The 56746-nt window shown below is 71.4% G+C and carries 53 protein-coding genes and 1 pseudogene (2 of these 54 only partly in view); 30 read left to right on the forward strand and 24 right to left on the reverse strand.

Features of this window, described 5'->3' with window-relative positions; genetic code table 11:
• From ACZ6A9_RS11315 to ACZ6A9_RS11370, 12 genes are all read right to left on the reverse strand, one after another.
• On the reverse strand, window positions 1–230 hold the beginning of the coding sequence (locus tag ACZ6A9_RS11315) for an AfsR/SARP family transcriptional regulator (RefSeq protein ID WP_468982573.1). It extends 1807 nt beyond the left edge of the window; only the first 230 of its 2037 coding nucleotides appear in the window; the start codon lies at window positions 228–230; its stop codon lies beyond the left edge, outside the window.
• Between the two features lie 688 nt (window positions 231–918).
• Complete coding sequence (locus ACZ6A9_RS11320; protein WP_468982577.1) at window positions 919–1950, reverse strand: acyltransferase domain-containing protein; 1032 nt, start codon at window positions 1948–1950, stop codon at window positions 919–921.
• 4 nt (window positions 1951–1954) lie between these two features.
• Window positions 1955–2887, reverse strand: a complete 933-nt coding sequence (locus tag ACZ6A9_RS11325; protein WP_468982579.1) for an ACP S-malonyltransferase — start codon at window positions 2885–2887, stop codon at window positions 1955–1957.
• On the reverse strand, window positions 2884–4239 hold the full coding sequence (locus ACZ6A9_RS11330; RefSeq protein WP_468982581.1) for an FAD-dependent monooxygenase: 1356 nt from the start codon (window positions 4237–4239) through the stop codon (window positions 2884–2886). Before ACZ6A9_RS11330 ends, ACZ6A9_RS11325 begins: the two co-directional genes overlap by 4 nt.
• An 8-nt stretch (window positions 4240–4247) precedes the next feature.
• The gene (locus ACZ6A9_RS11335) at window positions 4248–5198 is read right to left on the reverse strand and encodes an aromatase/cyclase (protein ID WP_468982584.1); all 951 of its coding nucleotides are present in this window, start codon (window positions 5196–5198) and stop codon (window positions 4248–4250) included.
• A gap of 12 nt (window positions 5199–5210) precedes the next feature.
• A complete protein-coding gene (locus tag ACZ6A9_RS11340; protein ID WP_468982981.1) occupies window positions 5211–5993 on the reverse strand; it encodes an SDR family NAD(P)-dependent oxidoreductase in 783 nt (260 codons plus the stop codon).
• Window positions 5987–6256: an acyl carrier protein gene (locus tag ACZ6A9_RS11345; protein ID WP_468982586.1), complete on the reverse strand. Its 270-nt coding sequence runs from the start codon at window positions 6254–6256 to the stop codon at window positions 5987–5989. The genes ACZ6A9_RS11340 and ACZ6A9_RS11345 overlap by 7 nt, the downstream gene beginning before the upstream one ends.
• 15 nt (window positions 6257–6271) lie before the next feature.
• Window positions 6272–7447 (reverse strand): ketosynthase chain-length factor, encoded by a 1176-nt coding sequence (locus ACZ6A9_RS11350; protein ID WP_468982591.1) that lies wholly within the window; start codon window positions 7445–7447, stop codon window positions 6272–6274.
• Entirely contained in the window at window positions 7444–8703 is a 1260-nt protein-coding gene (locus tag ACZ6A9_RS11355; protein ID WP_468982594.1) for a beta-ketoacyl-[acyl-carrier-protein] synthase family protein, read from the reverse strand. Before ACZ6A9_RS11355 ends, ACZ6A9_RS11350 begins: the two co-directional genes overlap by 4 nt.
• Complete coding sequence (locus ACZ6A9_RS11360; RefSeq protein ID WP_468982597.1) at window positions 8700–9026, reverse strand: TcmI family type II polyketide cyclase; 327 nt, start codon at window positions 9024–9026, stop codon at window positions 8700–8702. The genes ACZ6A9_RS11355 and ACZ6A9_RS11360 overlap by 4 nt, the downstream gene beginning before the upstream one ends.
• 19 nt (window positions 9027–9045) lie before the next feature.
• Complete coding sequence (locus ACZ6A9_RS11365) at window positions 9046–10548, reverse strand: FAD-dependent monooxygenase (RefSeq protein WP_468982601.1); 1503 nt, start codon at window positions 10546–10548, stop codon at window positions 9046–9048.
• A gap of 303 nt (window positions 10549–10851) precedes the next feature.
• Window positions 10852–11493, reverse strand: coding sequence for an NADPH-dependent FMN reductase (locus ACZ6A9_RS11370; protein ID WP_468982604.1), 642 nt, complete (start codon window positions 11491–11493; stop codon window positions 10852–10854).
• Window positions 11494–11669: 176 nt separating this feature from the next.
• Here ACZ6A9_RS11370 and ACZ6A9_RS11375 point away from each other — a divergent pair, with 176 nt between their 5' ends.
• The gene (locus ACZ6A9_RS11375; protein ID WP_468982609.1) at window positions 11670–12737 is read left to right on the forward strand and encodes a glucose-1-phosphate thymidylyltransferase; all 1068 of its coding nucleotides are present in this window, start codon (window positions 11670–11672) and stop codon (window positions 12735–12737) included.
• Entirely contained in the window at window positions 12734–13744 is a 1011-nt protein-coding gene (rfbB, locus tag ACZ6A9_RS11380; protein ID WP_468982612.1) for a dTDP-glucose 4,6-dehydratase, read from the forward strand. Before ACZ6A9_RS11375 ends, rfbB begins: the two co-directional genes overlap by 4 nt.
• Before the next feature lie 42 nt (window positions 13745–13786).
• Here the strand turns inward: rfbB and ACZ6A9_RS11385 are convergent, their stop codons facing one another.
• On the reverse strand, window positions 13787–14812 hold the full coding sequence (locus tag ACZ6A9_RS11385) for a helix-turn-helix transcriptional regulator (protein ID WP_468982615.1): 1026 nt from the start codon (window positions 14810–14812) through the stop codon (window positions 13787–13789).
• A 152-nt stretch (window positions 14813–14964) separates the two neighbouring features.
• On the opposite strand from ACZ6A9_RS11385, the gene ACZ6A9_RS11390 reads away from it, so the two are divergent.
• The 12 genes from ACZ6A9_RS11390 (at window position 14965) to ACZ6A9_RS11445 (ending at window position 29523) form a co-directional block, all read left to right on the forward strand.
• Window positions 14965–16620, forward strand: coding sequence for an MFS transporter (locus ACZ6A9_RS11390; protein WP_468982618.1), 1656 nt, complete (start codon window positions 14965–14967; stop codon window positions 16618–16620).
• 390 nt (window positions 16621–17010) lie between these two features.
• Window positions 17011–18084, forward strand: a complete 1074-nt coding sequence (locus tag ACZ6A9_RS11395; RefSeq protein ID WP_468982623.1) for a methyltransferase — start codon at window positions 17011–17013, stop codon at window positions 18082–18084.
• 163 nt (window positions 18085–18247) lie between these two features.
• Window positions 18248–18934: a putative quinol monooxygenase gene (locus ACZ6A9_RS11400; protein ID WP_468982626.1), complete on the forward strand. Its 687-nt coding sequence runs from the start codon at window positions 18248–18250 to the stop codon at window positions 18932–18934.
• Window positions 18931–20427 (forward strand): FAD-binding oxidoreductase, encoded by a 1497-nt coding sequence (locus tag ACZ6A9_RS11405; protein WP_468982629.1) that lies wholly within the window; start codon window positions 18931–18933, stop codon window positions 20425–20427. The genes ACZ6A9_RS11400 and ACZ6A9_RS11405 overlap by 4 nt, the downstream gene beginning before the upstream one ends.
• 15 nt (window positions 20428–20442) lie before the next feature.
• A complete protein-coding gene (locus tag ACZ6A9_RS11410) occupies window positions 20443–21186 on the forward strand; it encodes an SAM-dependent methyltransferase (RefSeq protein WP_468982632.1) in 744 nt (247 codons plus the stop codon).
• Entirely contained in the window at window positions 21183–21533 is a 351-nt protein-coding gene (locus ACZ6A9_RS11415; protein WP_468982635.1) for a hypothetical protein, read from the forward strand. The genes ACZ6A9_RS11410 and ACZ6A9_RS11415 overlap by 4 nt, the downstream gene beginning before the upstream one ends.
• Window positions 21530–22669, forward strand: a complete 1140-nt coding sequence (locus ACZ6A9_RS11420; RefSeq protein WP_468982637.1) for a nucleotide disphospho-sugar-binding domain-containing protein — start codon at window positions 21530–21532, stop codon at window positions 22667–22669. Before ACZ6A9_RS11415 ends, ACZ6A9_RS11420 begins: the two co-directional genes overlap by 4 nt.
• A gap of 4 nt (window positions 22670–22673) precedes the next feature.
• A complete protein-coding gene (locus tag ACZ6A9_RS11425) occupies window positions 22674–23870 on the forward strand; it encodes a cytochrome P450 (protein ID WP_468982640.1) in 1197 nt (398 codons plus the stop codon).
• Window positions 23854–24123 carry a hypothetical protein gene (locus ACZ6A9_RS11430; protein ID WP_468982644.1) on the forward strand — a complete coding sequence of 90 codons (270 nt, stop codon included), beginning with the start codon at window positions 23854–23856 and terminating at the stop codon, window positions 24121–24123. The genes ACZ6A9_RS11425 and ACZ6A9_RS11430 overlap by 17 nt, the downstream gene beginning before the upstream one ends.
• A gap of 267 nt (window positions 24124–24390) precedes the next feature.
• A complete protein-coding gene (locus tag ACZ6A9_RS11435; RefSeq protein WP_468982646.1) occupies window positions 24391–25029 on the forward strand; it encodes an SDR family oxidoreductase in 639 nt (212 codons plus the stop codon).
• Window positions 25030–25305: 276 nt separating this feature from the next.
• Window positions 25306–26199: a glycosyltransferase family 2 protein gene (locus tag ACZ6A9_RS11440; RefSeq protein ID WP_468982649.1), complete on the forward strand. Its 894-nt coding sequence runs from the start codon at window positions 25306–25308 to the stop codon at window positions 26197–26199.
• 234 nt (window positions 26200–26433) lie between these two features.
• Window positions 26434–29523 carry an AfsR/SARP family transcriptional regulator gene (locus ACZ6A9_RS11445; protein ID WP_468982654.1) on the forward strand — a complete coding sequence of 1030 codons (3090 nt, stop codon included), beginning with the start codon at window positions 26434–26436 and terminating at the stop codon, window positions 29521–29523.
• Here ACZ6A9_RS11445 and ACZ6A9_RS11450 read toward each other — a convergent pair whose 3' ends face one another.
• Together ACZ6A9_RS11450 and ACZ6A9_RS11455 are read right to left on the reverse strand one after the other, a co-directional pair.
• Window positions 29524–31242 (reverse strand): bifunctional 3'-5' exonuclease/DNA polymerase, encoded by a 1719-nt coding sequence (locus ACZ6A9_RS11450; protein WP_468982656.1) that lies wholly within the window; start codon window positions 31240–31242, stop codon window positions 29524–29526.
• A gap of 125 nt (window positions 31243–31367) precedes the next feature.
• Entirely contained in the window at window positions 31368–32123 is a 756-nt protein-coding gene (locus ACZ6A9_RS11455; protein ID WP_468982659.1) for a Clp protease N-terminal domain-containing protein, read from the reverse strand.
• Between the two features lie 83 nt (window positions 32124–32206).
• On the opposite strand from ACZ6A9_RS11455, the gene ACZ6A9_RS11460 reads away from it, so the two are divergent.
• Window positions 32207–33331, forward strand: a complete 1125-nt coding sequence (locus tag ACZ6A9_RS11460; RefSeq protein WP_468982661.1) for a DUF2786 domain-containing protein — start codon at window positions 32207–32209, stop codon at window positions 33329–33331.
• Window positions 33332–33380: 49 nt separating this feature from the next.
• On the opposite strand, the gene ACZ6A9_RS11465 is transcribed toward ACZ6A9_RS11460, so the two are convergent.
• Entirely contained in the window at window positions 33381–33851 is a 471-nt protein-coding gene (locus ACZ6A9_RS11465) for a hypothetical protein (RefSeq protein WP_468982664.1), read from the reverse strand.
• 506 nt (window positions 33852–34357) lie between these two features.
• Between ACZ6A9_RS11465 and ACZ6A9_RS11470 the strand changes: the two genes are divergently transcribed.
• Window positions 34358–34642 (forward strand): DUF397 domain-containing protein, encoded by a 285-nt coding sequence (locus ACZ6A9_RS11470; protein WP_468982675.1) that lies wholly within the window; start codon window positions 34358–34360, stop codon window positions 34640–34642.
• Between the two features lie 87 nt (window positions 34643–34729).
• Here ACZ6A9_RS11470 and ACZ6A9_RS11475 read toward each other — a convergent pair whose 3' ends face one another.
• Entirely contained in the window at window positions 34730–35227 is a 498-nt protein-coding gene (locus tag ACZ6A9_RS11475) for an ATP-binding protein (protein WP_468982681.1), read from the reverse strand.
• 386 nt (window positions 35228–35613) lie between these two features.
• On the opposite strand from ACZ6A9_RS11475, the gene ACZ6A9_RS11480 reads away from it, so the two are divergent.
• From ACZ6A9_RS11480 to ACZ6A9_RS11505, 6 genes and pseudogenes are all read left to right on the forward strand, one after another.
• A complete protein-coding gene (locus ACZ6A9_RS11480; RefSeq protein WP_468982986.1) occupies window positions 35614–36438 on the forward strand; it encodes a helix-turn-helix domain-containing protein in 825 nt (274 codons plus the stop codon).
• A gap of 102 nt (window positions 36439–36540) precedes the next feature.
• The gene (locus tag ACZ6A9_RS11485; RefSeq protein ID WP_468982687.1) at window positions 36541–38001 is read left to right on the forward strand and encodes an aldehyde dehydrogenase family protein; all 1461 of its coding nucleotides are present in this window, start codon (window positions 36541–36543) and stop codon (window positions 37999–38001) included.
• Window positions 38002–38011: 10 nt separating this feature from the next.
• Window positions 38012–38110 (forward strand): annotated as a pseudogene (locus tag ACZ6A9_RS11490) (type II toxin-antitoxin system RelE family toxin); the annotation flags it as partial.
• An 81-nt stretch (window positions 38111–38191) separates the two neighbouring features.
• The gene (locus ACZ6A9_RS11495) at window positions 38192–38833 is read left to right on the forward strand and encodes a PadR family transcriptional regulator (RefSeq protein ID WP_468982694.1); all 642 of its coding nucleotides are present in this window, start codon (window positions 38192–38194) and stop codon (window positions 38831–38833) included.
• Window positions 38834–38907: 74 nt separating this feature from the next.
• Window positions 38908–39879, forward strand: a complete 972-nt coding sequence (locus tag ACZ6A9_RS11500; RefSeq protein ID WP_468982700.1) for an ATP-binding cassette domain-containing protein — start codon at window positions 38908–38910, stop codon at window positions 39877–39879.
• Window positions 39880–39920: 41 nt separating this feature from the next.
• The gene (locus tag ACZ6A9_RS11505; RefSeq protein WP_468982990.1) at window positions 39921–40649 is read left to right on the forward strand and encodes an ABC transporter permease; all 729 of its coding nucleotides are present in this window, start codon (window positions 39921–39923) and stop codon (window positions 40647–40649) included.
• A 5-nt stretch (window positions 40650–40654) separates the two neighbouring features.
• Here the strand turns inward: ACZ6A9_RS11505 and ACZ6A9_RS11510 are convergent, their stop codons facing one another.
• The gene (locus tag ACZ6A9_RS11510; protein WP_468982995.1) at window positions 40655–42064 is read right to left on the reverse strand and encodes a glutamate decarboxylase; all 1410 of its coding nucleotides are present in this window, start codon (window positions 42062–42064) and stop codon (window positions 40655–40657) included.
• Between the two features lie 396 nt (window positions 42065–42460).
• On the opposite strand from ACZ6A9_RS11510, the gene ACZ6A9_RS11515 reads away from it, so the two are divergent.
• Both ACZ6A9_RS11515 and ACZ6A9_RS11520 read left to right on the forward strand, forming a co-directional pair.
• The gene (locus ACZ6A9_RS11515; RefSeq protein ID WP_468982704.1) at window positions 42461–43222 is read left to right on the forward strand and encodes a MerR family transcriptional regulator; all 762 of its coding nucleotides are present in this window, start codon (window positions 42461–42463) and stop codon (window positions 43220–43222) included.
• Between the two features lie 189 nt (window positions 43223–43411).
• Entirely contained in the window at window positions 43412–44338 is a 927-nt protein-coding gene (locus ACZ6A9_RS11520; RefSeq protein ID WP_468982709.1) for a DedA family protein, read from the forward strand.
• Window positions 44339–44446: 108 nt separating this feature from the next.
• Here ACZ6A9_RS11520 and ACZ6A9_RS11525 read toward each other — a convergent pair whose 3' ends face one another.
• Both ACZ6A9_RS11525 and ACZ6A9_RS11530 read right to left on the reverse strand, forming a co-directional pair.
• Window positions 44447–46147, reverse strand: a complete 1701-nt coding sequence (locus ACZ6A9_RS11525) for a threonine/serine exporter family protein (RefSeq protein ID WP_468982714.1) — start codon at window positions 46145–46147, stop codon at window positions 44447–44449.
• Window positions 46148–46282: 135 nt separating this feature from the next.
• On the reverse strand, window positions 46283–46774 hold the full coding sequence (locus tag ACZ6A9_RS11530; protein WP_030828087.1) for an inorganic diphosphatase: 492 nt from the start codon (window positions 46772–46774) through the stop codon (window positions 46283–46285).
• Window positions 46775–46853: 79 nt separating this feature from the next.
• Here ACZ6A9_RS11530 and dacB point away from each other — a divergent pair, with 79 nt between their 5' ends.
• The 6 genes from dacB to folE all read left to right on the forward strand — a co-directional run bounded on the left by dacB (window position 46854) and on the right by folE (window position 54600).
• The gene (gene dacB / locus ACZ6A9_RS11535) at window positions 46854–48479 is read left to right on the forward strand and encodes a D-alanyl-D-alanine carboxypeptidase/D-alanyl-D-alanine endopeptidase (RefSeq protein ID WP_468982721.1); all 1626 of its coding nucleotides are present in this window, start codon (window positions 46854–46856) and stop codon (window positions 48477–48479) included.
• 168 nt (window positions 48480–48647) lie between these two features.
• A complete protein-coding gene (locus ACZ6A9_RS11540; RefSeq protein ID WP_468982727.1) occupies window positions 48648–49781 on the forward strand; it encodes a zinc-dependent metalloprotease in 1134 nt (377 codons plus the stop codon).
• A gap of 192 nt (window positions 49782–49973) precedes the next feature.
• On the forward strand, window positions 49974–50999 hold the full coding sequence (gene tilS, locus ACZ6A9_RS11545; protein WP_468982732.1) for a tRNA lysidine(34) synthetase TilS: 1026 nt from the start codon (window positions 49974–49976) through the stop codon (window positions 50997–50999).
• 68 nt (window positions 51000–51067) lie between these two features.
• Window positions 51068–51628, forward strand: coding sequence for a hypoxanthine phosphoribosyltransferase (hpt, locus tag ACZ6A9_RS11550; RefSeq protein ID WP_031020098.1), 561 nt, complete (start codon window positions 51068–51070; stop codon window positions 51626–51628).
• A gap of 188 nt (window positions 51629–51816) precedes the next feature.
• A complete protein-coding gene (gene ftsH / locus ACZ6A9_RS11555; protein ID WP_468982739.1) occupies window positions 51817–53856 on the forward strand; it encodes an ATP-dependent zinc metalloprotease FtsH in 2040 nt (679 codons plus the stop codon).
• A gap of 138 nt (window positions 53857–53994) precedes the next feature.
• A complete protein-coding gene (gene folE / locus ACZ6A9_RS11560; protein ID WP_468982744.1) occupies window positions 53995–54600 on the forward strand; it encodes a GTP cyclohydrolase I FolE in 606 nt (201 codons plus the stop codon).
• Between the two features lie 63 nt (window positions 54601–54663).
• Here the strand turns inward: folE and ACZ6A9_RS11565 are convergent, their stop codons facing one another.
• The 4 genes from ACZ6A9_RS11565 to ACZ6A9_RS11580 all read right to left on the reverse strand — a co-directional run.
• Window positions 54664–55155 (reverse strand): DUF3180 domain-containing protein, encoded by a 492-nt coding sequence (locus tag ACZ6A9_RS11565; RefSeq protein ID WP_468982746.1) that lies wholly within the window; start codon window positions 55153–55155, stop codon window positions 54664–54666.
• A gap of 61 nt (window positions 55156–55216) precedes the next feature.
• Window positions 55217–55828, reverse strand: a complete 612-nt coding sequence (gene folK, locus ACZ6A9_RS11570) for a 2-amino-4-hydroxy-6-hydroxymethyldihydropteridine diphosphokinase (RefSeq protein WP_468982751.1) — start codon at window positions 55826–55828, stop codon at window positions 55217–55219.
• Window positions 55825–56184 (reverse strand): dihydroneopterin aldolase, encoded by a 360-nt coding sequence (gene folB / locus ACZ6A9_RS11575; RefSeq protein WP_468982753.1) that lies wholly within the window; start codon window positions 56182–56184, stop codon window positions 55825–55827. The genes folK and folB overlap by 4 nt, the downstream gene beginning before the upstream one ends.
• 231 nt (window positions 56185–56415) lie before the next feature.
• Window positions 56416–56746 carry the 3' portion of a nuclear transport factor 2 family protein gene (locus ACZ6A9_RS11580; protein ID WP_468982756.1) on the reverse strand. The gene runs 188 nt beyond the window's last position, so 331 of the gene's 519 nt are visible here — the last part of the coding sequence; its start codon lies beyond the right edge, outside the window — the gene reads right to left on this strand; it ends in the stop codon at window positions 56416–56418.

A 56746-nucleotide genomic window follows, 5' to 3' on the forward strand; every position in this document is an offset into this window, starting at 1 on the left:
TCCAGACTGGTCCGGAGTGCGGAGACCATCTTGCGGACCTGGTGGTGCGCGCTGGACGGGCGCTTGTCGCTCCAAGCGGCCCGGACGAGGTCCTCTATCGCCACCGAGTACTCGGGTTGAAGAGCGAGATACGAAACCACGGTGCGGTACTTGCGCCCGGTCAATTGAAGCAGGGTGTCGTCGCACCGGACCCTGAGTGGGCCCAGAACGTCAAACCGGATGAAACCCATCACATCTCCCCGTTGGATATTCGATCAGTCTCAGATATGACCTCGGTCGGAGCCGTTCGGATACTTTTGTGATCGGTCTTCGGTGTGCGGTGCCCTCAAGGCGAGGAGGGCTTGGAAGGGCCCCTTGATGGGAGATCTCCCCTCGCGCCAGGCGCGGAAGAAAAGCGGCACCGAGATGCCGCCCATGCGGTCAGGGGCAACGCGGGGAAGGGGTGGAGGGGCGGGATCCGGCGAGGTCGAGCGCCGGTCCCTCAGTCTCTGTCCGCGTGGTCCCCGCCAACCCGGAGAGATCTTCTCGTGACGGTGAAGAAATGGTGGAGGGTCGGCGAAAGCTGCTGCGTGACGATACCGGGCCCTCTTCGCCGACAGGAGCGGTCCGCGTCTTTGCGGGACTGCTCGGGTCCGACGGTGCTCGCGCCTCTGGAGTTCCCTGAGGTCCGGTCCACCGGGTCCTGCACTTGGAATCCTCCCCCGTTTCCCCCGTTGCGTGCAGATTGCAGGATAGCACTCCGCTTCCGTTGCTGTCCGTATTTTTTCGACTATGCAAATCGGTGAACGTCTTTGATCCGGGACACCCTCGAGGGGTGGTTCACTTGGTTGAACATTTCACCGACAAGGCCATGGGCGTCTCCCGGGAACTCGGGGGGACACCCATGGCCGGCCTTGCGCGGTTCACGTAGTGCAATGGTCAACAGAATTCCTCGGCGACCTCATGTATGGCCGATTCCCAGTGCTCCGGGTGGGGCCGATGACGCGGCATCGTGGAGATCACCGTGGAACGCCGGGCCCGTACGGACGGCAGCCGACGTGCGGCCAGGGAGAGGACGGTGCCTGGGCCGATTTCCACGAACGTGTGGGGACCGGAGTCGAAGTTGTGGCGGAGCGCCTCCCAGAAACGCACCTTCTCAGCCATCTGACGCGTCCAGAACGAGGCGGGCATGATCTCCCGGCCACTGATCCTCCGCGCCGAGTAGGCCGAGACCATGGGCCGTCCCGTCGCGGACAGACGATGACCGTGCTGGGCCAGGAACTCCTCGAACCGGGCGGCGGCGGGGGCGAGGAGGGGGGAGTGGAACGGTTCGGTCGAGGCGACGCGCAGGCACGTCACACCGTGCGAGCCGAGGTGCCGCATCGTGTCCGGGAGGTCTTCCTCGGCACAGCTCACGACGCACTGGTTGTCCGCGTTCTCCGCCGCTATGACGGCGCGTCCGCCCAGGGCGTCGAGATGCTCCCGCAGCGACTCCTCCGTCGCGCGGCACGCGATCATCCCTCCCCGGGGGGCGGCGTCGAGGAGCCGGGCCCGCTCGGCCAGGAGTGCCCCCGCCAGCTCGAGGTCGAAGGCCCCCGCGAGGGTGGCCGCCGCCAGTTCGCCCACGCTGTGACCGACCAGCGTCACGTCGACACCCTTGAGCTCCTCCAGCCACACCGCGCCCGCCGCGTAGTCGAGGCCGAACAGCATCGGCTGCGCGAAGGACCCACGTTCGATGCCGCGGGCCGAACCGTGCAGCCACTCGCGCCGGAGCCGCTCGGCACCGGTGCCGAACGCGTCGAAGAAGTCGTCGAGCGCCTTCCTGAACCGGGCGTCGGACTCGTAGAGCGGGACCCCCATGGAAGCGAACTGCGACCCCTGCCCGGGGAGCATCAGCACGAGGGACCGGGGCGCGGACTCCCCTCCGTCAAAGGCGGCGCCGGTCGCCTGATGCGGCACTGCGTGCTTCACCGGCTCACCAGCCCGTCACGCCGGCCAGGAAGGACGGCAGATCATTCGCGCGGTACGTCCGCACCCCCGGCAACGACCGCTGTACGAATCCCGAGAGGACCTTGCCCGGCCCCAGCTCCCAGGTCTGTGAGACCTCCAGCCTCTTGAGCTGCGCCATCACGTCCACCCACCGCACCCGGTGCACGAGCTGCCTGCCGAGCTGGTGCCTGATCTCCTCCGCACTCGCGTAGGGCTCGGCGGTCGACCCGGAGATCAGCATCGTCTTGGGCGTGCAGAAGTCGAAGCGCCGGAGGTACTCCACGAAGTCCCCCGCGACGCTGCCCATGAGACTGGAGTGGGCCGGGCCACCGATCCTCAGGACGGACGTGCGGACGTCGGTCGCCGTCGCGACGCGCTGGACCAGGAGGTCTATGGCGGCGCACTGGCCGGAGACGACGACCTGGAGGGGCTCGTTGTGGTTGGCCACCTCGACCACCTCACCGGTCTCGGACCGCACCTGCTCGCAGATCTCCTCGACCTGCCCGATGGCGAGACCGATGACGGCCGCCATCTTCCCGTCCACCTTGTGCTGCACCTCCGCCATGAGCTGACCGCGGCGGTGGACGAGCTGGAGAACCTCCTGCCAGGTGAGGACGCCGGCCGCCGCCAGCGCCGAGTACTCGCCCAGACTGTGGCCCGCGATGACGTCCGGCTCCGCGCCGTTCGCCTGCGCGGCGACGAGCGCGGTGTAACTGCACAGGAAGACGGCGGGCTGGGTGACCGGCATGTGGCGGAGCTTCTCGCCGGGGCCTTCCTCGCAGAGGCGGGTGAGGGGGAAACCCAGGACGTCGTCCGCCTCCCGCCACAACGGCGCGATCAGGTGGGGGTACCGTTCTCGCAGGTAGGCGCCCATGCCGATCTTCTGGGTCCCCTGACCGGGGAACAGGAACGCTCTCACCGCGTCACCTCGGGTTCCAAGTCGTCGTGGAGGCGCACCGCGTCGTCCCAGTCCTGCCGGGCCCCGGCGCGGGCCACCGGGTACCAGTGGTGATCGGGACGGATCCAGGCGTCCGTGCGCGTTCCGTCGTCGGGGACGAGCGCCCGCTGCACGCGGCGGGCGCCGGGGTTCACTCCGCTCTCCCGGAGCCGGGCCGGGGACAGACGCCGGCGGACCGCGCCGCCGGGCGTCAGGTAGCACACGTCGACACCGGCCAGGGCGTCGGCGATCCTGCGCCGGTAGTCCGCGTCCCCGGCCAGTCTCGCGGCGACCAGCGCCTTGCGTTCCGTGGCCGCCGCGTCGGTGTCGAACAGCAGACGTGCCTGGGCGCGCAGTCTCCCCGCGAGAACGGTCAGCCACGAGAACCGCTCGTCCTGGTAGTCGAGGAGGCCTTGCCGGTCCCCGTCGTCCAGATACCCCAAGACCCGCCAGCCCAGCGCCTCGGCGTCCATCAACGACGTGTTCAGCGCCTGGCCGCCGATGGGGACGAAGGGGTGGGCGGCGTCACCGCACAGCACGACACGGCCCTTGACCAGCGGGTGTGCCACTGTCGTGTCGTCGCTGAAGGTCCGTGACCACGACGGCTCGGCCGGCAGGGTCTCGCCGGTGGACTCCTTCCAGGCCGTACGGAGGTCCTCCAGCGTGCGTTCCTCGCCCTCGGGCCAGCGCGGATCGTGCAGCATCACCCGGGTGATCCCGGGGCTGATCGGTGCGGCGGTCACGGTGTACCGCCCGTGTCGCTCGAAGCGCCGCCCCGCCAGCCCGTCGCCCTGGACATCGGCCTGCACCAGTACGCGCGTGGCCGGCTCACCCCCGCACTCGATCCCCAGCAGCGACCGCACCGTGCTCCGCCGGCCGTCCGCCGCGACCAGCAGGGTCCCGCTGAACGTGGTGCCGGCCCGGGTACGCACCAGACAGCGCCCGCCCTGCTCGCGGACGGACTCCACGTGCTCCCCGTGGAGCAGCCGCGCGCCGTGCCCGCGGGCCCAGCCGGTCAGCGTCCGTACCAGTTCCGGCTGGGGGCACTTCCAGACACCGGCCCGCCCGGAGTCGACCTGGGAGAGGTCCACGCGCAGGCCGCCGTAGTGTCCGTGGGCACTCCAGGGCAGCTCCGGGGAGAACTCCACTCCGTGGTGGTCGAGGATCTCCCTGGCACGGGCGTGCAAGGTGGAGGCGCGGGTCTGCGGGCTGGGCGCGTCCCGCGCCTCCAGCACCGTGACCCGCGCACCCGCCCCGGCGAGAATCCCGGCCAGGAGCAGTCCGCTGGGCCCGGCGCCGACGACGAGAACGTCCGAGGTCTCGGGCTCCGTCATGTCCCCACTCACCTCTGCGACACGGCGGTGCCGGCCCACCGGACCGCTGCTTCGAGGGTCCGCAGGCTGTTGTTGCCCAGGTTGCGCCGGGCGAGCCGTTTGGCGTCCGAGACCGTCGCGTCGGCACCGAGAACCTTGTGCACCGCGTCGGGATCGATCGCCACGGTGTGCTTCGACGTGACCCGCCAGCTCTCCCCGGCCGGCGTGATGGTCCACTCGCCGGTGTGCAGCGACAGCAGCGCGGGCAGCGTCACCTGCTTGTACAGCAGCCGGGCCGGGCTCTGCGACACCCGGTAGGACTCGGTGACGTGCGTGTCACCGTCCGGGGTGCGCGTCCGCATCCGGAGGAACTGCAGGCCGTCGGAGAACTCCCGCATCTCGGCCTCGGCGACGTGCTCCAGGCGTCCCGCCCACAGCTCACCGCGGTCCAGGAACGAGAACAGCAGGACGGGGTCGACCGTGGTGTCCACCGCATCGGTGAAGGTGAAGGGACTGGCCTCGCTGTCGGCGTCCCGTTCGCAGGCGAACTTGAGCGCCGAGAGCTCCTTCGTGCTGTTGGTCTCCACGGCTCGGGCGATCCATGTGAGCGACTCCGCCGAGTCGTTCTCCGCACGGTAGGTGTGCGTGAGTTCGACCCGGCAGGTGTCCTCGGACAGGGGCAGGACCTGCCACGCGCCGGACATCTCGGCGACGGGCGAGGAGGTGACGGTCTGCGCGAAGCGGATGGTGCGCGCGACGGGGTCGAGCTCACGCTCGGAGACCCAGGCCTTGGGTTCTCCGTTGGCGGTGGCCCACAGCTGGATCGTCTGCCTGTTCCCGTCCCGGGCCAGTTCCGCGCCGTGGATGGTCGGTTCGAACATCTGGGACCACTGCCCGACGTCCTCCAGACGGCGGTACACCGCGTCGGCGCTGCCGGCGATCGTGGCGGAGTGCAGGTCTGTGCGAGCCGGATCGGCCATGTGAATCATCTCCTAGAAGTTGCCGAGGCCGCCGCACACGTTGAACGCCTGAGCCGTGATCGAGGCGGCGCCTTCGGTCGTGAGGTACTCGACCAGCGAGGCGACCTCGTCGGGCGTGCTGTACCGGCCGAGCGGGATCTTCGCCTCGAAGGCGGACAGCACCTCGGCCTCCGTGGTCTTCCAGGCGCCTGCGTAGGCCTGCCGGACCCGTGAGGCCATCGGGGTCTCCACGTAGCCCGGGCAGACGGCGTTCACGGTGATCCCCTGGGGGGCCAGCTCCTTGCCCACCGCCTTGGTGAAGCCGACGACACCGTGCTTGGAGGCGGAGTACGGGGCGGCCAGCAGAACTCCCTGCTTCCCCGCGGTGGAGGCGATGTTGATGATCCGGGCGTGGTCCACCTCGCCGATGCCGCCACGGGCCAGCACCTCCCGCGTGACGTAGAAGACGCTGTCGAGGTTGGTGCTCAGTACCTCCCGCCACAGCTCGTCGCTCAGCTCCGCGGTCCGGCCGCCTCCGTTCCTGCCCGCGTTGTTGACGAGGATCCCGAGGGGACCGTTCGTCTCCACGGCCTCGCGGACCAGATCGCCCACTTGGCGCGGCTTGCTGACGTCGGCGATCAGCGAGGTGACGGGTGCACCCTGCTCCGACAGTTCCTTGGCGGCCTGCTGGAGCCTTTCGGAGTCACGACCGCAGATCGTGACGGTGTGGCCGGCCGAGGCCAGGCGCCGTGCGACGGACTTTCCTATGCCGCTGGAACCGCCGGTGACCAGGGCATGACGGGGAAGGGTCACGATGCCGCCGCCTGACGCGCGAGGGCATCGTTGACCGCGTCCAGCATCTGCTGAGGCGTGTCGAGGTCGGCGAACACCGAGTCGTCGAGCTCGATGTCGTTCTCGCGGCCGAGGCGCAGGCCGGTCTCCAGCACCGCAAGGGAGTCGTACCCCAGCTCGGAGAACGCCATGGTTTCGAGGTCGGTGTCAAGATCGACGCCTTCGTCGACACCGGAGCCCTCCTCGAGGGCTCGCCTGAGATCGTCCATGGTGACGCGTGCGGACATTCCTTGCTCCTTCTCTCATTTCCCGACGATCAGGGCCGAGTTGAACCCACCGACGCCCCGGGCCAGGACCAGGACGTTGGTGAGGGGGTGGTGTGTGGCGACGCTGCACAGGTTGACCCCCAGGGACGCGTCGGCCTGGACGTTGACGGTGGGGGGAATCGTCTGGTCGCGGAGGGCGAGCACCGCCGTCGCGACGTCGAGTGCGGCCGTCCCGCAGCCCATCCGGCCGGTCGCCGCCTTGGGCGCGGTGACGGGGACGGAATCCGGCCCGAAGACCTCGGCGAGGGCGGCGGCCTCGGCGGTGTCCCCCTCCCGGGTGCCGGCCGCGTCGGCGAACACCACACTGATGTCGCCGGGGCGCAGCCGCGCCGCGCCGAGCGCGAGGTGGATCGCCCGGACGAGGCCCGTGCCCGGGGCGGCGCGGGGATCGTCCATGGTCGCACCGTGACCGAGCACCGCCGCGTAGCGGCCGTCACTGTGGGGCTGCAGCACGAGGTGCGCGCCGCCTTCGCCGTTGACCCACCCGTTGGCTCGTGCGTCGAACGGAAGGTACGCGGCCCGCGCGTCGGTGGATGCCGAGAGCATGCCGGTCGAGGTGTGCGCGACCCGCCCCCAGGGACACATGGTGCTGTCCACCGACCCGGTGAGCATGACGCGGTTCCCGCGCGCCAGACGGCGGGCGGCGAAGGAGATCGCGTCGAGCCCGCCGGCGTCGTCCGCGACGATCACTCCGCTGTGGCCCTGGCAGCCGTGCCGGATGGAGATCTGACCGGTGTTGACCGCGTAGAACCAGGCGTAGGACTGATGGGTGCTGACGTACCTGGGCCCCTTGGACCACAGGTTCTGCAGCTCCTTCTGCCCGAACGCGTAGCCACCCGCGGTGGACGCCGTCATGACACCGACTCCGAGGGGGTCGACCCGGCTCATGTCGACACCGCTGTCGTCGAACGCCCCCGCCGCGGCGACCAGCGACATCTGGGTCATCCGGTCGGTGGCCGGCAGCAGCCGCTTGGGCAGGCCCTCCGGGGCGAAGTGGGGCACCTCCCCGCTGATGGGGTTGTCGTACCTGCTGGAGTCGAACGACTGCGTCGCCCTCAGGCCGCTGCAACCGTCGAGGAGGGCCTTCCAGTGTTCCTCGCGGGACAGGCCCAGCGGGGAGACGATGTCGATGCCGGTGATGTGTGCGGTCATGAGTGATGCTCCGGGTCCGTGAGAACCATGGCGCTCTGAAACCCACCGAAGCCGCTTCCGGTCGTGAGCACGCTGTTGGTCGGCTGCTTGCGCGCGTGGACCGGCACGTAGTCCAGATCGAGTTCCGGATCCGGCCGGGTGAGATTGGCCGTCGGCGGGATCACGTCGTCCCGCAGCGCCAGGGCGCAGGCGGCGATCTCCAACGACCCGATGGCGCCCAGCGAATGGCCGATCATCGACTTGATCGAACTGATCGGCACGTCGTGGGCGGCGGGTCCGAGGGACGACTTCAGCGCGGCGGTCTCGTGGCGGTCGTTCTGCTTCGTGCCGCTGCCGTGGGCGTTGACGTAGTCGAGCCGGCCCGGGTCCACGCCTGCCTGGCCGAGAGCGGAGACGACGGCCTCCGCCAGCTCGCGCCCGTCGGCCTTGAGACCGGTCATGTGGTAGGCGTTGCAGCGGCTCGCGTAGCCGCGGATCTCGCCGTAGACGCGTGCGCCGCGACGGTGGACGGATTCCTCCGATTCGAGGACGAACATCGCGCTGCCCTCGCCGAGGACGAAGCCGCCCCGCGTGGCGTCGAACGGCCGTGAGGCGCTCTCCGGGGTGTCGTTGTACGTCGATGTCGCCTTGATCGTGTCGAAGCAGGCGACCGTGATGGGCGAGATGGGGGCGTCGGTGGCACCGCAGACGGCGGAGTCCAGGATGCCGCTCCGGATCAGTTCCCAGGCGTTGCCGACGGAGTCGATCCCGGAGGTGCACCCGGTCGACACGACGCCGCTCTGCCCCGTGACGCCGAGGTCGCGTGCGATGTCGGAGGCGAACGAGCTGGGCACGAAGTACGAGTACAGCCCGGCGGGGGAGTCGGGGGCCACGTCCCAGAGGGAGCCGTCCCGGCTGAGCTTCCGGTAGACCTCCTCGAGCTTGGTCGTGGCTCCGACGGCCGAACCCACGATCACTCCGGCGCGTTCGGGAGGACACGTCTCGGACCATGCCGCGTCCTCGACCGCCTCACGGGCGGCGACCAGGGCGAACTGCGCCGCCCGGTCCAGTTCCGCGGACTGCCGCTCCGACAGCCCCGCCGCCTCGGCGTCGAAGTCGGCCTCCGCGGCCACCTGGGACCGGAAGGGCTCCGGGTCGCAGAGGCTGAGCCGGCGGGTGGCCGTGCGCCCTTGGGTCAGCAGCTCCCAGAAGGGGTCACGTCCGACGGCTCCCGGCGCGACGACGCCGACTCCGGTGATGAAGACCCTGCGGCTCATCGTTCGGAACTCCAGTGATAGAAGCGCTCTGCCATGGCGTCCTTCGGTGATTGCCAGTCCGGGGCGTAGGCCTCGATGTAGGGCCTCAGGTCGTTGCTCACCCGGATGAACCGCGGGTCGGACTTGGCCGCCTCGACCGCTCCGGTCCCGTCGGGGGTCTCGAAGTCCTGGAGGTGGAAGTAGAGGCCGCGGTAGCGGAAGAGTTCGCGGCGCCGCGTGCCCATCCGCGCGGGCATGTCGGTGGCGTCGAAGCCGGCGAAGACGTCGGCCACCGCTTCGGCGTGGCCGGTGTCCATCCGGGCGACGATGAGAGAGCTGAACAAGGGGTTCTTCCTCCTCTGGTTACGCGGCGGGCCGACCGAGCCAGCGGCTCAGTGAGGCGCTCAACTCGCTGAATTCGGTGCCCGCCCACGCGATGTGTCCGTCCGGTCGCACGAACCAGTGGGACGACGCGGCCGGCTCCCCGCCCCAGTCCGGGTCCGTGGGGCGCGCGTGCACGACGCGCACCTGGTCCCGCCACGGAGCGACCAGCGAGGACGCCGGGCTGTCGGGGGACGGGACGATCAGCAGAGCGGCGCCGTGCCGCAACTCCTCGACGGCGTCGCCGCCGGTCCCGACGACGTGGAACACGTCCGGCGGCAGCCGTTCACCCGTGGGTGGCGGCGCTTCCGGGAGACCCATGTCGTAGCGGATGTCCAGTCCGCTGACTCCGTCGGCCAGCAGGACGGACACCTCCCGGATGTTCAGCAGTCGCCGCAGGACCTCGCGCAGCGGGTCCACTTCCGGGCCGCGCAGGAAGACCTGGCCCTGGGCGGCGGTGTTGAGCAGCAGTTCCCTGCCGACCGGGTGCCGCTCGGCGTGGTAGGTGTCCAGCAGAGTGTCCGGCGCGCGGCCCTGGCTGACCAGCGCGAGCTTCCAGCCGACGTTCACCGCGTCCTGTATCGAGACGTTCATGCCCTGCCCGCCGGCGGGGAGATGGGTGTGCGCGCTGTCGCCGACGAGCAGCGCACGACCGGACCGGTAGGACTCCACGAGGGAGGACGCGTCCGAGAACGAGCTCGCCCAGAGACATTCGCCGTCCGCCAGGGGGCTGCCGACGACCTGCTCGTAGGCGGCCTTGATCTCGTCGTGCGTGACGGGAGTGCCCTGCGGCCGCATCGGCTGGGTGAAGTCACAGACGATGACGCGTTCCGTCCCGTCGCCCAGCGGTGCGGACATGACCATGCCCTTTTCGTGCTTGACCCCGAAGGGTTCGTCGGGCAGACCGCACCCGCGCAGATCACCGAGGAGCATCTGTACGGATGGGGGAGTGCGCTTGGTCGGCATGCCGATCGCCTCGCGGACGAAGCTCCCCGCTCCGTCGCAGCCGACCACGTAGTCGGCGTCGACGGTCTGCTGCCCGGCGGGGCCGCTGAGCACGCAGCGGTACCCGGTGCCGGTGGGCTCCATGGACGTCAACGTCCACGGGCGCCGCACCGGTGCTCCCAGCTCCTCGGCCCAGGCGGCGAGGACCTGTTCGGTCTTGGACTGCGGGTACTGGTTGGCCGGGCGCATCGAGCTGGAGAGGTGATCGCCCTTGATGCTGAGGCCGGCGAAATGGACTCCGGGCACCGGGGCGAGTCCCTGGAAACGGCCCAGGATGCCGCGCTGCTTGAAGATCTCCAGCGTCCGCACCGTGAAGCCCAGGGCCCGGGACTGTCCGCTCGGGCTCGGCAGCGCGTCGATCACCAGCGGTCGGCTGCCGTGGAGCGCCAGCTCGGCGCCGAGCATGAGACCTGTCGGGCCGGCTCCCACGACGAGAACCGGTACGTGTGACGGTATGGCTTCTGCGGCGTGCAACGTCATGCCGCTCACGATGCTCGGAGTCGCACGGCCGAAGTAGGTCACCCGAAGTGAGGACGGGGGGATATCCGTGTTATCGAAGGGGAACTCGACTGACCGGTTTCTTTCGGCGCGTCCCCCTCCGGCGCCGTCGCCCCCGGCACGTAACAAGCCACTCGGCGATCGGTCCGGCCGGCGCGCGCTGCCGCCGCCCACCCGCGGCGCGGCGGCCACGCTCGCCCGCACAGGCGAACGTGCTGGTCGCGGCCCTCGACGAGGGCCGCGACCAGCACGTTCACCAGGGGATCCGGCGGGCGGACCGGTGCGTCACACCGACACGGCCCGGCCGTCCGCGTCAGCGGTCGCAGCCGCACGCAGCGGCTTGAGCGCCGTCGACCAGGCGACGACCTCGTCCAGCATCGTGTTCACCGTCTGCTCCTGCTGCGGTCCCGGCGTGAACCGGCCCATGGCCGTCGGGTCCGTCATGTCGCATCCCGTGTAGTCGAAGTCGTTGAACACCGACAGGACGACCTGGCTGCGCACCCCGGCCACCTTCACCTCGGCCAGGGCCAGCCGCAGGTGCTCGACGGCACGGGTTCCCCCGTGCACGCCGTAGCTGACGAACCCGGCCGCCTTGTCGGTCCACTCGGCGAAGAGGTGGTCGATGGCGTTCTTCAGCGCGGCGGGCACCGAGTGGTTGTACTCCGGCGTGACGAAGACGAATCCGTCGAACGAGCCGATGGCGGCGGCCCACCGCCGGGTCTCCTCCTTCTGGTACTGGCCGAACATCGCCGGCACGGGCTCGTCGAGCAACGGGAGGCCGTACTCCGCCAGGTCGACCAGCTCGAACTCCGCCTCGCCCATCACCGCCGCGGGATGCCGCGCGGCGACCTCGGCGACCCATTGGGCCACCACGGCCCCGCGGCGGCCGGGACGCGTGCTTCCGAGGATGACGGCGATCCTGATCATCTGTTTCGCTCCTTCGGTAGGGACCGAGCTCTCGAAGCTGATCTCCGGGGAGAGGGGAGCGGCCAGATTATGAGCGGTAGAGGTCAGTTCCTGACCTCTACCGACCGTTGTTTCCAGACATCCGTGCGCTGTCGGGCCGATTGAGATGTTTCCCCATCCGCCTAGACTGCGCCGCCATGAAGGCTCTCGTACTGTCCGGCGGGGCCGGAACCCGCCTGAGGCCCATCACCCATTCCTACGCCAAGCAGCTCGTCCCCGTAGCCAACAAGCCCGTGCTCTTCTACGGGTTGGAGGCGATCGCGGAGGCAGGCATCACCGAGGTCGGCATCGTCGTCGGGGACACGGCCGCCGAGATCCAGCAGGCGGTCGGCGACGGCTCCGCCTTCGGTCTGGACGTCACCTACATACGGCAGGCGGCGCCGCTCGGTCTCGCCCATGCCGTCCTGATCGCCCGGGAGTTCCTCGGCGACGACGACTTCGTCATGTACCTCGGTGACAACTTCATCGTGGGCGGTATCGCGGATCTCGTGGCCGGGTTCCGCGAGAGCCGACCCGACACGCACATCCTCCTGACCAAGGTGGCCGACCCCAGCGCGTTCGGTGTCGTCGAACTCGACGACGACGGGAAGGCGGTGGCGCTGGAGGAGAAGCCGGCCGCGCCGCGCAGCGACCTGGCCCTGGTCGGCGTCTTCCTGTTCACCTCCGCGGTGCACGAGGCAGTCCGGGGCATCGAGCCGTCCGCACGCGGCGAGCTGGAGATCACCGACGCCCTGCAGTGGCTCATCGACCACGGGTACGACGTCCGCTCCACCACCATTTCCGGTTACTGGAAGGACACCGGGAACGTCATCGACATGCTCGAGGTCAACCGGGCCGTGCTGGAGGGCGCCAAAGGCCGGGTCGACGGCTATGTCGACGCGGACAGCGAGGTCATCGGCCAGGTCACGATCGAGGCGGGCGCCGAGATCCGCGGATCGCGGATCGTGGGGCCGGCCGTGATCGGCGCCAACACGCGGATCACCGGCTCCTACGTCGGCCCGTCCACGTCGATAGCGGCGGACTGCCGGATCGAGTCCAGCGAGATCGAGTTCTCCATCGTCCTCGCCGGGGCCACGGTGCGGGGCGTCCGCCGCGTGGAGAGTTCCCTGATCGGGCGGAACGTCGAGGTGACCCCCGCCGCCGGCGTGCCGGCGGCCCACCGGCTGGTTCTCGGGGACCACAGCGAGGTGCGTATCTCGTCATGACCGCCACGAGGATCCTCGTCACCGGTGGTGCCGGCTTCATCGGCTCCCACTACGTCCGCACCCTGCTCGGCCCGCACGGGCCCGCCGGGGTCCGCATCACCGTGCTCGACAAACTGACCTATGCCGGCAACCCGGCCAACCTCGACCCGGTCCGTGCCCACCCCGGGTTCCGCCTCGTCCAGGGCGATGTCTGCGACGCCGCGGTCGTGGACCGGCTGGTCGCCGAGCACGACCAGATCGTGCACTTCGCCGCGGAGTCGCACGTGGACCGGTCGATCCTGGGGGGCGCCGAGTTCGTCCGCACGAACGTGGGCGGAACGCAGGTCCTGCTCGACGCGGCGCTGCGCCACCACGGAGGCGGCCGCGGCGTCTTCGTCCAGGTCTCCACGGACGAGGTGTACGGCTCGATCCCGTTCGGTTCGTGGCCGGAGACGCACCCGCTGTCACCCAGTTCGCCCTACGCGGCCTCGAAGGCCGCCGCCGACCTCGTCGCCCTCGCCCACCACCGCACCCACGGCCTCGACGTCCGGGTGACCCGCTGCTCCAACAACTACGGCCATCACCACTTCCCCGAGAAGCTGATCCCGCTGTTCATCACGCGTCTCCTCGAGGGCCGCACCGTCCCGCTGTACGGGGACGGGCTCAACGTCCGCGACTGGCTGCACATCGACGACCACGTCCAGGGCATCGAACTGGTCCGCACGAAGGGCAGACCCGGCGAGGTCTACAACATCGGCGGCGGCACCGAGCTCACCAACAAGGAACTGGTGTCACTGCTCCTGGAGGCGTGCGGGGCCGGCTGGGAGTCGGTGGAGTACGTCGCCGACCGCAAGGGACACGACAGGCGCTACTCGGTGGACTGCGCCAAGATCACCCTGGAGCTGGGCTACGAGCCCCGCAAGGATTTCGCCACCGGCCTCGCGGAGACCGTCTCCTGGTACCGGGAGAACCGGGACTGGTGGGAACCGCTGCGGCAGCGCGCCGAGCTGGGACAGGCGGTCCGCTGACCCGGCGGTTCCCCGGGGTGCGGGGGTGCCGCGGCCACGGCGTCACCGGCCGGCCGAGGGGCCGGGCGTGCGGCTCGACGGCTCCGCGAGGGGGTCGTGGGACGGAATGTCGACGTCGATGAGGCCCATCACCCTGCGGGCCGCGGCGACGAGTTCGGGCGGACCCTCGACGGTGAAGCGGCAACTGAAGGTGATCAGGAAGCCGATGAGCGCCGACCACGACCACGCGCCCATCTGGATCCGGGTGACCCTGTCGTCGATCGCCTCGAAACTCGCCACTCCCGGCGCCCACTTCGCCACCAGCGACGCGGGACACTCCATCAGGACGGTGCCCCAGCAGGGCCAGGTGTCCGGGGTGTCACCGCGATCGGGCTGGTTCTGGACGAAGCGGGTGATGTCCTCGTCGGGGCCCTCCCGCTCGCCGAAGCGCCAGGCGGTGGGCGCCAGATCCTTGATGCGGTCGACCCGGTAGGCGTGCCATGAGCTCCGCTGCTGGTCGTAGGCCACCAGGTACCAGCGCCCCGACCAGACGACGAGCCGGTGGGGTTCGGCCAGGACCTCGCCGTCCTGCATCGAGTCGTGGTGGATGGAGCGGTAGGAGAACCTCACGAGGTCACGCTGCTGGGCGGCGCTGCTGAGCTGCGCGAGCAGGGAGGGATCGACCTGCGGCGGAGCGAGTTCCCACGCGTTCTCGATCTGTTCGACGGAGAAGGTGGCGAGCCGGTGGGCCAGATGAGGCGGCAACAGTTCCTGGATGGAGTTCAGCGCACGTTTGGTGGCGTCTCCCATGCCGGTCACCGAGGCCGGCGCTGTCTGCAGGGACAGGGCGATGGCCAGGGCCTGCTCGTCGTCGACTATCAGGGGAGGAAGACGCGCTCCGCGGGACAGCCGGTAGGAGCCGGAGGGGCCTTTCGTCGCCGTGACGGGGTAGCCCAGCTCGCGGAGTCGGTTGATGTCGCGCCGGACGGTCCGCGGGGACACACCCAGCCGCTCGGCCAGCCCGTCACCGGTCCACTCCCTCTGGGTCTGTAACAGGCTGAGAAGCTCCAGCGTGCGGTTGGCGATCAAGAATTGCCCTCCGGATCGATGTCAGTAGAGGTCAGAATCCGTCCTCTTCTCCTGTCATAGTGCCACTGCGCCGGGGGCGGGAGGCTCCCCCGCCCTACCCCCTTGTCTCGCCCCCGGCGACCCAACTGGGCCATGTGTGTCACATAGGACGGATGAACGCAGTGTCTGACAATCCAACTCGGTCCTCGCCGGCCAACCGGGACCCCTGGCTGGGCTTGCTCGCCATTTCCCTCGGTGTGTCGCTGGTGGTCGTGGACTTCACCATCGTCAACGTGGTGATGCCGCCGATCATCGACGACCTCGAGATCTCGGCCTTCGGCGCCCAGTGGATCCAGGAGTCCTACGCGATCATCCTGGCCGCTCTGCTGCTGGTGATGGGGCGTCTGTCGGACGTGGTGGGAGCACGCCGGCTGTTCCTCATCGGCACGGTGGTGTTCGGGCTGGCGAGCATCGCCGCCGCCCTGGCGCCCACCGGGGAACTCCTGATCGCCAGCCGGTTCGCCCAGGGCGTCGGCGGCGCGATCATCATGCCGACCTCGCTCGCCCTGCTCAACATGTCCTTCCGGGGAGCCGACCGGGGCAAGGCCTTCGCCATCTGGGGGTCCACGATCGGTGCGGCCGCCGCGGTCGGCCCGCTCCTGGGCGGCTGGCTCGCCGAGTTCTCCTGGCGGTGGGCGTTCGGCATCAACATCTTCGTCGTGGTGCTGATCATCGCGGGCGTCCTGAAGTTCCTGGACCAGTCCCCCGCGCAGCCGGGCAAGGTCGACGCCGTCGGCGGTGTGCTGTCGGTGCTGGGCCTCGGACTTCTCGCCTTCGCGCTGATCGAGGGCCGCAACTACGGGTGGTGGGACCCGCGCAAGAGCTTCGGCCCCTTCGGCGACTCGGTGGAGCTGTCCGTCATCCCGGTCGCCCTGGTCGTCTCCGTGGTGTGCCTGGGGCTGTTCCTGCAGCGCCAGGTCCGGCTCACCCGGGTGGACGGCACGGCGCCGCTCATGGACACCTCGCTGTTCGGCATCAAGTCCTTCAGCACGGGCAACATCGCGACGCTGATCATCGCGCTGGCGGAGTTCGGCATGCTCGCCGTTCTCCCCCTGTGGCTCCAGTACACGCTGGGGTACTCGGTGCTCCAGACCGGACTGATCGTCTTCGTCGTCGCGGTCGGCAGCTTCTTCGCGAGCGGCGCGAGCTTCGGCATGGCCGAGAACGTCGGCCCCATCGGGCTGGTGCGCATCGGCCTCGTCCTCGAGGCCGTCGGTCTGCTGATGTTCGGTCTGCTGGCCAGCAGCGACTCGCAGTGGTGGGTCATCGGCATCGCCCTCTTCCTGTACGGCATGGGAGTCGGGTTCGCTACGGCGCAGGTCACCAACGTCGTCCTGGCGGACGTGCCGCCGCGGCACGCCGGCCAGGGATCCGGCATCCAGAGCGCCGCACGTCAGCTCGGTTCCGCGCTCGGCATCGCGATTCTGACGTCGACCTTCTTCACGGCACTGGACTCCGACCTGTCCGACCGGCTCGTCGACCAGGGGACGCCCGCGACGGAGGCGAACGAGCTGTCGTCGGCGGTCTCCGACAGCGCCGGCGCGATGATCTCCGGACTGAGTGAGAACCCGGACACGGCAGCCGCCGCCGACGCCGCCCGCGACGCCATGTCCTACGCGATCCAGATCAACGGCTACACCTGCGCCGCGCTGCTGGCGCTCGGGATGCTGGCGACCTTCCTCATCCCGCGGCCCAAGGGGGACGCCCAGCAGCGGGGAGGGGAGCACGCTCCCCGCGGGGCCGAGGGAGCCGACGTGGACGCGAAGTAGCACCGCGCTCCTCGACGAGCGCCCCCTCGCCGGCCGGACCCCACAGGGCCGTCGTCGGGATCATGAGGTGTCCGGCGTCCCGCGCCCACGGAGCGTGGGACGCCGGGAGCACGGGGGCGGGCCGCCCGGATCACCGCAGGGCCGCCCTTCCACCGGACCGTGCCGGCCCGGCTGCGCACGGTCGTCCGTTCCACCAGCCGCTGAGTGCTGCCGGGCGGGGCATCCGCTCCCGTCCGGCAGCACTCTGCGCAGTTCAGGCGCTGCTTCCCGGGACCATCCCATGAGGATACCTAGCGCCGGTGAGGCATCACGAACAAAGTGTGTCCGAGAGCGAACTGCCCTTGCAGCGGTGCCTCACCTCCCCGCATGTCCACCAGTCGAAGGGACATCATGACCATTACCGCATCGGGATCGCTGCCCCCGTCGGCACCCGTCGCCGTGCAGATCCTCGACCTCCTGATGGGAGGCTGGCGCGCCGGTGTCGTCAGCACGTTCGCGGAACTGGGCGTGGCCGACGGCCTGGCCGCCGGCGGGCTGACGCCCGCGCAACTGGCGGTCCGGCTGGGGTTGGAGCACGACACCGCGGAGCGCTTCTTCCGCGCCGGCGCCTCCGTGGGGCTGCTGCGGAGGGGCGAGCACGACACGCTGGAGCTGACCGAGCTGGGCCGGGCCCTGGCCTCCGACGACGGCTCCATGCGCAACTTCGCGCGGTGGACGGGGTCGACCGCCGAACGCGCGACCTGGGCCCACCTGGCCACCGCGGTGCGCACCGGCCGCTCTCCCTTCGCCGCGATGCACGGCTCGGGCGTGTGGGAGTTCATGGAGTCGGATCCCGACACCGCGGCCGTCTTCAACTCGGCCATGACCGAACTGTCCAAGCGCGTCATCCAGCCCGTGATCGAGGCGTTCGACTTCTCCCGGTTCAGCAGTGTCACCGACGTGGGCGGGGGGAGGGGGGCGCTGCTGGCCGCCGTGCTCCGCAAGCACCCCGAGATGACCGGTGTCCTCTTCGACCAGCCGGACGTCGTGTCGCGGTCCCTGCCGGAGCTGTCGGACGCGGCGGTGGCCCACCGCGTCACGGTGAAGTCCGGCTCCTTCTTCGACGGCGTTCCGTCGGGCAGCGACCTGTTCATGATCTCCAACGTGCTGCACGACTGGGACGACGGCCGTTCCCGTCTCATCCTCAGGAACATCGCGGAGGCCATGCACGAGGGGGCGCACATCGCCGTCGTGGAGGCTGTGGCGGGCCTGGACGACACGGCGGACAAGGCGATCTCCCTCATGGACATGGACATGCTCCTCCTGTGCGAAGGCAAACAGCGCACCGTGGAGGAGTTCCGGCTCCTGCTGGCCGAGGTCGGCATCGAGCTGGTCGGGGTCAGCCGCGCCGGACTCCAGTCCGTCGTCGAAGGAAGGAAGGTCTCGGGGGAGACCGGTACGCCGGGCTCTTCCCGCAGCCGGTGACGCCGGCCGCCGGGCCGGGTGTGCGGCGGGCATCCCGACAGGCGGTCCGGGCGGTCCGGGCGGCCCGGAGAGCCGGTCGCCCGTGTCCTCGTCGTCACCGAGGTCAGAACCCATCAGCCACAGCCGGCCCTCCGGGGCCGTCCGACACCTCATGGAAGGCCTCATGCCGATCATCGAGCCCGAGAACGGCTCCCTGACCGTGTTCAACCTGTTCAACACCACCGACTCCCAGAAGCAGGCGACCCTCCTGGACGCCATGCGCGGCATCATCGCGAACGCGAACTACCCGGGATGGCGGTCGTCCACCCTGCACGCGGGGGTGGCGAGGCCCTGTGCGGCCAACTACATACAGTGGCGGTCGATCAACGACCTGAGGGAGCGGTACGAGGGGGAGAACTTCAAGCACAACACGGTCCCCTACTTCACCGAACTCACCACGTCGGTGCACCTGCTGAAGACCGAGGTGGTGTCCGTCCAGACGAAGGACGGTGCCGCCCGCACGGAGATCGGCCCGGACCGGGGGGACCTGACCGTCATCGTCCTGATGGGGTGCGACCCCAAGGACCAGGGCGAGCTCGTGTCCCTGCTGGAGAAGCCGGACGACTGGATGCGGCAGGTGCCCGGGTACCGGTCCCACAGCATCCTCAGGGCGCTCGACGGCGACATGGTCATCAACTACGCCCAGTGGGACGACGCGGCCTCCTACGAGGCGTTCCACGCCATGCCCGAGGAGGAACGCCCGGCGCACGACCGGGAGATGCGCGCACGCGGCAAGGCGCTGCTGACCTCGCGGGAGTCCAACACCTACGAGACCGTGTTCACCCAGTCGGTCGAGGGGTACGCGTCGTGACCGCTTCCGTACCGCCGTTCACGGTGGGCCGCGAGGACCCGCGGTACATCGAACTGTCGCACTCGGACAACCACCGGTTCGTCGTCGAGCCCGAGGAGTTCTTCCTCCCCGCCACGCCGGACGACGTCGTCGCCTCCCTGCAGAAGGCCGTCACGGAAGGGCGGGGGGTCGCCTGCCGGTCCGGCGGTCACTGCGGCCAGGACTTCGTCGGCACGCCGCGCCGGGACCTCGTCCTTGACCTGCACAACCTCCATGCCATCGGCCCGGCCGCGGACGGCGCAGGGGTGCGCGTCGGTTCCGGTGCGACGGTCGACCAGGTCCAGAAGGCCCTGTTCCGCCGGTGGAACGCGGCCCTGCCGCTCGGGGCCTGCTCCGCGGTCGGCATGGGCGGCCTGGTCGCCGGAGGTGGTTACGGGCCGCTGTCGCGCCAGCTGGGGCTGGTGGTCGACCACCTGCACGCGGTGGAGGTCGCCGTCGTCGACGAGTCCCGCACCGTTCGCCTCGTGACGGCGAGGGCCGATGACACCGGCGATCTCGGTGAGCTCTTCTGGGCACACACCGGCGGTGGCGGCGGCAACTTCGGCGTGGTCACGGCGTACGAGTTCCGCAGCCCGGAGCACCTCGCCACGCAGCCCGTCGGCCTGCCCCGCGCCGCCGGCCGACTGCACGTCCGGAAGGTGGTGTTCCCCTGGGCCATGATCGACGAGACGTCCTTCGTCACTGTGATGAGACGTTTCTTCGAGTGGCATGAACGCCACTCCGAGCCGGGGTCGCCGGAATCCTCGCTGTTCGCCACCTTCTTCGTGAACCACGTCAGCTCGGGCGTCCTGCAGCTGATGGTCCAGCAGGACGCCGACGTGGACCCCGAGGGCGAGATCCTCGAGCGGTTCGTCGCGTCCCTGACCGAGGGCACCGGCGTGGTGGGCATCCCCCGAGGGGGTGTCATGAGCTGGCTCACCGGCACCCGCTACATGAGTCAGGCCGACTGCGGTGACGTCATGGGCGCCCGCTCCGCCTCCAAGTCCGCCTACCACCGCGCGGCACCCACCGACGAGCAGCTCTCGGTGCTCCACCGGCACCTGCACGCCGACCACCCCGGCCAGGCCTCGTACGTCATGTTCAACAGCTACGGGGGAGAGATCAACCGTCGGGGGCCGTCGGACGCCGCCGTCCCCCAGCGGGACTCCGTCGTGAAGTCGTCCTGGTTCTCGGCCTGGCAGGACGCGGAGCTGGACGAGCTGCACCTCGGCTGGCTGCGCGGGCTCTACGAGGAGTTCTTCGCCGGCACGGGAGGGGTGCCCGTCACCGGCGGCCGCACGGACGGCTGCTACATCAACTACCCCGACGCGGATCTCCTGGATCCGGCCCGCAACCGCTCCGAGGAGCCCTGGCACCACCTGTACTACAAGGACAACTACGCCCGTCTGAGGTCGGCGAAGCGCGCGTGGGACCCCTTGAACACCTTCCATCACAGCATGTCCATAGGACTCTGAGAGGAGTGGCGCTCGATGCCAACGGGCAGCACGGAGAAGATCCCCTTCGAGAAGCTCTACCAGGACGGGGAGAAGTCAGGCCCCCTCATGCCGTGGAACATCGGCGGCCCGCAGCCGGCCGTACGCGCGATCTGTGATCGCGGCGGCTTCCGCGGGCACGTCCTCGATCTGGGCTGCGGGCTCGGAGACAACGCGCTCTACCTGGCTTCCCGGGGGCTGCGGGTCTCCGCGGTCGACATCTCGGAGGTCGCCGTCCAGTGCGGGCGCGACAAGGCCCGGGACCACGGCGTGAGCGTCGACTTCCAGGTGACCGACGCCTTCCGCCTCGCGGAGTCCGGTGTCCGGTACGACACCGTCCTGGACAGCGCCTTCTTCCACACACTGCCGCAGGAGGAGGTGCCGCGCTACACGGAGCTCCTGCGGACCCTGTGCAAGGAGGTGGCCGAGCTGCACCTGTTCACCTTCTCGAAGGAACTGACCCCCGACTACCCGGGTCCGCGCCGCATCTCCGAACCGGAGTTGCGGGAGGCGTTCGGCGCCGACTGGGACATCAAGGTGATCGAGGCGACGCGGTACCACAGCTCGCTGCCGCCGGAGGCCGTCGCCCAGATGGTCGACCCGCGGACCTTCGAGGTGAACGCCCCCACCGACAACCTCGCCGCCCAGATGGTGGACGAAGCCGGGAACGTCGTCTCCCACATCTGGCACATGCATGCCGTACTGCGTCCGCAGGCAACCCGATCGGAGAGCCCGGCATGAAGTTCGCCGCCGTCCTTGTCGTCAACTACCTCACCCCGTGGTACGAGTTGTCCCTCGACGAGCGCATCACGGTCGAACACGAGCACGTCTTCCCCAGCATCGGCGCCTTCGTGAAGCGGGGCGGGGAGATAACACCGGTGCGCGCCATCAAGTACGGCCGTGAGGCGGAGAGTTTCTTCATCCTGGGCTTCGACGAGATGGACAACTACCTGGACCTGGTCCGGGAGCTGCGTTCGAGTCGTCTGCTGACCTCGGGCCTCGCCGTCATCGACTTCGAGACCGTGGGCCTGAAGGAGGCCTACTTCGCGGAACGAGACAAGGACCGGTCACGGGAGGGCGCCGCGTGAAGGCCCTCTTCTACGCCGCGGGCACGAGCCCGGCCAGCGCGTTCGCCATCGGACCCCTCGCCTCGGCACTCCGGTTGTCCGGGCACGACGTCCTGGTGGCGTCCTTCGAGGAGATGTCCGGCGCCGTCACCGGCATCGGTCTGCCGTCCCTCCCGGTGGCCCGGGGGCACACGACCGAGAGCATCAAGGCGGCCGCCGGCGGCAAGCCGGCGATCGAGTACCCCCACCGGCCCGAGCAGGAGATGCCCTACCTGGGCCACTGGTTCGGGCGTCAGGGAAGCCACGTCTTCGACGACCTGGTGGACGTCGCCCGGACGTGGGGCGCCGATGTCCTGATCGCGGGCAGCCAGGGACACGGTGCCGAGATCGCCGCCCGGTTCCTCGGCATCCCCTTCGTCCGGCAGTCCTGGGACCTGTTCGACGTCGGCGGCTACGAGGAGTACCTCCTCGAGGAGATGGCGGACGAGCTGGCCAGGATCGGCTCGGACGCACTGCCCGACCCCTCGCTGAAGATCGACATCTGCCCGCCCGGCCTGGTCGGGGCGACCGGCACCTTCATGCGCTGGACCCCGCACAACATGCAGCGGGCGATCGAGCCGTGGATGCTGACGGCTCCGGACGCCGGGCGCGTGTGCCTGACGATGGGAAGCTTCCGGTACGCCTTCCCCGGCGCGATGGACCGCATCTCGGCCATCGTCGAAGGGCTGCTGGAACTCGAGGTCGAGGTCGTCGTGGCCATCGGCGAGGCGGAGGGGCAGCGGCTGCAGGAGAAGTACCCCCGGGTGCGCGCCGGCTGGATCCCGCTGGAGGCCATCCTCCCGACCTGTGAGGTGATCATCCATCCGGCGGGCGGACTGACGGCCATCAACGCCATCAACACGGCGACTCCGCAGCTGATCCTCAACCCCTTCGAGGCCTTCGTCCCGAGGCTGAAGCACCTCACGGACTACGGGTGCGCGCGGACGCTCTACCGCGAGGAGGGCACCCCGGAGGCGATCACGCAGGTGGTCAAGGAGATGCTCGGGGATCCGTCCTACTCCTCCAAGGCCCGGAAACTGGCGGAGCAGGGCGCGACCGCGCCGACGGCCGTGGGCATGGTGCCGCTGATCGAAGATCTCCTCGCGCGGAAAGGATGAAGCGGTGATCTCCACATCGACGATCCCCCACCTCGATCTCGATCCGTACACGGACGCGTCGATAACCGACCCGTACCCCCTGTACGGTGCGCTGCGCGACGCGGCTCCGGTGGTGTACCTGACGGCGCACCAGGTGCACTGCGCCGCCCGCTACGACGAGGTGTACGCGGCCCTGCACCGTCACGGCACGTTCGTGTCCGGCGAGGGCGTCGGTCTGACCGACACCCTGAACAAGGCGCAGAAGGGCAGTAGCTTCACCAGCGACCCGCCGTACCACGCCTACGTGCGCGGGCTCGTGGCCCGCCACCTGAAGCCCCGCGCGATGGCCGACATCAACGGGTACGTCACGTCCTGGGCGGACCGGCTGGTCCGGGACCTCGTCGCCCGGAAGTCGTTCGACGCCGTCCAGGACTTCGCGGTCGCCTTCCCGCTGGCCGTGGTGCCCGATCTGCTGGGATGGCCGGAGGGCGAGGGGAAGGAAAGGCTCCTGGAGTGGGCCAGCGCCGGATTCAACGCCTTCGGTCCCCTGAACGACCGGACGCGGGCCGGCCTGCCGCTGCTCGGCGAGATGGGCGAGTTCCTCCACCGGATGTCACAGCCCGGCAATCTGCGTCCGGGGAGCTGGGGTGCCGAACTCGTCTCGGAGGCCCGCGAGGGCAAGATCGAGGACAAGCTGCTGCCCGGACTGCTCGGTGACTTCCTCGCCCCGTCCATGGACACGTCCGTCAGCGCGCTCTCCAGCATGCTGTGGCTGCTCGGCACGCACCAGGACCAGTGGCGCCGTCTGCGGGAGGACCCCTCCCTGGTCTCGTCGGCCTTCAACGAGATCATCCGGCTGGAATCGCCGCTGCGCGGGTTCACCCGCTACGTCGCCGAGGACACGGAGCTGGGCGGAGCCGCGCTGCCCCGCGGATCGCGCGTCCTCCTCCTCTTCGGTTCGGCCAACCGTGACGAGCGGTTCTGGAAGGACCCGGAGTCCTTCGACGTCGCCCGGCAGGGCGCGGCCCAGCACGTCGGTTTCGGGCACGGTATCCACGCTTGCGTCGGTCAGGCCCTGTCGCGCCTGGAGGGGCAGAGCCTCCTGGAGGCGCTGGTCCGTCACGTCGACAGGATCGAGGTGGGGGAGCCGACCTGGAGGCTGCACAACACCATCCGCGGGATCGAGAGGATGGATGTGACGTTCCATGGACGAACTCCCTGAGGCCGTCGAGGACGTGACGGTGGTCAGGATCGACGGCCGGCGGTGCGAGTTGCACGAACAGTGCGAGGGGTTGTCCAGGGCCGTCTTCCGCAGCCCCGAGCAGCAGATCACCGTCTCAGCGGGGGCGGCCCACGGGTTCGGCGATGTCCGGCAGGTGGAGCGGTTGATCCGGTCCTGTCCGATGGGCGCCCTCGAACTGGCCAGGACGGCCCCCGGAACGTCCGCGCGGACGGCGCGGCAGGGCTCCTCCTGAGGGGCGGCGGCGTGCCGCCCGGGAACGCGGGCGGGAGCCGGCGGCGTGCCGCCCGCGCTCCCGCTCCGTGGCGCCCGCCGCGACGGCCCCGCCCGGGCGGCCTGTTCTCGACGGTGCCCACGGCCTCGGACCCGGGGCCGGGCGCCGCGACTCCTACGATGGGGCGTCGTTGGGGAGGGGCGCCGACCGGGGCACCTTCTCGACCACCGTACGACGCACATCGTCCGCATTCGTCCGCACATCGTCCGCGCATCGTCTGGAGGCGGCGTGAAATTAGCAGTGCTCGGTGCCAGCGGCCCGACCGGACGGCAGGTGACGGCCCTGGCCTGCGCGGCCGGCCATGACGTCGTCGCCGTCGTCCGGCGTCCGGGTTCGGTCACTCCGGGGGAGAGGCTGACCGTGGAAACGGCGGACGTCACGGACGTCGCGGACATGACGTCCGTGTTCAAGGGCGCCGACGCCGTCCTGTCCTGCCTTGGAGCGCCGTACTCCTGGAAGCCGGTCACGGTCTACTCGGCGTCCGCCCGGGCCGTCGTGGACGGGATGCGCGCGGCGAACGTCGGGCGGCTGGTCGTCGTGAGCGCCGGCCTGACGCATCCGGTCACCCGGGGCGGGGTGCGATGGCAGCGGCCGGTCTACGGCATCCTGCGCAACGGCCCCGGGCGGACCCTGTACGCGGACATGCGCCGGATGGAGGACATCCTCACCGGAGCCCGCGACCTGGAGTGGACGGTCATGCGTCCCGCCCGGCTCAGCGACGAGGCACGCCCGGGCGACGAGCTGCGGGTCACCGCCGACCTTCCCGGCGGACGGGCATGGACGACGCGCCGCGACCTCGCGATCGCCATGCTCGACGAACTCACCACCCCGCACACGCATCAGAGCCCCTTCGTCACCACCCGCTGACCGGCGGCCGCTCCCCGGGGCCGAACCGGCCGCCTCCGCCCGGCGGCCCGGGCTCCGCACGCCGGTCCCCTCCACCCGGCGGCCGGGCTCCGCACGCCGGTCCCCTCCGGTCGTCCCCGGGCGAGCACCAGGGACACATGTGTCCTGTTCGTGTGGGGGCGGGGGCGGGGGCGGGGGCGGGGTACGCCGCGGTGGTGGGTGTCATGCGGGCGTCCTCGCCGTGAACGGTTAGCATCGCCCGTCAGCGGAGCAGCCGGGTGGAGTGGGGTGAGGGACATGGGGACGCCGAGGATCGCCGTCGCCGTCGTGACCATGGGGAACCGGCCGGCCGAGGTGGACGCGCTGCTGGAGTCCGTGGCGAAGCAGGACGTGGCGCCCGCGCGGATCGTGATCGTGGGGAACGGCTGTCCGCTGCCCGAGTTCGCCCGGCGGCTGTCCCTGCCCGGTGAGGTCACCACCGTCGAGCTGGCGGAGAACCTCGGCTGCCCGGGCGGGCGGAACGTGGGGATCGAGCGGCTGCGGGAGTTCGGGGACGTGGACGTCGTCGTCGAACTGGACGACGACGGTCTGCTGGTGGACGCCGATGTGCTGCGCCGGGTGGGGGAGTTGTACGCGGCGGACGACCGGCTCGGCGTCGTCGGCTTCCGGATCGCCGACGAGCTGGGGGAGACGCAGCAGCGGCACGTGCCCCGGCTCGGAAAGGCGGACCCGATGAAGGGCGGGTACGTCACCGGGTTCCTCGGGGGCGGGCACGCGCTGCGGATGTCGATGCTCGACGAGATCGGCGACTGGCCCGGCGCGTTCTTCTTCGCGCACGAGGAGACCGACCTCGCCTGGCGTGCCGCCGACGCGGGGTGGCGCATCCTCTACGCGCCCGACCTGCTGCTCCAGCACCCCAGGACCTCGCCGGCCCGGCACGCGATCTACTTCCGGGTGAACGCCCGCAACCGGGTCTGGCTGGCCCGGCGGCGGCTGCCGCTCGCGCTGATCCCCGTGCACCTCGGGGTGTGGGTCCTGCTCACCCTGCTGCGGACTCGGTCGGTCCAGGGGCTGCGCGCCTGGTTCGGCGGTTTCGCGGAGGGGCTGCGGGAGCCGGCCGGGGAGCGGCGGGCCATGCGCTGGTGGACGGTGTGGCGGCTCACCCGGCTCGGACGGCCGCCCGTCATCTGACCCGAAGGGCGAACCGGGGGCAGGGGGAACGAGGGCCCGGTCGTTCACCTCTGTCCGACCGGGACCCCTCGTGTGCGGACCGGGCCGCGGCGGCGACACTCCCCCGAGCTGCGCGTTCTACGCGCGCACCCCCGGGCCGGATCCGATGTAGTGATCACATCAGACTTTGCCAACGGGTCGCTAACATAAGGCCATTGGTTGTCCGTTCGGTCACCCGGAAGGCAGTGGTGCGGCGTGACACGGCGCGGACTGCGGTTCGGACTGCTGGGAACACCGGTGCTGTACGACGGTGGGGGGCACGACGCATCCGGGTCCGTCCAGGTGATCGGAAGTCCCAAACTCCGTGCGCTGTTCGTCGCGTTGCTGCTCGACGCCGGGCGGGTCGTGTCCGTCGAGGCGCTGAAGGACGCCCTGTGGGGCGGTGCTCCGCCCGTCTCCGCGCTGCCCTCGCTGCACAATCACGTCGCCCGGTTGCGGCGGCTGCTCGACGACCCGGGCCGGCTGCTCACCGTACCCACCGGATATCTGCTGCGGGTCGGCGAGGGCGAGGTGGACGTCCAGGTCTTCGACGCGTACACCGCAGCCGCCCGCGCCGCGCACACCGCCCGGGACTGGGAGCGGGTGGCGCGCGAGTGCGCCGCCGCGCTCGCGCTGTGGCGGGGGAACCCGCTGGCCGGGCTGCCCCCGGAAGTGGGCGGCTACGCCCTGGTGCGGCGGCTGCGTGAGGCGCGGCTGCTGCTTCTGGAGTGGCGGTACGACGCCGAACTGGCCCTGGGCGGCGAGCGCCTGGCCGATCTCGTGCCCGAACTGGCGGCACTGGCCGCCGAACATCCGCTGCGGGAGTCGTACCACCGTCAGCTGATGCTCGCCCTGCACCGCACCGGCCGTCAGGCGGAGGCGCTGGTGGTCCACCGGGATCTGCGGGCCCGCCTGGCGGACGAACTCGGCGTCGAACCGGGGCCGGGGGTGCGCGAGGCCCATGTGGAGGTGCTGCGGGGGCAGGGGGAGCGGCAGGAGCACGGTCGGTGCGCGGAGGCCGCGGGAGGGGGCGGTGCGCCGCCCAGGCCGGCGCAACTGCCGCCCGCGCCCGCTCACTTCACCGGGCGGGACGCGGTGCGGGACGAGCTGATCCGTGTGCTCACCCGTGCGCCCCGGCCCGCCGCCGGGCCCCCTGCCGTCGTCGTCAGCGGTACCGCTGGTGTGGGGAAGAGCGCGCTCGCGCTCCAGGTCGCACACACACTGGCGGAACGTTTCGTCGACGGTCAGCTCTACGTCAACCTGCACGGCACGACCCCCGGCATGACCCCCCTCACCCCCGCCCAGGCCCTCAGCGCGCTCCTGCGCGACCTGGGCGCCGAGCCCTGCGCCGTCCCCGAACAGCCGGACGCGGCCGCCGCCCTGCTGCGCTCGCTGCTCGCCCCCACCCGCACCCTCCTGGTGCTGGACGACGCCGCGGACGCCGCGCAGGTGCGGCCGCTGCTGCCGGGCGGACCCGGCTGTGCGGTGATCGTCACCAGCCGTTCGCCGCTCACCACGCTCGACGGTGCCGTCCGTGTCCCGCTCGGCCTGCTGTCCGACGAGGACAGTGCCGCCCTGCTGCGGGCGGTCTCCGGCCGGGACGGTCTCGGTGCCGGGCACCCGCTCGTCGCGCTCACCGGCCGGCTTCCGCTGGCCCTGCGGGTGGTCGCGGCCCGGCTCGCCGCGCGCCGGGCCCTCACGCCCGACGACCTCGCCGGTCAGCTCTCCGCCACCGACAGCCGGTTGCCGCACCTGGAGTACGACGACCTCAGCGTGCGCCGCTCGCTGGCCGTCGCGCACGACGCGCTCACCGTCTCCGACCGTGAGACGGACCGCGACGCCGCCCTCGCCCTGTGCCGCATCGGCGCGCTCGACCTGCCCGCCTACGGCGCGCCGCTGCTCGCCCGGCTCACCGGCACCGGCGAACGCCGGGCGGGGGCCGCGCTGGACCGGCTCGTCGACGTGGCCCTCGTGGAGGAGACCGCGTACGGCCGCTACGTCCCCCACGACCTGGTCCGTGACTTCGCCCGCGAACGAGCCCGAGCGGCGGCGGGTACGCAGACCGCGCCCCGCGAGGGCGCCGTACTCCGCGAGGGCGCCGCACCCCGCGACGACGCCGGCCCTCGGACCGGCACGCGCGAGCACCCCGCCGAGACCGCCCTGCGCTGGTACGCCGCCGTCGCCGAACGCGCCCTCACCGCGATCGTCGAACCCGGCCCCGACCAGGACGACCGCCGCCGCCCGACCCCGTCCCAGCCGCCCGGGCACACCGCTCACGTCGCGTCCGTACCCCCGTTCGACGACGCGGGGGCGGCCTTCGCCTGGGGCGACCGGGAACTGGAGAACATCGTCACCCTCGTCGGGCGGTACGCCGGTGAGGGCACCGGCGGGGGCGGTGACCGGGGCCGTCACGACGTCCACATCGCCGTGCTCCTCCGCCTGCTCCACCCCTACCTCCTGCGCGGCGGCCGGGTCCCCGAGCTGGAGGTGCTCGGGCGGGCGGCCCTGCGGGTGGCGCGGCGGCTCGGGGACGAGGCCGCCGAGGCGTGCGCGCTGGGCGATCTGGCGGGGCTGCACTTCCTGACCGGTCGCACCGGTGAGGCCCTCGCCCTCACCGACCGCGCGCTGGAGATCTGGCGGCGGCTCGGTGCCGTCTCCTGGATCCGGCGCGCCCTCAACCACCGGGGGCTGCTGCTCGAAGGGCTCGGCCGGTACGCGGAGTCGGAGCGGGCACTGCGGCAGAGCCTCACCCACTCGCGGCAGTTGGCCGACCCCTACGGCGAGGCCGTCACCCTCAGCCACCTCGGCAACCTGTACGAGCACACCGATCCGCGCGCGGCGATCGACCAGCACCGGCGCTCGCTCGTGATCGGGGACCGCATCGGAGCGGTGATCGTGCGGCACTCCGCCCACTGCAACATCGGCTACGCCCACCTCCGGCTGGGTGAACCGGCCGCCGCCCTGCCGCACTTCGAGGAGAGCCTGCGCATCCTCGGCGGGCACGGCGACTGGCACGGAGAGTCCCAGACCCGGCTCGGCCTGGTGCGCGCCCTGCGGCTGCTGGGGCACGCCGGCCGGGCCGACGCCGAGTGCGCCGAACTGCTGCGCCGCGCGGACGCCCGAGCCGACCGCTACACCGGTGGTCTGGCCCGCCACCAGTACGGTCTGCTGCTGCGCGAGCGGGGGCGGGTGGGCGAGGCGCGCGAGCAGTGGCGGTCGGCGCTCGCCGCGCTGGACGGCACGGACGAGCGGGCCGTGGTGGAGGAGTTGCGCGGACTCGTGGCCGGTGCCCGGCCGGCGGGCTGATCACTTGGCGTCGGCGTAGCACTCCACGACCGCCGTCGTGAACGGGAAGCGCACGGGGGTCGGTCCGAACGTCAGCCGGCCGGCGAGGTCGGCGGACTGCCGGATCGCCTCCGCCACCGTCGCCGCCTCCTCCTCGGGGCAGTGCACGATCACCTCGTCGTGCTGGAAGAAGACCAGTTCGGCCGCCATGCCGCTCAGCGTCCTCCGCAGCGCCGCGAGCAGCAGCAGGGCCCAGTCGGCGGCGCTGCCCTGGACCACGAAGTTGCGGGCGAAGCGGCCCCGGGCGCGGGCGTCGGTCGATGCGTAGCCCGGGACCCACGGGCGGGCCTCGGCCTCCGGGGCCCACGGTCGGGCCGCTGGGCCCGGCTCCTCCTGGGCGGGCGGGATGCCGGCCTCCTCCGCCGCGTCGTCCGTCGGGCGGACGGCGGGCGGGCAGGTGCGGCCCAGCCAGGTCCGTACGAGCCGGCCCTCCTCGCCGGCGCGGGCGGCCTCGTCGACGTAGGCCACCGCCTTGGGGAAGCGGCGCCTGAGCGCGGCGAGGTTCTTCAGGCCGTCGCCGGAGGTCTGGCCGTAGACGGCCCCGAGGACGGCGAGCTTGGCCTGGGCGCGGTCGCCGGAGAAGGCGCGGTCGGACACCGCCTGGTAGAGGTCGCTCTCCCGGCCGGCCACCTCCATCAGGCCGGGGTCGCGGGAGATGGCCGCCAGCACCCTCGGTTCCATCTGGTCGGCGTCGGCGACGACGAGGCGCCAGCCGGGGTCGGCGACGGCGGCGCGGCGGATGACCTTGGGGATCTGCAGGGCGCCTCCGCCGTTGGTCACCCAGCGGCCGGTGACGGTGCCCCCGGCGAGGAACTCGGGCCGGAAGCGGCCGTCGCGCACCCAGTCCTGGAGCCAGGACCAGCCGTGGGCGACCCAGATGCGGTACAGCTTCTTGTACTCGAGGAGCGGCTCGACCGCCGGGTGGTCGACGGACTCGATCTCCCAGCGGCGGGTCGAGGTGACCTTGACACCGGCCCGGGCGAACGCCTTGACGACGTCGGCCGGGAGATCGGGCCGGACCCGGCGGCCGAAGGCGGCGGACACCTCGTCGGCGAGCTCGGCGAGCCGGCGGGGCTCGCCGCCGCCCGCGTACCGCTCGCCGAGCAGGTCGTGCAGCACCGCGCGGTGCACGTCCGCCCGCCAGGGCAGCCCCGCGCGGTTCATCTCGGCGGCCACCAGCATGCCCGCCGACTCGGCGGCGGTCAGCAGCCGCATCCGGTCCGGGTGCGCGGTCGCGTCGGTGCGCCGCTGCTGTCCGGCGTAGACCTCGAGGAGGTCCGACAGCGGCAGGGGGATGCCCCGCGGCTCGAAGAGGGCGGACTGCGCGCCCGGCTCGGCCTGGCGCTGCGGCGGATCGGGCGGCACCGGACCGCCGCGCAGCCGGGCCAGCGCGGCGGCCGCCGAACGGGGTTCCCCGTACCGGCCCTCGTGACCGAGCAGAAGCGTTTCGGCGGCCTCGATGTCGTACGCCCGCTCCACGCGTACCCCCGCGGCGAGCAGGCCCGGGTAGACCTCGGCGGTGGACCGCCACACCCAGCGGGTGACGCCGGGACGGCTCCGCACGGCCTCGTCGAGGTCCGCCTCGCGCCGCACCGGGGCGGAGGGCAGGCCGTCCGGCCCGAGGGGGACGACGTCGACGCCGCCCTCCTCGGCCGGAGCGAGTGCCCACCGGTCGGTCATGCGGCGAGTGTGGCAGGAGGGTCTGACATCGCACCCCGGACGGGCCGGCGCGGGCCGGGCCGCCCCGCCCCGGACCGGCCCCCCGGCGGCCACTGCGGACCGGGCCGCCGCGGGCCCCGGCGGGGTCAGGCCTCCCGCGTGTCGTCGTCCTCGGTCTCCGCCCGGGTCTCGGCGTACCGGGCCGCCGCCTCGGCGACGTACCGCTCGGTGGCCGTCTTGGTGACCCCGAGGCCGTCGAGGACGCCCTCGCCGTTCCCGTGCTCGAGCAGGGCGAGCAGGATGTGCTCGGTGCCGATGTACTGGTGGCCGAGGCGCAGGGCCTCGCGGAAGGTCAGCTCCAGGACCTTCTTGGCCGCCGGACCGTACGGCACCAGCTCGGGGGCGTCCTCGACGGCCGGTGGGAGTGCCGCGCGGGCGGCTTCGCGGACCGCGTCCACGGTGACGCCCTGCTCACGGATCGCCCGCACGGCGAGTCCTTCGGGCTCGGCCAGCAGACCGAGGACGAGGTGCTCGGGCAGCCCCTCGGCGTTCTGGGCGGCCCGGGCCTCGTTGTGGGCGGCCATGACCGTGTTGCGGGCGCGGGGTGTGAAGCGGTGGAAGCCCTGGCTCGGATCGAGGTCGTTGCCCTCCTTGGGTACGAAGCGCTTCTGGGCCGCCTGCCGGGTGACCCCCATGCTCCTGCCGATGTCCGTCCAGGAGGCGCCCGAACGCCGGGCCTGGTCCACGAAGTGGCCGATCAGGTGGTCGGCCACGTCCCCGAGGTGCTCACCGGCGAGCACCGCGTCCTGGAGCTGCCGCAGCGGCTCCTCGTGGACCTTCTTGATCGCCGCGATGAGGTCGTCGAGGCGTACGGATGACGTGATGGCGGGGTTCGTCGTCATGTGTCAACCGTAAGTTGACAGTGAGAGGGTGTCAACCCAAGGTTGACACCTTCGGGCGAACCGGCCATGGCACGATCGGACCCGTGAGTACGTCCAGCACCGTCGACCGGGCCTTCCGGGCCGCCCTCTACGAGACCGGCGACACCGCCCTCGACACCGGGGCGTCCCTGCTCGCCGCCGACCCGGGGGCCGACGCCGAAGCGGCCCGGCGGGGCGAGGAGTTCCTGAGCACCGTCTGGCGGCGCGGCTGGCAGCCCGCCGACGTCGTACGGATCGTCCGGCGCGAACTGGACGACGTGCACGTCCACCTCGTCTCGGCGCTGATCCGCACGCAGGCACCGCGCGACGACCGGCCGCGGGGGCCCCGCTGGAAGGCCCAGCTGGACCGGCTCGGCGACGGGGGCCCGGCCACCGCTCCCCCCGGCGACCGCTTCTCTCACGCCACCGCCGTACTGGAGCTGTACCGCCTGCTGCTGCGCCTGCCCGCGCTGGAACCCCTCGACGAGACGGCGGCCCCCGGCCCGCGCGACCGGCGGCCGGAGTCCCGCATGCTCGGCCGCATCCGCGCCCTGCTGGCCAAGGCGGAGGCGACGGGGTTCCCGCAGGAGGCGGAGGCGCTCAGCGCCAAGGCGCAGGAGCTGATGGCGCGGCACAGCGTCGACGAGGCGCTGCTCGCGGCGCGGGAACCCTCGGGCGAGACCCCGGGCGCCTGCCGGATCGGGGTGGAACCGCCGTACGAGCAGGCCAAGGCGGTGCTGCTGGACGCGGTCGCGGGCGCGAACCGCTGCCGGGCGGTGTGGAACGAGCCCTTCGGCTTCTCCACCGTGGTCGGCTTCGCCTCCGACCTGGAGGCGGTCGAGCTCCTCTACACCTCCCTGCTCGTGCAGGCCACCACCGCGATGGCCAGGGCGGAGGCCGCGCAGCGCGCCGGCGGACGGAGGCGGACCAAGACCTTCCGGCAGTCGTTCCTGGCGGCCTACGCGCACCGCGTGGGGACGCGTCTCGCGGCCGCCGCCGAGACCGGGGTGAGCGACGACCTGCTCCCGGTGCTCGCCTCCCGCGCGGTGGCGGTCGCCGATCGCACGGACCGCCTGTTCCCGGAGACGACCACCACGCGGATGCGCGGGGTGAGTGACGCGGCGGGCTGGGAGGAGGGCGCCCGCGCGGCGGACGGCGCCCAGGTCGGGGCGCGCCCGCGCCTGCCCTGAGCCGGGCCCCGCCGCCCCGCGCCGTCGTCGCCGGGAGGGCGGGCGTTCCTCAGGAACCGAGTCCGGGCGTCGGCAGCCCCGTCGGGAAGTCGCCGCCCTCGGCCTTGGTGTACGTCTCGGTGCCGAGGGCGCCCTTCCAGGTGACCTTCAGGGAGGTCGCGTCGACCGATTCGACCGTGCCGCTCGCCCGGTCCTCCGTGCCGTCGTCGCACTTCAGGCTGATCGACCGGCTCCCACCGTCCTCGCGGGCGGTGCCGGTGCACAGGGTGCCGCCCGTGGCGAAGACGGCCGCCTCCTCGCCGTCGACCATGAGGACCACGGCGTTCCCCCCGGTGGTGGTGAGCCAGCTGCCGTCCAGTTCGCCCGCCGGGGCCCCGCTCGCCCCGGAGTCTCCCGTGGCGCCGCCGGAGTCCGCGGACGCCGTGGCGGACGGGGCCGGGCTCGCCGAGTCGTCCGCGCCGTCGGAGCCGTCCCCGCTGCACGCCGTCAGGGCGAGCACGCCGGCCAGCCCCACGGCCACGGCGGTCACCCTCGCGCGCCCCGAGGACGATCCGCGCGGTGCGGGTGCGGACGATCCGCGCGGTGCGGGTGCGTGCGCGCCGCGCGGCGGTACGGGCGCGTGCCTCACCGGACGCGCCGAAGCCCTCGAAGCCTCCGCAGTCACCACGAGCCCCCCTGCCTGTTGCCGGCCCCCTCGGCCGGACGACCGCAGTCAGCTAACAGGAACCGCCCGCCCCCGGCCAGCCCCCGCCCCCCGTGACGCAGCTCGCACTCAGGGCGACTCATCTCACCGGAACGGCACAGGAGGGAACAGGCATGCCCTCGGACGCGTCTCTCAGGGAGCGGGGACTCGGTAAAGCGTCCGTCAAAGCGGGCACGACGCGACCGTCGACGCTGTAATCACGGGAACACCCCGCGTGCACGTGCATCTGCCCATGCATCTGCATTTGAACAAAGCTATGATCCGGGTCAGTTGACCACTGCATCAATGGCCACATCAGCCAGTGCACCAGCGGGGAGCGACCTGTGGACCACGACGTGTTCGACGGTGACGTGAACGACGGTGCCGGCCCGCCCGGCGTGCGCAACGGCATGGCGGCCACCGGGCTGGACGGAGTGGCCTGGCAGAAGAGCCGGCACAGCAATTCCCAGGGATCGTGCGTGGAGTTCGCCCGGCTGCCCGGAGGCGAGGTGGCCGTGCGCAACTCCCGCTTCCCCGACGGCCCCGCGCTCGTCTACACCCGCGCGGAGATCGAGGCCATGCTGCTGGGCGTGAAGGACGGCGAGTTCGACCACCTGGTCGCCGGCTGACGCACCCGGGTGGGCCCCGAGGGGCCCGGGACGCCCCAGGGGCGGCGACGCGCGTAGAACCGTCGCACCCGTGCGCGCCGGTGTTCGTCAGCGGCCGGGACCGCTGTCCCCGGCGGGCCGGGGGAGCCGGAACATCGCCCACACCACCTTGCCGCTGAGCGCTCCCGCCAGCGGGTGCCAGCCCCAGCCGTCGCTGAAGGAGTCCACCAGGAACAGCCCGCGGCCGGACTCGGCGGAGAAGTCGTCGGAGTCGCGGGCGACGGGGCTGTCGTCGCTGGGGTCGCGCACCGCGCACACCAGCCGTTCGGTCCACCGCATCAGGTGCAGCCGTACCGGCGGTTCCTGCGGCGTCAGTCGCGTGGCGCCGGGCGGCAGGGCGTGCCGCAGGGCGTTGGTGACCAGTTCGGAGACCACCAGGCAGACGTCGTCGAAACGGTCGCCGAGGTCCCACTGGTCGAGCGTCTTGCGGGTGAACTGCCGTGCGTCGCGGACCGCTTCGAAACGGGCGGGGAGGGCACAGGATGCGGCGTCGGACGCGGCCGAGAGGTTCAGCGGCGGAAGGCCCTGCCGTAACGGCTCGAGCATGGTCGATCCATTCGTCCCCATGCGAGGCACTCCCGGGAATTCGCGGTCGTAGCGAGCGGCGGTGGTGCGGAGACCATGGTTTCGGATGCGCACAGCAGATGCAAGGGCAGATGCACGTGCAGCTGACCGAATTGGTCCCGCCCGTGGGGGTTTGTTGGTCAATTTTTCCGTCATCTTCCCGTGCCCTCCTGGCTGTTCTCCCGCCTTCTCGTTGCGTCCGGCCGCGCGTTCGGTGATGCTTCCCGATCGGATCGCCCGGCTGGATACCGTTTGCGTAACCGGACGAGTACTGCTCGAAGTGTTTTAGTGGCAGACTGCGGGCCTTGAAGACGTTGGGGAGGCTGGCGAACGTGAGCGCGGGAGAGCCGGGATCGGTGGTGCGGCGCATGCTGCTCGGATCACAACTCAGGCGACTGCGTGAGGCGCGGGGGATCACGCGCGAGGCGGCGGGCTATTCGATCCGCGCTTCCGAATCGAAGATCAGCCGGATGGAACTGGGCCGGGTGAGCTTCAAGACCAGGGACGTCGAGGACCTGCTGACGCTGTACGGCATCACGGACGAGCAGGAGCGCACCTCGCTGATCTCCCTCGCCAAGGAGGCCAATGTCGCCGGCTGGTGGCACAGCTACTCGGACGTGCTGCCGAGCTGGTTCCCCACCTACGTGGGCCTGGAGGGCGCGGCCTCGCTGCTGCGCGCGTACGAGGTGCAGTTCGTGCACGGTCTGCTGCAGACCGAGGAGTACGCCCGCGCGGTGGTGCGGCGGGGCATGAAGAGCGCGAGCGACGCCGATGTGGAGCGGCGGGTGGCGCTGCGCCTGGAGCGGCAGAAGTACCTGGTCGCGGAGAACGCCCCGGAGTTCCACGTCGTCCTCGACGAGGCCGCCCTGCGCCGGCCCTACGGCGACCGCGGGGTGATGCGCGGCCAGCTCCAGCACCTCATCGAGGTCTCCGAGCGGCCCAACGTCCGGCTGCAGGTCGTGCCGTTCAGCCTCGGCGGCCACTCCGGCGAGTCGGGCTCGTTCACCATCCTCAGCTTCCCCGAGTCCGACCTCTCGGACGTCGTGTACATGGAGCAGCTGACCAGCGCGCTGTACCTCGACAAGGCCGAGGACGTGAGCCAGTACGAGAAGGCGCTCAAGGAGCTCCAGCACGACAGCCCGGGCCCCTCCGAGAGCCGGGATCTGCTGCGGGGACTGCTGCAGCTCTCCTGACGGAGCGCCCCCAACTCCGTTGAAACACAAGTACGATGACGCGTGATCAGACCGCGGGGCTGATCAGCGGTCTGCTGATGCAGCGAAGGATCGAGGGATCACATGTCGTCGTACTTCACCGACCTGGCTCAGCAGTACATCGACGGTGAGTGGCGCCCGGGCTCCGGCTCCTGGGACATCATCGACTTCAACCCGTACGACGACGAGAAGCTCGCGTCGATCACCATAGCCACGGTCGACGAGGTCGATCAGGCGTACCGGGCGGCGGCCCGCGCGCAGAAGCAGTGGGCGGCGACCAACCCCTACGCCCGCCGCGCGGTGTTCGAGAGGGCGCTCAAGCTGGTGGAGGAGCGCGAGGAGGAGATCGCCGAGGCGATCGTCGCCGAACTCGGCGGCACGCGGCTGAAGGCCGCCTTCGAGCTGCACCTCGCCAAGGAGTTCCTGCGCGAGGCGGTCCACCTCGCGCTCGCCCCCGAGGGCCGGATCATCCCCTCGCCGGTGGACGGCAAGGAGAACCGCGTCTACCGGGTGCCCGTCGGCGTCGTCGGTGTGATCAGCCCCTTCAACTTCCCGTTCCTGCTGTCACTGAAGTCGGTCGCCCCCGCGCTCGCCCTCGGCAACGGCGTGGTCCTCAAGCCGCACCAGAACACCCCGATCGTCGGCGGCTCGCTGGTCGCGAAGATCTTCGAGGACGCGGGCCTGCCCGGCGGCCTGCTGAACGTGCTGATCACCGACATCGCGGAGATCGGCGACGCGTTCCTGGAGCACCCGATCCCGAAGGTCATCTCCTTCACCGGCTCCGACCAGGTCGGCCGCCACGTGGCGACCGTCTGCGCCTCCCTCTTCAAGCGCGCCGTCCTCGAACTCGGCGGCAACAGCGCCCTGGTCGTCCTCGACGACGCCGACCTCGACTACGCCGTGGACGCGGCCGTGTTCAGCCGGTACGTCCACCAGGGCCAGGTCTGCATGGCCGCCAACCGGGTGCTGGTCGACCGCGCGGTGGCCGAGGAGTTCACCGGGAAGTTCGTCGCCAAGGTGAAGTCCCTCAAGGCCGGCGACCCGCGGGACCCCGAGACCGTCATCGGCCCGGTGATCAACTCCCGTCAGGCCGACTCCCTCGAGGCGGTCGTCGACCAGGCGCTGGCCGAGGGCGCCACCGCCCTGGTGCGCGGCGAGCGCACCGACAACCTGGTCGAGCCGTCCGTACTGGCCGGCCTGCCCGCCGACTCGGCCCTGCTGCGGCAGGAGGTCTTCGGTCCCGTCGCCTTCCTCGTGACGTTCGACGGCGAGGAGGAGGCCGTACGCATCGTCAACGACACCCCGTACGGGCTGAGCGGCGCCGTGCACACCGGGAACATCGAGCGGGGCGTGCACTTCGCCAAGCAGATCGACAGCGGCATGTTCCACGTGAACGACGGCACCGTGCACGACGAGCCGATCGTCCCCTTCGGCGGCGAGAAGCACTCGGGCAGCGGCCGGCTCAACGGCGACACCATGCTGGACGCCTTCACCACGATGAAGTGGATCTCGGTGCAGCACGGTCGGAGCGGCTTCCCCTTCTGAGCGGCTACGGCACCGCCGTCTTCACCAGGGCCCCTGGCGGGTCCTCTACCGCGTCGACCATGACACCCGCACGCTCCACATCGAGCACGTCGGCCGCACTGGTGCGTGAGCCCACCCGGAGTCCAGGGCCGTTGGGTCGGGACGCAGGGCGACCCCCGGGGCCGAGCGCGCGCGGCCTACGCTGGGCCGCATGTCAGTGATCCGTCTCCTGGTGCTCGGCGCGGTGCGCCAGCACGGCCGGGCCCACGGCTACCAGGTGCGCAACGACCTGGAGTACTGGGGCGCGCACGAGTGGTCCAACGCCAAGCCCGGTTCGATCTACCACGCGCTGAAGCAGATGGCCAAGCAGGGCCTGCTGCACGCGTACGAGATCGCCCCGTCCACGGCCGGCGGCCCGCCCCGCACGGAGTACGAGGTCACCGAGCAGGGCACCGAGGAGTTCTTCCGGCTGCTGCGCGAGGCGCTGACCTCCTACGACCAGAAGCCCGACGTGTTCTCGGCGGGGCTCGGCCTGATGGTCGACCTCGACCGCGCGGAGGCCCTCGCGCTCCTGGAGCAGCGGCTGCGTTCGATCGAGGAATGGCGCAAGGCCGTCACCGAGTACTACACGCCCGAGGAAGGGCCCGGTCAGCTGGGCCACATCGGGGAGATCATGGACCTGTGGGTGCACTCGGCCGACACCGGCGCCGCGTGGACCCGGGGGCTCATCGAGCGCGTCCGGGGCGGCGCCTACTCCTTCGCCGGTGAGGGTGAGCCCTTCGTCGGTGTCCTCGGCGAGGGCGAGGAGAATCCGTACGCCACGGGGGAGCGGCATCCGGGGGACGCCCGGTAATCAAGTTTGACGAGTGGGTCGCCGGGGCATTACCGTCGAGCTGGTAGTCAACTTTGACTAGCTAGGGGGCTCCCTTGACCGACGCGGCGATCACCGTCGAGGACGTACGCAAGACCTACGGCGGAGGCGGCGGCAACAACAGACCCGCACTGGACGGGCTCGACCTCACGGTCGCGCGCGGCACGGTGCACGCGGTGCTCGGGCCGAACGGCGCGGGCAAGACCACCCTGGTGAGGATCCTGGCCACCCTGCTGCGCCCCGACGCGGGCCGGGTCGAGGTGGCGGGACGCGACGTGGTGCGCGAGGCCTACGCCGTACGACAGCGCATCGGCCTGCTCGGCCAGCACGCGGCGCTCGACGAGGAGCTCGGCGGCCGGCAGAACCTGGAGCTGTTCGGCCGCCTGTACCACCTGGGTGCGCGGCGCGCCCGCGCACGGGCCGGTGAACTGCTGGAGCGCTTCGGGCTCGCCGGCACCGGACGCAAGGCGGTGAAGCACTACAGCGGCGGCATGCGGCGCCGCCTCGACCTGGCCGCCTCCCTGATCACCGAACCGGAGGTGCTCTTCCTCGACGAACCGACCACGGGCCTCGACCCGCGCGGCCGGGCGGAGGTGTGGGACTCCGTCCGCTCCCTGGTCGGCGGCGGCACGACCGTCCTGCTCACCACGCAGTACCTGGAGGAGGCCGACCAACTGGCCGACCGCGTCTGTCTGGTGGACGCGGGGCGGGTCGTCGCCGACGGCACGGCGGACGAGCTCAAGGCGGCCCTCGGCGGCGACCGCATCGACGTCGTGCTGCGCGACGCCGGGCAGTTGGGCGCGGCCGTCGCCCTGCTGCCCGTACCGGAGGACGCGGTCACCGTGGACACCGACCGGCGACTGCTGAGCGCACCGGTCACCGACCGCATGGCGGCCCTGGCCGCGGTGGTCCGCGCGCTGGAGGAGGCCGGCGTCGAGGCCGAGGACATCGCCCTGCGCCGGCCCACCCTCGACGAGGTGTTCCTGCGCCTGACCGGGCGGGACGAGCGAGTGAAGGAGGCCGCGTGACCACCACGACCCACACCTACGCCCTGACCGACTCCTGGACCATGACCCGCCGCGAACTCGCCCGCTGGGGACGGCAGCCGGTGACGGTGGTGGTCAACCTCGTGTTCCCGGTGATGCTGCTGCTGATGTTCGGCTACCTGGTCGGCGGCGGCCGGGGCGTGAGCGGCGACTACCTCGACTTCCTGGTGCCCGGCATGCTCGCGCTCACCATGGCCTTCGGCCTGGAGGGCACCATGATCGCCGTCACCCAGGACCTCAACAAGGGCGTCGTCGACCGCTTCCGCTCCATGCCGATGGCCAACGGCGCCGTCCTGGTCGGCCGTTCCGCGGCCGACATGCTCCAGTCGGCGCTCGGCCTGGCGGTGCTCCTCGCCGTCGCCGCCGCGCTGGGCTGGCGCGCCCACGGCGGTGCGGCGGGCTTCCTGGGCGCCGTGGGACTGCTCCTGCTGTTCCGGTTCGCGATGCTGTGGATCGGCATCCACCTGGCGCTGGTGGCCGGGAAACCCGAGATGGTCCAGGCCGTGCAGATCCTGGTCTGGCCGGTCGGCTTCCTGTCCAACGCCTTCGCCGACCCCGGCTCCATGCCCGGCTGGCTGGGCACGGTCGTCCAGTGGAACCCCATGTCCCACACGGCCACGGCCGTACGCGACCTGTTCGGCGGTCCGGGCGGGGAGCCGGGGCACGTGGGAGCCGCCGTGCTGTGGCCCGTGGCGCTGCTCGCGCTGTTCTTCCCGCTGGCGGTACGGCGGTTCGCGCGGCTGAGCCGGTAGCGGTGTCAGTGGTGGAACCCGGTGGCCGCGTTCCTGTCCCCGGTGAGGGGGCGCGGCTGCCGGCGCAGGTCCGGCAGCAGCCGGGCCAGGTCCTCGGCGAACAGGTCCGCGAGGTCCTCGGAGAAACCGTTGCGGCACACCACCCGCAGCACCGACAGGTCCTGGCGGTTCGCCGGGAAGGTGTAGGCGGGCACCAGCCAGCCGCTCTCCCGCATCCGCCGGGACACGTCGAACACGTCGTAGGCCGTCACCTCCGGGGCGGTGGTGAAGGCGAACACGGGAAGCTCGTCGCCCCGGGTGAGCAGGCGGAAGTCGCCCAGCGCCTCGATCCGCGCGGACAGGCCCGTGGCCACGTCCCGCGAGGCCTGCTGCACCGCGCGGTAACCCTCCCGGCCCAGCCGCAGGAACGTGTAGTACTGCGCCACGACCTGCGCACCCGGGCGGGAGAAGTTCAGCGCGAAGGTCGGCATGTCGCCGCCCAGGTAGTTCACCCGGAAGACCAGCTCCTCCGGCAGCGTCTCCGCGTCCCGCCACAGCACCCAGCCGACACCCGGGTAGACCAGCCCGTACTTGTGCCCGGAGGTGTTGACCGACACCACCCGCGGGAGGCGGAAGTCCCACACCAGGTCCTCGTCGAGGAAGGGCGCGATCATCGCGCCGGACGCCCCGTCCACGTGCACCGGGACGTCCAGGCCGGTGCGCTCCTGGAGTTCGTCCAGCGCGGCGCACAGGTCCGCGACCGGCTCGTACGAGCCGTCGAAGGTGGAACCCAGGATGCCGACGACCCCGATGGTGTTCTCGTCGCACAGGGCGGCCGCGGCGGCCGCATCGAGGTGGAACCGCTCGCCCTCCATGGGCACCTGACGGGGCTCCACCTCCCAGAAGGTGCAGAACTTGTCCCAGCAGACCTGGACGTTGACCCCCATGACGAGGTTCGGCCGGGCGTCCGGCGACGGGTAGCGGTCGGCGTTGCGGCGCATCCAGCGCCGCTTCATCGCCATCCCGGCGAGCATGCACGCCTCGCTGGACCCGGTCGTCGAACAGCCCATGGCCGCCGACGGGTGCGGGGCGTGCCACAGGTCGGCGAGCATCGCCACGCAGCGCCGCTCCAGCTCGGCCGTGCGCGGGTACTCGTCCTTGTCGATCATGTTCTTGTCCCGGCACTCCGCCATCAGGACCCCGGCCTGGGGCTCCATCCAGGTGGTGACGAAGGTGGCCAGGTTCAGCCGCGCGTTGCCGTCCAGCATCAGCTCGTCGTGCACGAGCTGGTACGCCGTCGAGGGAGCCATGGGCCCGTCGGGCAGCCGGTGCTTGGGCGGTGCCCCGAGCATGTCCCCGACCGGGTTGGCCGGTCCCAGGAACGGGTTGACGGACAGGCGGCGCTCTTTGTGCTGCGGGCCGTTGTGGAGCGGCATGGTGCCTCCGTGAGGGGTCGGTGGCCCAAAGGGGCCGGGGCGGGTCGGGGTTCGTGGCTCACCGGACCGCCGTCCCGTCCCCCAGCCCACGACGCCGGAGTACCTGCCGGCGCCGAGGGCGTCCGGCACGGCCCGCCGGAGGACGTCCCGCGACTCCTCGGCGGCGGTGCGGGCCCCCGGCAGGACCGGACTCGTCACCACGCCCACGGGCGGCGCGGGTACGAGGGTCGGCAGCGGCGTGCGTGCCGGGGCCGCCGCGGCGAGGGAGGGGGCCGGCTGTGCGCTGTCCTGGACCACGCGCACACGATATGCGGACGAGACGGACAAAGCGGGAAGCGGCTTGCACCTCACGTGACGTCAGGGCCCAGGCTGGAGCGCGAACGGAAAGGAGCGGAAGTGAGCTACTCCGTGGGACAGGTGGCCGGCTTCGCCGGCGTCACGGTGCGCACCCTGCACCACTACGACGGCATCGGTCTGCTCTCGCCCAGCGGGCGCAGCCGCGCCGGTCACCGGCGCTACAGCGACGCCGACCTGGACCGGCTGCAGCAGATCCTGTTCTACCGGGCGCTCGGCTTCCCGCTCGATGAGGTCGCCGTCCTGCTCGACGACCCGGACGCGGACCCGCGCGCACACCTGCGCCGCCAGCACGAACTGCTGACCGCCCGGATCGAGAAGCTGCGGAAGATGGCGGCGGCCGTGGAACAGGCGATGGAGGCACGCACGATGGGAATCAACCTCACCCCACAGGAGAAGTTCGAGGTCTTCGGGGACTTCGACCCCGACCAGCACGCGGAGGAGGTCCAGGAACGCTGGGGCGACACCGACGCCTACCGTCAGTCGCGGCAGCGCACCGCGTCCTACACCAAGGAGGACTGGCAGCGGATCCAGGACGAGGCCGACGAACTCGGCCGGCGGTTCGTCGCCCTGATGGAGGAGGGGGAGCCGGCGGACTCCGAGGCGGCGATGGACGCTGCCGAGGACCACCGCCGGGGCATCTCCCGCAACCACTACGACTGCGGACACGAGATGCACGCCTGCCTGGGTGAGATGTACGTCAGCGACGAACGTTTCACGCGGAACATCGACCGGGCGAAGCCCGGTCTCGCCGCCTACATGCGCGACGCGATCGTCGCCAACGCCGCCCGGCACGCCTCCTGAGCGGTCGTGGCCCGGCCCACTTCCGGGCCACGACCAGCGGTATCGCCCGAGGTGGCGGATCACGGCTTTCTCCGGGGCCGGTCACAGGGCATCCTGGGTACCCCCGCGGAACCTGGGCTCCGACGGCTGCGTTCATAATTTGGGCAGCCAGCCCAGCCCCCTACCTCCCAGTGCAGGAGCCACATCCCCGTGACCACGCTTGCGCTCGGCCCTGAGTGGCTGAGCCCGGACTACCTGATCGAGACCTTCAGCCTTCCCGGCATCCTGCTGATCGTCTTCGCCGAGTCCGGACTCTTCGCATTCCTGCCCGGTGACTCCCTGCTGTTCACGGCGGGTCTCTTCGTGGCCGAGGGCAACTACATCAGCCAGCCGCTGTGGCTGGTGTGCACCCTGATCGTGTTGGCCGCCGTCATCGGCGACCAGGTCGGGTACATGATCGGCAAGTTCCTCGGGCCGAAGCTGTTCAACCGGCCCAACTCCAAGCTCTTCAAACAGGAGAACCTGGAGAAGGCGCACGAGTTCATGGAGAAGTACGGCCCCAAGGCGATCGTCCTCGCCCGCTTCGTCCCGATCGTGCGCACCTTCGCCCCCATCACCGCCGGCGCCGGCCGCATGCGGTACCGCACGTTCCTCACGTACAACATCATCGGCGGTATCGCCTGGGGCTGCGGTGTCACGGTCGCGGGCTACTGGCTCGGGCAGATCGCGTTCATCAAGACCAACATCGAGGCGATCATCGTCCTGATCGTCATCCTCTCCGTGGTGCCGATCATCATCGAGTACCTGCGCGAGCGCGGTAAGAAGAAGCGCGCCGCCGCCGAAGCGCCGGCCACCCCGCAGTACCCGCAGGCCCCGGTGGCCCCGCTCATGGACGACGCCACCACCCAGCTGCGCCGCATCCCCCCGGCCGCCCCGCAGCAGCCCCGGCAGCAGCACTACGGAAACCAGGGGGGCTACCCGCAGCAGCAGCCGTACGGAGGCGACCAGGGGGGCTACCCGCAGCAGCAGCCCCAGCAGCAGCAGCCGTACGGCAACCAGGGCGGTCACCCCCAGCAGCAGCCGTACGGCAACGACCCGCGCTACCACCAGCAGCAGCCCCACAACGGCGGCTACTGAGGCGCCCACAGGGGCGCGGGGAACTGCGCGGCAAGCCGGCCCGCGGCCGCCCCTGCGCACGGGGCTCCGAGCCGGACGCCGTCCGCACCGCCGCCGGACGGCACCGCGTCAGAATCCCCGCGTCCTCTTGGCCGCCCGGCGCTTCTCCGGGGAACCGATCCGCAGGAAGATGCGGGAGATCTCCGACCCGAGGTTCACGCCGATCGCGATGGCCATGGCCAGGGCCACGGCCTTCGTGAGGGACGCCAGCCCGTCGGTGACCTCGTTCTGCGCGATGCCCAGCAGACCGAAGTACGTGGCGGAACCCGGCAGCAGGGGCCCGATCGCCGCCGTGGTGTACGGCAGCGCGGACGCGAACCGGTAGCGGGCCAGCAACTGCCCGAACAGGCCCACCACACCGGCCGCCACCGCCGTCGACGCCACGGGGGAGATGTCTCCCGTGACGTGCAGCGCCCCGTACACCACCCAGGCGACCCCGCCGTTCAGGGTCGCCATCAGCACGGTGGACCTCTCCTGCTGGAGCAGCACCGCGAAAGCCAGGGACAGCGCCATCGACGCGACGATCTGCAGCACCGGGCGCGGATCGCCGCTGAGCACCGCGTCCGGGTTCAGCTGCGCGCCGAGCTGCACGCCGAAGTACAGCACCGTCAGCACACCGGCCACGATGCCCACGAAGAAGTACAGGACCTCCAGCAGACGCGCCGACGCGGTGATGTAGAAGCCGGTCAGACCGTCCTGCACGCCCGCCACCAGCGCCCGCCCCGGCAGCAGCGCGAACAGCCCACCGGTGATCACCGCGGACGCCTTCACGTCCACGTGCGCCACGGTGAGTGCCACCCCGATGGCGGCCGGCGGCGTGGCGGCCACCGTGAACTGGTAGAACTCCGGCAGCCCGCGCCCCGCGCACAGCCAGGCCAGCCGGTCGCCGAGCATCGCGCCGACCGCGGCGGCCACGAACACCAGGAAGCCACCGCCGACCAGCACCGAGGCCGAACCGGCGAGCAGCCCGCTCGCCGCGGTCAGCGTCCAGCCGGAGTACGGGTGCCGGTTGCGGCGGATCTCCGCCAGCCGCCGGTAGGCCTCCTCCAGGGACACGTGGGTCTCGGCGTCGCTGAGGTCGTCCACCAGCTGGTAGACGGCCGCCAGACGGGTGTAGTCGGGGCTGCGGCGCCGCACCGTGCGGGACGCGGTCACGGGGTCGTCGACCAGCGACGGCTGGTAGGAGATCGCCAGCAGGGTGAAGGTGACGTTGGGCTCGCAGCGGTCCAGGCCGTAGGAGCGGCACACGGCGAACATCGCCGCCTCCACGTCCTCGGCGCCCTCACCGCCCGCCAGCAGCAGCTCCCCGATCCGCAGGGTCAGGTCGAGCACGCGCGGCACGGCGGGCCCGGAGTCGTCGTGCCGCTGGATCGGCTCCGGCGCCGGCCGCTCGGTCACCGGCATGCGCAGCATCGTGCGCATCCGGTCCTGCCACGGCACGTCCCGGGTGAGGCTGACGGCCGGTACGCCGGTCGGCGGGGTGAACGCCGGCGGCGGCTGCTTCGCGCTGTAGGTGCTGGGCCGGTTGAACGCCGACCCCTCGGGCTCGGCCGGATGCGGCGGCGCCACGTCCAGGCCGTCCGGCACGGCGAACTCGGACGTCGTCTCCGACTCCGTGCCGGACGGCCTGGACACGGCCAGCCCCTGGGGCACGGCGAACTCGGACGTCGTCGACGCGTCGGGCTCGGCCGGCGCCGCGACACCGGCGGGTGGCAGGAAGCCACTCCTCGCCTCGTCCGACTGCGGCTTGCGGTCCTCCGCGTCCGTCACGTGCCCTGCGCTCCTCGTACGACACCGTCCGTGATCGTTCTACAGCCTGCCCCGTAGGGCCTCAGTATGCGCACGCACGACAAAACGGGCCGCACGCACGCGCGCGGCCCGTTCTGCGTCCCGCAGCGGGAGGGCTCAGTGGCCGCCCGTCTCCTTGAAACGCTTGTAGGACCGCTCGATCTCGGCCTCGGCGTCCACCCGGCCGACCCAGTTGGCGCCCTCGACGGACTTGCCCGGCTCCAGGTCCTTGTAGACCTCGAAGAAGTGCTGGATCTCCAGGCGGTCGAACTCCGACACGTGGTGGATGTCGCGCAGGTGCTCCACGCGCGGGTCCGTCGACGGGACGCACAGCAGCTTGTCGTCGCCGCCGGCCTCGTCCGTCATGCGGAACATGCCGATGGCGCGGCAGCGGATCAGACAGCCGGGGAACGTCGGCTCGTCCAGGATGACCAGCGCGTCCAGCGGGTCGCCGTCCTCGCCGAGGGTGTTCTCGACGAAGCCGTAGTCGGTCGGGTAGGCGGTCGAGGTGAAGAGCCGACGGTCCAGCCGGATCCGACCCGTCTCGTGGTCCACCTCGTACTTGTTCCGCGAACCCTTCGGGATCTCGATCGTGACGTCGAACTCCACCGGACGCTCCTCCATGATCAGCACATAGTTCTGGTGATTAAGTGTCCCTCACGCAGGTGTGTGATCGCGAAAGGGGCTGGTGGTCGTGCCAGAGCTGAGGCCTTGGCGGGCCGCGAGACCGCACGTCGTGCGGATCGCGGGCGCCGTACGGCCGCGTCTCACCCGGGCCGCGGAGACCGTGCGACCACGTCTGGCGCGCGTCGCCGCGGCCGTCGGGCCACGGTTCGCGCGGCCTGACCGGCCGGGATCACCGCGGGTCCCGCGGGGCGCGCGGCCCAAGACCTGGCAGTTCACCGCGACCGCCGCCACCGCCGGTCTGGCGCTGGCCGCGGGTGTGGTGACCGCCGCCGGTCCCTGGGACTCCTCGGGCCAGCGTACGGCGGAGCGGGACCGCGCCGTGGCCCTGCAGGCCTCGCGTGGCACAGATCACGGCGCCGGCCGGGCCCACGCCGGTACGCCGCCCCGCGGGCCCCAGGCCGCCCCGCCGGCCCCGTCCGTGCTCACCGGCCTCGGCGGCACCGCCGTCGCCGCGCGGTCGGCGCCCGCCCCCAAGACCCTCACCGGCGTCCTCGACCCGCTCCTGAAGAGCCCGGCGCTGGGCCGCCGCTCCGCCGCCGTGGTCGACGTGGCCACCGGCGAACGGCTCTACGTCACCGGCTCGGCGGACGCACTGACCCCCGCCTCCACCACCAAGATCGCCACCGCCGTCGCCGCGCTCTCCGCGATGGGCGCCGACCACCGCCTCACCACCCGCGCGGTGTACGAACCCGACACCCGGGAGGTCGTGCTGGTCGGCGGCGGCGACCCCACGCTCACCGCCCGCGAGGACGCCCGGGACCTCGCCAGTCTGCGCGAGCTCGCCGGACGCAGCGCCGCCGCCCTCGCCAAGCGCGGGGTGCGCGAGGTGACGCTGTCGTACGACACGACCCTCTACAAGGGCGACACGAAGCACCCGATCGGCGTCAATCCCAACCTCGCCGCCGTCACCCCCCTGATGGTCGACGAGGCGCGCACCGACGACTCCTCCAGCGGACCCGCGCCGAGGGTCCCCGACCCGGCCGCCGACGCCGCGCGGAAGTTCGGCGACCTCCTGAGGGAACACGGCGTCAAGGTGACGCCCCCCGGCCCGTCGAAGTCCACCACCCGGGCCACCACCCTCGCCACGGTCTCCTCGCCCCCGCTCGCCTCCCTCGTCGAGCGGATGCTGACGCACAGCGACAACGACCTCGCCGAGGCCCTGGCCCGGCACACCGCCCTCGCCACCGGCAAGCCCGCCGACTTCGCCGGCGGCGGAGCGGCGATCACCGCCCGTCTGAAGCAGCTCGGCCTCCCCGTGAAGGGCGCCGACGTCAGGGACGGCAGCGGCCTCGACCGGCGCGACAAGCTCACCGCCGACCTGCTCACCGCCCTGCTCGTCAAGGCCGGCGACCCCGCCCACCCCGAGCTGCGCCCCGCCCTCACCGGCCTGCCCGTCGCCGGCTTCACCGGCACCCTCGCGGGCCGCTACGGCGACGGCGCGGCCGGTGTCGTACGGGCCAAGACGGGGACGCTCACCGGGGTGAACACCCTGGCCGGCACGGTCGTCGACCGGGACGGCCGGCTGCTGGCCTTCGCCTTCCTGGCCAACGGCACCGCCGGCCAGACACCGGCCCAGACCGCCCTCGACAAGGCCACCACCGCCCTCGCGGCCTGCGGCTGCCGCTGACCACCCCGGCCCCCGGGGGCGCGGGGAACTGCGTGAACGGAGGGCCGGGGCGGTGGGGGAGGGAAGGGGCGGCGGGGGCGAGGAAGACCCGGGAACCGACACCCCCGCGCAGGCCCCCGCCACCTCGCCGCCCTGCCTCAACCCGCAGCACTCACGTACCGTTGACGCATGACGAGCATCGGTGGTGCCGCTTCTTCCGGGATGGTCGACTGGAACCTCGCGGTCGCGACCGCGACCCGCCTCATGCGGCCGGGCCCCGACGTGAGCCGCGACGAGGCCCGGGCCGTCGTCGCGGAGCTGCGCCGGCACGCGCAGTCCTCGGAGGAGCACGTCCGGGGCTTCACCGGTATGGGCACCGAGGAGACCCACGACACGCCCCTCCTCGTCGTCGACCGTCCCGGCTGGGTCCGGGCCAACGTCGCCGGCTTCCGCGAACTGCTCAGGCCGCTCCTCGACAAGATGCAGGAACGCCGCGGCACCGGGCCCGGCAACGCGGTCCTCGGCGCCGTCGGCGGCAAGGTCACCGGCGTCGAACTGGGCATGCTGCTGTCCTTCCTCGCCTCCCGCGTCCTCGGCCAGTACGAGACCTTCGCCCCCGCCACCCGCGACCTCCCGGCCGGCGCGAACGGCGGCGGCCGGCTGCTGCTCGTCGCCCCCAACATCGTCCACGTCGAACGCGAACTCGACGTCGAACCGCACGACTTCCGCCTGTGGGTGACCCTGCACGAGGAGACCCACCGCACCCAGTTCACCGCCGTGCCGTGGCTGCGGGACCACCTCGAGGGCGAGATCCAGTCGTTTCTGGAGGAGACCGACGTCGACCCCATGACCGTCCTCGAACGCGTCCGCGAGGCCGTGCAGTCGCTCGCCGGCGGGCGGCCCGAGGGCGAGGAGGGCGAGGAGGGGCGCTCCCTCGTCGAGGTCGTCCAGACGCCCGCGCAGCGCGAGATCCTCGGCCGGCTCACCGCCGTGATGTCCCTGCTGGAGGGCCACGCCGACTTCGTGATGGACGGCGTCGGCCCCGAGGTGGTGCCGAGCGTCGCCGAGATCCGCGAGAAGTTCCAGCAGCGCCGTGCCAAGGGCGCCTCCCGCCTCGACATGGCCCTGCGCAAGCTGCTCGGCCTGGACGCCAAGCTGCGGCAGTACCGCGACGGCGAACGCTTCGTGCGCGCCGTCGTCGACGAGGTCGGCATGGACGGCTTCAACCGGGTGTGGACCTCGCCCAACACGCTCCCCACCAAGGCGGAGATCGCCAAACCGGCGGACTGGGTCACCCGGGTGCACCGCAAACCGGAGGCGTGAGCCCCGCGCCTCGGCCGAGCGAGGGATCCGGCCGACGGCAGACGGGCGCCCCACCAATCACCCGTCCGAGGGACCGTGGGTCCTTGGCAGGCGTGCGATGCTCGGAGAACGGCCCGGTTCTGTCACCATCTACACACTCTGAGTGACCGGACCTCGGGCTCACCCCCGAAAACTTCATGAAGGGAACCGGACATGGGTCCCCATCCTGCGGTCGCGGCGATACGCCTGGCGGTCCGCCGCGTCCTGACCGACATCCTCGACGACCACGGCCGCATCCCCGGCCGGGCCGCGCACGAGCGGCCCACCTCCCCGCTCGTGCTCGTGGCCTGCTCCGGCGGCGCCGACTCCATGGCGCTCGCCTCCGCCCTCGCCTTCGAATCCCCCCGGCTCGGCCTGCGGGCCGGCGGCGTCACCGTCGACCACGGCCTTCAGGCCGGCTCCGACCTGCGCGCCGCCGACGTCGTCGAGCGCCTGCGCGAACTCGGCCTCGACCCGGTCGAGTCCGTCGCCGTCACCGTCGGCCGCGGCGGTGGACCCGAGGCCGCCGCCCGGGACGCACGCTACGCCGCCCTGGACACCGCCGCCGAACGGCACGGCGCCGCAGCCGTCCTGCTCGGCCACACCCGCGACGACCAGGCCGAGACCGTACTGCTCGGCCTGGCCCGCGGCTCCGGCATCCGCTCCCTGTCCGGAATGGCCGCGGTCTCGGGGGCCGACGGCCGTTACCGGCGCCCCTTCCTCCAGCTCGACCGGCAGACCGCCCGCACCGCCTGCATGGTCCAGTCCCTCCCCGTCTGGGACGACCCGCACAACGCCGACCCCGCCTACACCCGCTCCCGGCTCCGCCACGAAGGCCTGCCGGCCCTGGAGAAGGCCCTCGGCAAGGGCGTCGTCGAGGCACTCGCCCGTACGGCCCAGCTCTCCCGCGACGACGCCGACGCCCTCGACGCATGGGCCGGCCGGGCCGAAGCGGGCGTTCGCGACGCCGACGGCCGCCTCGCCTGTGACGCGCTGCACGCCCTGCCGCCCGCCGTGCGCCGCCGCGTGCTGCGCCGCGCCGCCATCGAGGCCGGCGCACCGGCCGGATCGCTGTTCGCACGCCACATCGAGGAGGTCGACCGGCTGATCACCGGCTGGCGCGGTCAGGGGGCCATCAATCTCCCCGGCCGGGTCGTCGCCCGCCGGCAGGGTGGCAGACTGGTGATTCGGCAAGGCTGAATCCGGACCCCACCGACCCCTGCGAGCCGCGGGGCGGACCGGGCCGGCCGGTGGGACGACCGAAAGTGATGCGGGTGGACGCGAACGACATGGGTGCCGACCTCGAGAAGGTGCTCATCACCAAGGAAGAGATCGACGCCAAGCTGGTGGAGCTGGCTGCGAAGATCGACGCGGAGTACGCGGGCAAGGACCTGCTGATCGTCGGCGTGCTCAAGGGCGCGGTGATGGTGATGGCCGACCTCGCGCGGGCGCTGTCCACCCCGGTCACCATGGACTGGATGGCCGTCTCGTCGTACGGGGCGGGCACCCAGTCCTCCGGTGTGGTGCGGATCCTCAAGGACCTCGACACCGACATCAAGGGCCGGCACGTCCTGATCGTCGAGGACATCATCGACTCGGGGCTGACCCTGTCCTGGCTGATCTCCAACCTCGGCTCGCGCGAGCCCGCCTCCCTCAAGGTGTGCACGCTGCTGCGCAAGCCCGAGGCCGCCAAGGTCGCCATCGACGTGGAATGGGCGGGATTCGACATTCCCAACGAGTTCGTCGTCGGTTACGGCCTCGACTACGCCGAGAAGTACCGCAACCTTCCGTTCGTCGGTACGCTCGCCCCCCACGTCTACGGCGGCTGAACACCAGGGCCCGGCCCGCCGTACGGTGATCGGGAACCCCGGCGGGCTCCGCGGCGTTGGAGCATGCGTGGACGCGAATGCCGGCCGTCCCCCGCAGCTTCGGGGGGCCGTGCTGGGGTACCGTCCGAAGAACAGTCTTTATCAAACTCACTATGGCAGGAGGGACGGGGCGGCACCGCTCCGTATGGATGGACGTGAAGCGATACTTCCGTGGGCCGGTCATGTGGATCGTGCTGGCCGTCCTCGCCGTGGTCGTGTTGATGCAGGTCGTCGGCTCGTCCGGCGGCTACAAGACAGTGGACACCGGCGAGGTCGTCCAGGCGATCAATGAGAACAAGGTCGAGTCGGCCAAGCTGACCACCGGCGACGAGCAGATCATCAAGGTCGAGCTCAAGGACGGCCAGAAGGTCAAGGACAGCTCGAAGATCCAGGCGAGCTACATCGGTGACCAGGGCGTCACCATCGCCAATACGCTGCAGGACAAGTTCCAGAACAAGCAGATCCCGGACGGCTACACGGTCTCGCCGTCGAAGCAGAACCCGTTCGTGAGCATTCTGCTGTCGCTGCTGCCGTTCGTCCTCATCGTCGTGGTCTTCCTGTTCCTGATGAATCAGATGCAGGGCGGCGGCTCCCGCGTCATGCAGTTCGGCAAGTCCAAGGCGAAGCTCATCACCAAGGACACCCCGAAGACGACGTTCGCCGATGTCGCGGGCTCCGAGGAGGCCGTCGAGGAGCTCCACGAGATCAAGGAGTTCCTGCAGGAGCCGGCGAAGTTCCAGGCCGTCGGCGCCAAGATCCCCAAGGGCGTGCTGCTCTACGGTCCGCCCGGTACGGGCAAGACCCTGCTCGCGCGTGCCGTGGCGGGCGAGGCCGGTGTGCCGTTCTACTCGATCTCCGGTTCCGACTTCGTCGAGATGTTCGTGGGTGTCGGTGCCTCCCGGGTCCGTGACCTGTTCGAGCAGGCCAAGGCCAACGCCCCGGCGATCGTCTTCGTCGACGAGATCGACGCGGTCGGCCGCCACCGCGGTGCCGGCCTCGGCGGCGGTCACGACGAGCGCGAGCAGACCCTGAACCAGCTCCTCGTCGAGATGGACGGCTTCGACGTCAAGGGCGGCGTGATCCTCATCGCCGCGACGAACCGGCCCGACATCCTCGACCCGGCCCTCCTGCGGCCCGGCCGCTTCGACCGCCAGATCGCGGTCGACCGCCCGGACATGCAGGGCCGCCTGGAGATCCTCAAGGTCCACCAGAAGGGCAAGCCGGTCGCCCCGGACGTCGACCTGTCGGCCGTCGCCCGCCGCACCCCCGGCATGACCGGTGCCGACCTGGCCAACGTACTGAACGAGGCCGCGCTGCTGACCGCGCGCAGCGATCAGAAGCTGATCGACAACTACATGCTGGACGAGGCGATCGACCGTGTGGTGGCGGGCCCGCAGAAGCGGACCCGGATCATGTCGGACAAGGAGAAGAAGATCACCGCGTACCACGAGGGCGGTCACGCCCTGGTCGCGGCGGCCTCACCGAACTCCGACCCCGTCCACAAGATCACCATCCTCTCCAGGGGCCGCGCCCTCGGTTACACCATGGTGCTGCCGGACGAGGACAAGTACTCCACCACGCGCAACGAGATGCTGGACCAGCTCGCCTACATGCTGGGCGGCCGCGCGGCGGAGGAGCTCGTCTTCCACGACCCGACCACCGGTGCCGCCAACGACATCGAGAAGGCCACCGGCCTGGCCCGCGCGATGGTCACGCAGTACGGCATGACCGAGCGGCTCGGCGCGATCAAGTTCGGCGGCGACAACACCGAGCCGTTCCTCGGCCGTGAGATGGCTCACCAGCGCGACTACTCGGAAGAGGTCGCCGCGCTGGTCGACGAAGAGGTCAAGAAGCTCATCGAGACCGCGCACAACGAGGCGTGGGAGATCCTGGTCGAGAACCGCGACGTCCTCGACAACCTGGTCCTGGCCCTCCTGGAGCGGGAGACGCTGGGCAAGGAGGAGATCGCCGAGATCTTCGCGTCGATCGTCAAGCGCCCGCCCAGGCCCGCCTGGACCGGCTCCTCGCGCCGTACGCCGTCCACCCGCCCGCCGGTCCTCTCCCCCAAGGAGCTGGCCCTGACGAACGGGGCGAACGGCGTGACGCCGGCCATCAGCACCGCCAAGAGCACCGCGGCGGAGCCCGCCCCGGCGCCCGAGCGGACCCCGGAGGAGCGCCCCGAGGGCTGATCCGAAGCCCTCGGCGCCCCACCGGGCCCGGAATGGATGCCGCGTCCCCCAGGTTCTAGCCTGGGGGACGCGGCATTTTGCGTACCGCAGTCGAGACGCGTGCCCGGCGCGCGAGATGGCACAGGAACGAGGCATTCCATGACCGACCCCGTGACGCTGGACGGCATAGCCCCCGTCGGCGAGTTCGACGAGAAGCGGGCCCAGAACGCCGTGCGCGAATTGCTGATCGCGGTCGGCGAGGACCCGGACCGGGAGGGGCTCCGGGAGACCCCGGCACGGGTGGCGCGGGCCTACCGGGAGACCTTCGCGGGACTCTGGCAGAAGCCCGAGGACGTCCTGACCACGACGTTCGACCTGGGGCACGACGAGATGGTGCTCGTGAAGGACATCGAGGTCCTGAGCCACTGCGAGCACCATCTGGTGCCGTTCGTCGGAGTCGCCCACGTCGGCTACATTCCGTCGGTCGAGGGCAAGATCACGGGGCTGTCGAAGCTGGCCCGGCTCGTGGACGTCTACGCCCGTCGCCCGCAGGTGCAGGAACGGCTCACCACTCAGGTCGCCGACTCCCTGATGGAGATCCTGGAGCCGCGCGGAGTGATCGTCGTCGTCGAGTGCGAGCACATGTGCATGTCGATGCGGGGAGTGCGGAAGCCGGGGGCGAAGACCATCACGTCGGCCGTGCGGGGGCAGCTGCGTGACTCCGCCACCCGCAACGAGGCGATGAGTCTGATCATGGCGCACTGAGCCGGGCGCACCCCGCCCCGGGAGCGACGGGTGGCGTCCCGCGCGCTCCGCGGGTGCCCGGGCTCAGGCCGCGGGTGCCGTGCCCGGGCCGTTGCCGTCGTCGCCGTCCTCCGGGAGCTTGCAGACGCGCTCCAGGAAGAGGGCCGCCGCTATGACGCCGATGCCCGCCAGGACCGAGAAGCCGGCGTAGATGGCCTGGTCGCGGCGGGCGGGGATGTCCAGGGACTCCAGCAGGAAGACCCCCGTGCCCCCGTACATGCCGGCGACCAGGGCCGCGACCAGGGCGCTGGCCTGCCCGAACACGACGGCGCGGGCCGCCATCAGCGGGTCGACCCCCTTGGCGTCGTGCTGCCGCTCGCGCTGGGCCTTGAGGCGGGCGCGCAGGGAGAGCGCGGTCGCCGCGAGGACCACCGCGATCAGGGCGAGGACGATGGGCGCGGCCACGGGCACGCTGGGAAGGGTCCCGAAGGAACTCCACAGGCGGGCGCCGGCCCAGGACAGGATCCCGGCGACGGCGAAGACGCCGGCCAGGACCCTGATGCGCAGCTCTTTCACGGTGTCCCTTCGCGTTCCCCCGGACCGGTGCCCCGGAAAGTGGTCGTGTCGACCTTAACGGCTATTCGGGCAGCCGGAGTTCCAGGTCCGCGCGGGGCGTCACACCGTCCCTGGTGACCGTGGAGAGGAGATCGGCGACCGGGCCGCGGCCGGGAAGCTGTGCCTCGGGGTCGACGTCGTACCAGGGGGCGAGCACGAAGGCCCGCTCGTGGGCGCGCGGGTGGGGGAGGGTGAGCAGCGGGTCGTCGGAGTGGAGATCGGCGTAGGCGACGATGTCGACGTCCAGGGTGCGCGGGCCCCAGCGCTCGTCCCGGACCCGGTGGAATGCCTCCTCGACCGCCTGGGCCCGCTCCAGCAGGGAGGACGGGGGGAGGGTGGTCCTGAGGACCGCGACCGCGTTGAAGTAGGAGGGCTGGCTGCCGGGCTCGACGCCCCAGGGCTCGGTCTCGTACACGGGGGAGACCGCCTTGACCCGGACGCCCGGGGTGTCCTCCAGGGCGTCCACGGCGCCCTGGAGGGTCTCCAGCCGGTTGCCCAGGTTGGCGCCGAGGGAGAGCACGGCCAGTTTCGGGTTCTGCAGCGTGGTGTCGGCCGCGTCGACCCGATCGGTCACGGAGGCGGGGACGGGCTGGACGGTGGGGTCGGTGTGGCCCGTGGTGGACGGCCTGGTCATGCGCGGCTCCGGGTGATGGTGACGGTCACGTCGTCGAAGGGCACGGTGATCGGAGCGTCCGGCTTGTGGACGCACACTTCGACCTCCTGCACCACGTCGTGCTTCAGACAGACCTGGGCGATGTGGTCGGCGAGCGTCTCGATGAGGTTGACGGGCTCGCCCTGGACGACGGCCACGACCTCCTCGGCCACGATGCCGTAGTGCACCGTCTTCGTCAGGTCGTCGTCGGCCGCGGCCGGCCGGATGTCCAGGCCGAGCACGAGGTCCACGATGAAGGTCTGGCCCTCCTCGCGTTCCTTCGGGAAGACACCGTGGTGCCCGCGGGCCTTCAGGCCGCGCAGCGCGACACGATCCACGCGAATCACTCCTGCAGTCGTCGGTCCGGCCGGTCCGTGCCCCGTGCGGGGCACGCCGGCCTGCCTCGAATCTACCCGCGGGCACCGGTGGTGCCGGTGCCCCGGGGGTGCCGCCGCGGCCCGGTGTCCGGGGGTCTCACTCTCCGTCTGCCCTGCCGGGGGCGGGTGCTCACCGGCCGGTGGCGGTGTTCGCCGCCGGCGTCGTGATCCCGGCCACGTCCGCTCCCGGTCTCAGCCGGGGAGGCCGGGTCCGGGTGTGTCGTCGTCCTCGGACTCGTCCTCCTCGGCGAGCACCGGGGAGGCGTGGTGCGCCCAGAGCTTCCAGCCCGCGGGGGTGCGCCGGAACACGTTGGTGGCGACGACGAGCTGGCCGACCAGCGGCCCGAGCTCCTCGCCGGCCTCGGGGGCGGGGCCGCCGCTGAGGATGTTCTCGGTGCAGGTCACCAGGGCGGTGTCGCCGGTGACGGAGACGTGCACGTCGGTGAGGAAGAACTGGATGTAGTCGGTGTTCGCCATGATCAGGGCGTACGACCTCAGGACCTCGCCGCGTCCGGTGAGCACC

Source organism: Streptomyces sp. NPDC041124, from assembly GCF_055592385.1.

Excerpts from the sequence above, each read along its gene's own strand:
- hpt (WP_031020098.1), top strand. The coding sequence starts at position 51,068 with ATGCGGGTGGACGCGAACGACATGGGTGCCGACCTCGAGAAGGTGCTC.
- ACZ6A9_RS11485 (WP_468982687.1), top strand. The coding sequence starts at position 36,541 with ATGTCGTCGTACTTCACCGACCTGGCTCAGCAGTACATCGACGGTGAG.
- ACZ6A9_RS11495 (WP_468982694.1), top strand. The coding sequence starts at position 38,192 with ATGTCAGTGATCCGTCTCCTGGTGCTCGGCGCGGTGCGCCAGCACGGC.
- ACZ6A9_RS11355 (WP_468982594.1), bottom strand. The coding sequence starts at position 8,703 with ATGAGCCGCAGGGTCTTCATCACCGGAGTCGGCGTCGTCGCGCCGGGA.
- ACZ6A9_RS11450 (WP_468982656.1), bottom strand. The coding sequence starts at position 31,242 with ATGACCGACCGGTGGGCACTCGCTCCGGCCGAGGAGGGCGGCGTCGAC.
- ACZ6A9_RS11430 (WP_468982644.1), top strand. The coding sequence starts at position 23,854 with ATGGACGAACTCCCTGAGGCCGTCGAGGACGTGACGGTGGTCAGGATC.
- tilS (WP_468982732.1), top strand. The coding sequence starts at position 49,974 with ATGGGTCCCCATCCTGCGGTCGCGGCGATACGCCTGGCGGTCCGCCGC.
- ACZ6A9_RS11390 (WP_468982618.1), top strand. The coding sequence starts at position 14,965 with ATGAACGCAGTGTCTGACAATCCAACTCGGTCCTCGCCGGCCAACCGG.
- ACZ6A9_RS11375 (WP_468982609.1), top strand. The coding sequence starts at position 11,670 with ATGAAGGCTCTCGTACTGTCCGGCGGGGCCGGAACCCGCCTGAGGCCC.
- ACZ6A9_RS11410 (WP_468982632.1), top strand. The coding sequence starts at position 20,443 with ATGCCAACGGGCAGCACGGAGAAGATCCCCTTCGAGAAGCTCTACCAG.
- ACZ6A9_RS11455 (WP_468982659.1), bottom strand. The coding sequence starts at position 32,123 with ATGACGACGAACCCCGCCATCACGTCATCCGTACGCCTCGACGACCTC.
- folK (WP_468982751.1), bottom strand. The coding sequence starts at position 55,828 with ATGACCAGGCCGTCCACCACGGGCCACACCGACCCCACCGTCCAGCCC.
- ACZ6A9_RS11395 (WP_468982623.1), top strand. The coding sequence starts at position 17,011 with ATGACCATTACCGCATCGGGATCGCTGCCCCCGTCGGCACCCGTCGCC.
- ACZ6A9_RS11365 (WP_468982601.1), bottom strand. The coding sequence starts at position 10,548 with ATGACGTTGCACGCCGCAGAAGCCATACCGTCACACGTACCGGTTCTC.
- ACZ6A9_RS11480 (WP_468982986.1), top strand. The coding sequence starts at position 35,614 with ATGCTGCTCGGATCACAACTCAGGCGACTGCGTGAGGCGCGGGGGATC.
- ACZ6A9_RS11335 (WP_468982584.1), bottom strand. The coding sequence starts at position 5,198 with ATGGCCGATCCGGCTCGCACAGACCTGCACTCCGCCACGATCGCCGGC.
- ACZ6A9_RS11330 (WP_468982581.1), bottom strand. The coding sequence starts at position 4,239 with ATGACGGAGCCCGAGACCTCGGACGTTCTCGTCGTCGGCGCCGGGCCC.
- ACZ6A9_RS11505 (WP_468982990.1), top strand. The coding sequence starts at position 39,921 with ATGACCCGCCGCGAACTCGCCCGCTGGGGACGGCAGCCGGTGACGGTG.
- ACZ6A9_RS11475 (WP_468982681.1), bottom strand. The coding sequence starts at position 35,227 with ATGCTCGAGCCGTTACGGCAGGGCCTTCCGCCGCTGAACCTCTCGGCC.
- folE (WP_468982744.1), top strand. The coding sequence starts at position 53,995 with ATGACCGACCCCGTGACGCTGGACGGCATAGCCCCCGTCGGCGAGTTC.
- ACZ6A9_RS11400 (WP_468982626.1), top strand. The coding sequence starts at position 18,248 with ATGCCGATCATCGAGCCCGAGAACGGCTCCCTGACCGTGTTCAACCTG.
- ACZ6A9_RS11345 (WP_468982586.1), bottom strand. The coding sequence starts at position 6,256 with ATGTCCGCACGCGTCACCATGGACGATCTCAGGCGAGCCCTCGAGGAG.
- ACZ6A9_RS11415 (WP_468982635.1), top strand. The coding sequence starts at position 21,183 with ATGAAGTTCGCCGCCGTCCTTGTCGTCAACTACCTCACCCCGTGGTAC.
- ftsH (WP_468982739.1), top strand. The coding sequence starts at position 51,817 with ATGGACGTGAAGCGATACTTCCGTGGGCCGGTCATGTGGATCGTGCTG.
- ACZ6A9_RS11370 (WP_468982604.1), bottom strand. The coding sequence starts at position 11,493 with ATGATCAGGATCGCCGTCATCCTCGGAAGCACGCGTCCCGGCCGCCGC.
- ACZ6A9_RS11510 (WP_468982995.1), bottom strand. The coding sequence starts at position 42,064 with ATGCCGCTCCACAACGGCCCGCAGCACAAAGAGCGCCGCCTGTCCGTC.
- rfbB (WP_468982612.1), top strand. The coding sequence starts at position 12,734 with ATGACCGCCACGAGGATCCTCGTCACCGGTGGTGCCGGCTTCATCGGC.
- ACZ6A9_RS11540 (WP_468982727.1), top strand. The coding sequence starts at position 48,648 with ATGACGAGCATCGGTGGTGCCGCTTCTTCCGGGATGGTCGACTGGAAC.
- ACZ6A9_RS11440 (WP_468982649.1), top strand. The coding sequence starts at position 25,306 with ATGGGGACGCCGAGGATCGCCGTCGCCGTCGTGACCATGGGGAACCGG.
- ACZ6A9_RS11350 (WP_468982591.1), bottom strand. The coding sequence starts at position 7,447 with ATGACCGCACACATCACCGGCATCGACATCGTCTCCCCGCTGGGCCTG.